Here is a 57671-nt window from a genome sequence, read left to right as displayed (position 1 = left end):
GCCGCGACCGCGCCTCGGGAAACCGCGCCGGTCTCCGTCCCGACCAAGGGCGCGCGCCCGGTGCGTTTCGTCTGGAAACTCGACGCCGACGGACGCTTTTCGGATGTGTCGGAGGAATTCGTCCGCACCGTGGGCGAGCGCGCCGGCGCGGTCAAAGGCAAAACCTTCAAGGAATTGGCCAATCTGCTTGGCCTCGATCCCGATGGCGAGATCGGGCGGCTCCTGGAGCGACGCGACACCTGGTCCGGCCGCACCATCCGCTGGCCGATCGAAGGCACGGATTATGTCGCGCCGGTGGATCTCGCCGCTTTGCCGACCTATTCCCGCAACCGCGAATTCGACGGTTTCCGCGGCTTCGGCATTATCCGCGTCGGCGACGCCGAGCGCGATCCGCACGCCATGGGCATGGCTTTCGCCGCGCCCATCGCCAAGGCGGAAACACCCGCGGCTCCGGTGATCGCCGAATCGGTCGCGCCTGCGCCCATCGAAGCAGAGCCGGTCGAGGATGCGGCAGCGCCGCAGGATACGACGCCCGCGACCGCCGAAACACCGGATGAAGACGCTTTCCAGGGTGAAAAGCCCGCGATCCGCATCATGCCGGACCCGGTGCTCGACCTGAGCGAAAAGATCGTCAAGCTCGAAGAGCGCCGCACCCGCGCCCGCGAGGGCCTGTCGGCGGCCGAACAGGCGGCGCTCAAGGAAATCGCCCGCCAGTTGGAACCCTTCGGCAAGCGCCCGAACGCCGAGGTGATTGCGCCGACCGAGGCGGAAGCCCCCCAGCCGGCCGCCGAGGAGGCCCCCCAGGCTATAACGGAGGAGCACGCGGACGAAATCCCCGAGCTCGTCTTCGCCGAGCCGGAGGATATCGACCTCACCGCCCCGATTCTGCCGGAAACGCCGGTCGACGAGCAGATCGCGGTCGCGAGCCGCGCCGACGACGCCGATGACGTCGGTGAGTTCGTCGAAGGGCCCCCCGCCCGCGAGGATGCGGAGCGTCTCGGCCTGACCGCGGCGGCGGCCGATCAGGTGCCGCTCGCCATGCTGATCCATGCCGGCGACCGGCTGATCCACGCCAACACCGAATTCCTGCGCTTCACCGGTTACGAGACGCTCTCGGCGCTCGAAGCGGCGGGCGGGCTGGACGGCTTGATCCACCGCTCCGACGACCACGTTCTCTTGAACCGCGCCGATGGCGAGCGCATTCCGGTGACTGCGCGCCTGCAATCCGTTCGCTTCGAAGGCGCGACCGCACTCGCCCTGTCGCTGCAGGCGGCGCCGGCGCTTCTGCCCGATCCGCTCGAGGAAGACGAGGAAAGCGCACGTCGCCTTTCCGCGCTGAAGGTCGAGCTCGACGAGTTGCATTCGATCCTGGAAACCGCCACCGACGGCGTGATCGTGCTCGACACCGAAGGCCGCATCCGCTCGATGAACCGTTCGGCCAGCGGACTGTTCAACTTCGACGACGGCGAGACGCGCGGCAAGCCGTTCGCCATGCTGTTCGCTCATGAGAGCCAGAAGGCGGTGCAGGACTATCTCTCGGGCCTGAGCGGCCATGGCGTCGCCAGCGTCTTGAACGACGGCCGCGAAGTGATCGGCCGCGAGGCCTCGGGCGGCTTCATCCCGATGTTCATGACGCTCGGGCGCATGCCGGGCTCCAACAGCTATTTCGCCGTGCTCCGCGACATCACCCAGTGGAAGCGGTCCGAAGAGGAATTGCGCCACGCCAAGCGCGCCGCCGAGACCGCCAACCAGCACAAGAGCGATTTCCTGGCTCGCGTCAGCCATGAGATCCGCACGCCGCTCAACGCCATCATCGGATTTTCCGACATGATCGCCAGCGAGCATTTTGGCCCGGCCGGCCATTCCCGCTATATCGAATATGCCCACGACATCGGCCGCTCGGGTCGGCATGTGCTCGACATCGTCAACGATCTGCTCGATATTTCCAAGATCGAGGCGGGCGAGATGGATCTCGACTTGACCGCGGTGGCCATCAACGACTGCATTTCCGAGGCGGTGTCGCTGGTGCAGCAGCAGGCCAACGCACAGCGGGTGATCATCCGCACCTCGCTGTCGCAATCGGTTCCGAATGTCGTCGCCGATTTACGCTCGATCAAACAGATCGCCATCAACATTCTCGCCAACGCCATCCGCTTCACCCCGGCCGGCGGGCAGATCGTCGTCTCGACCGTCTACGAGCCGACCGGCGCGGTCGCCCTGCGCATCCGCGACACGGGCGTGGGCATGACGTCGTCCGAACTCGAACAGGCGATGAAGCCGTTCGGCCAGGTGTCGCCTTCCGCCCGCAAGCGCGGCGACGGCACAGGGCTCGGCCTGCCGCTGACCAAGGCGATGACGGAGGCCAACCGCGCCGTCTTCGCCATCCGCTCGGCGCCGAACGAGGGCACGCTGGTCGAAATCCTGTTCCCGCCGCAGCGCGTGCTTGCGAACTGAGCGCGGCGGCGATAAGGCTCCGACCGAGGGCGGATTGCGCCCGACAGGCGGAAAAGGAACAGAGTGAGCGCTTCTCGTTTCATCGCAGCCGGTCTCTTCAAGCCGCGGGCTAGAGGCGGCCATCCCGGCCTCGAGATCGGCACGATTGTCTTGTCGATGCTTGTGCTGACGCCGCTCGCCGCCATCGTCTGGATCGCCCTGTCATCCGGTTCCGACGATCTCGCCCATGTGGCCGGCACCATATTGCCGCGCGCGCTGTCGCGCACGCTTTGGCTTCTGGCGCTGATCTCTCTCGCCACCGGCGTCACCGGCGTGTTGACCGCCTGGCTGACCGCGACCTTCGATTTTCCGTTTCGGAGGCTGCTGACCGTGGCTCTGGTCTTGCCGCTAGCGATGCCGACCTATCTCGCCGCCTATGCCGCCGGAGAATTTTTCGATTACGCCGGCCCGCTGCAACAGGTGGTCCGGGCCATCGGCGGTTTTAGCTCCGCCTCTGAATACTGGTTCTTCGACATCCGCTCGCTTGAAGGCGCGGTGCTCGTGATGGGCGCGGTGCTGTACCCTTACGTCTATCTCTCGACGCGCTCGGCCTTCCTCTTACAGGGCCGCTCGGCGGCCGATGTGGCGCGCACGCTGGGGGCCTCGCCGCTGAAAGTGTTCTTCACCGTGCAATTGCCCATGGCCCGGCCGGCCATCGCCGCGGGCCTGACGCTGGTGATGATGGAGACGATGAACGATATCGGCGCCGTCGAGTATCTCGGCGTCAACACGCTGACCTTCGCCATCTACGACACCTGGCTCAATCGCGGCAGCCTGGGCGGCGCGGCGCAGATCGCCGCGGTGATGCTGGTCTTCGTCATCGGGCTCATTCTCGTCGAGCGTCACGCGCGGCGGCTGCAGCGCTTTGTCTCCGGCAAGGCGGCGCCGGCGGCATCCGTTGCCCGGCCACGCTTGAACGGTGTGAAGGGCTGGGCGGCGACGTTTGCCTGCGCGGCGCCCGTCATCGGCGGTTTCGTCATTCCCGGCGGCGTGCTCGCGGCCTATGCGCTGAAGCGGATCGACACGTTCTCGGACCCCGCACTCTACAAGGCGCTCGGCCATACGATCATGGTCGCCGGCGCGACCGCGCTGATCACGGTGATCCTGGCGTTTATCCTAGCCTATTCGGCGCGGGTCGGTCGCGGCCGGATCACGGCGCTCGCCGGCCGGGCGGCGACGTTCGGTTACGGCGTGCCGGGCACCGTGATGGCGCTCGGCGTGCTCATCCCCTTGGCGAGCCTAGACAATGTCGTGGCCGGGTTTTTCCGCGAGCAGTTCGGCATTCGCACGGGGTTGCTGATCACCGGCACCATGGCGGCGATCGTCTTTGCGCTGACCTGCCGCTTCCTGACCATGGCCGAAGGGGCAGTCGACGCCGGGTTCCAGAAGCTGCCCGTCAATCTCGACCACGCGTCGAGGACCTTGGGCAGGACCTCCATGCAGACGCTGAGCCGCATCCTGATCCCGGCTATGCGGCCGGCGGTGCTGACGGCGGGGCTTCTGGTGTTCATCGACGCGATCAAGGAACTGCCGGCGACGATCCTGCTCCGGCCCTTCAACTTCAACACGCTGGCGACGCTGGTCTATGAAGACGCCTCGCGCGCCCGCGTGGAGGATGCCGCCATTCCCGCCCTGATCATCATTCTCGCGGGGCTTGCGCCGGTGATCCTGGTGTCCCGGTCGCTGGAAGGGCGGCAATAGATTTGACGTGTCGCATTGTCCAACGCCGAAGCGCTCCCGCTTCGGCTGGAAATGCTTGAACGCCGCCCTCGCCTCTCCTCAGAGAACCGAGACGACCGCCTTGGCGAGGTCTTCGAGACGGTCTTCCTTGAGACCCGCCACATTGAAGCGGCTGTCGCCGACCATGTAGATCCCGTAGTCCTCACGCAGCCGGTTGACCTGATCCTCGGTGATGCCCAACCGCGAGAACATGCCGCGATGTTCGGCGATAAAATCGAAGCGCGACGAGTTGGACTGGCGGCGCAGCGCCTCGGCGAAGCCGGTGCGGAGATTGAGCATGCGCAGGCGCATCTCTTCGAGCTCGGTCTTCCAGTTGGCCCGGAGCGCATCGTCTTCGAGAATGATGCGAACGGCGGCGGCGGCATGATCCGGCGGCATGGAATAGAGCACGCGGGTGACGATCAGCGCCTGGCTGCCGGCGATCTTGGCGCGCTCGGCGTCGGGCGCGAGCAGGATGACGGCGCCGACGCGGTCGCGATAGACCGAGAAGTTCTTGGAGCAGGAGGTGGCGATGGCCATTTCCGGAACCTTGGCGGCGAGAAGGCGCACGGAGGCGGCGTCTTCCTCGAGCCCGTCGCCGAAACCCTGATAGGCGAGATCGACGAAGGGGAACAGGCCCTTTTCGACCAGGATGTCGGCGACGACAGCCCACTGTTCCAGCGTCAGGTTGGCGCCGGTCGGGTTATGGCAGCAGCCATGCAGAAGCACGACGTCGCCGGCCGGAATGGTCTTAAGCGTCTCGACCATGGCGTCGAACTTCACGCCGCCGGTGGCCGCGTCGAAATAGGGATAGGTGGCCGTCTTCAGGCCGCCCGCGGTCAGGATCGGCGCATGATTGGCCCAGGTCGGGTCCGACAGCCAGACCGTGGCGTCGGGCTTGGCCTTCTTGAGCAGGTCGGCGATGGTGCGCAGAGCGCCCGAGCCGCCGGCCGTCTGGCAGGAAAACATGCGGCTGAGATCGGCGTTTTCGCCGAACACCAGCTTGAGCATGCCCTTGTTGAAACCGTCATCGCCGCCCATGCCGACATAGGTCTTGGTGGTCTGCGTGTCGTAGAGACGCTTTTCCGCTTCGCGCACCGCGTTCATGATCAGCGTGCGGCCTTCGGAATCCTTGTAGACGCCGACGCCGAGATCCATTTTCTCCGCGCGCGGATCGTTGCGGTAAAGCACCGAGAGGCTAAGGATCTTGTCGGGCGGGGCGAGCGTAAGCGTTTCGAACATGGGCTTTTCCTAGCGTGTTGAAATTCAGGAGCCGAGATGCCGTGAGCCGCGGGCGCGGGCGAGCTGCATCTGCTTTTCGCGGGAGCGGAAGCGGGCGCGATCCTCGTCGGTGCGGCTGTCATGGCAATGCGGACAGCTGACGCCGGCTTCAAAGGTCTTGGCGGTCATGTCCTCGGCGGTCAGCGGATGGCGGCAGGCGCGGCACAGGCGATGGCCGCCCTCCTTCAGCCCATGTTCGACGGAGACGCGCTCGTCAAAGACGAAACAGGCGCCTTCCCAGAGGCTGTCCTCCGGCGGCACGTCTTCGAGATATTTCAGGATGCCGCCCTTGAGGTGATAGACCTCGTCGAAGCCCTGCTCCTTCATGAAGGCGGTCGCCTTTTCGCAACGGATGCCGCCGGTGCAATACATGGCGATCTTCGGCTTGTTGTGCAGGCCCTCATGCTCGCGCACCCAGTCCGGAAATTCGCGAAAAGTCTTGATGCGCGGATCGACCGCGCCCTTGAACAGACCGATATCGGTCTCGTAATCGTTGCGGGTGTCGATCACGATCGTGTCGGGATCGGAGATCAGCGCATTCCAGTCACGCGGCGCGACATAGGTCCCCACCACGCGCATCGGATCGATATCCTCGACGCCCATGGTGACGATCTCTTTCTTGAGCCGCACCTTCATGCGCAGGAAAGGCTCCTTGGAGGCGCGGCTTTCCTTGTGTTCGAGACCGGCAAATTCAGGCTGCGCCCGGAGATAGGCGAGCACGACGCGCACGCCTTCATCAGGCCCGGCGATCGTGCCGTTGATGCCCTCATGGGCGAGGAGCAACGTTCCCTTGACTCCGCCCGCCTCGCACAGCGCCTGGAGCGGTTCGCGAATGTCGCGAAAACGGGGAAAGGCGACAAAGTGGTAGAGCGCCGCCACGAGATAGGGCTGCGCAGGGGAAGGACTGGGATTTGCGGCGTTTTCGATCATGGCGGCGGCATAATCCTTTTGACGAAAAAGCGCAACGGCGCCGGCGGCTCCTACGAGGGCCAGATCTTGCATTCGGCGCCGGCCTCGATCACAGTCCTCGACGCAGAATTCCGGAGTAAGTCATGCTGATCCTCGACCTCAGTTATAAAGTTCCGCTCGAACAGGCGGATGCGCAGATGGCGCCGCATATGGCCTGGGTGAAGGAAGGTTATGACAAGGGCTGGTTCCTCGGCTCCGGCCGCAAGACGCCGCGCACCGGCGGGGTGATTTTCGCCCGCGGCGACCGCGCCGAGATCGAAGCCTTTTGCGCTTCTGATCCTTTCGTCGCCCACGGCATCGCCGATTATGCGATCATCGACGTGACGGTGACCACGACCGCCCCCGGTTTCGACGCGCTGAAGGACGGCTGATCATGACGGAGGCGTTCCGCTATACGCCCTATGCCAGCGCGCTCAAACCCTTCGCCATCGGTCTTTCCGCGATCGATCCCGCCGACTGGATCGAGCCGGACGACGATCTCCCGGCCTATCTCGACGAGAAAGAGCGTCTTCTCGCCGAGCATCGGGAGGATGTGTTTCAAGCCGACGACGCATCGCGCGCGGCGCAGGCCGAATGCCTGGCGCTCCTGACCGATCACCTTCTGACCCGCCATGACGACCGTTGGGTCAAGACAAAGGCCGGCGTGAGCGTGGCCGGTCGCGACGTCCCTCTCCGCTCCGACGATCCGCCTTTGATCACGGCAGGGCGATTGGTGCAGGACGATCTCGTCATTCTCGAAAAGCGTAACGGGGCATGGACCCTGACGGCAGGCTTCGTCGCCTTTCCCTCCGCCTGGTCCCTCAAAGAAAAGGCGGGCCTGCCGATGGAAGGGGTGCATGCGCATGTGCCCGATTACGCCGGCGGCACGCGCAACGCCATGATGCTCAGCCGCATCTTCGACAATCTCCAGCCGGACCTGCCGGCCATGCGGCTCAACTGGTCGATCTACCCGTCCGGAGACCTGTTCTGGCCGCCGGAGAAAGGCGCGCGCGCCGAGCGCAACACATTCACGCCGGCGATCAACTTCATCCGGGTCGAGCGGCAGACGCTGCGCCGCCTGCCGGAGACGGGCGCGATCGTCTTCACCATCCGGATCTATAACGACCCTATCTCCCGGCTGAAGTCCGACCCGGCGCTGGCGACGCTCTCGCGCGCCCTCGCGGACAAACTCGGAGAATTTACGCAGGAACAGCTCGCTTATAAGGGCATGATCGGCCGCCGCGACGCGATTATCGAGTATTTGCGGCAAGATAACTGACGACTTCGGTTCGGCTCGCCGAACGCGCTCTTTTTTGTGTCATCAAAATGTGTTTAGTGGTTCCCTTGATAGGCAACACAGGAGAACCAGCCCAAAATGACAGAATCCACCCATCCGGTTTATGGCGAAATCACGGGTCCGATCGTGATGATCGGTTTCGGCTCGATCGGCCGCGGCACGCTGCCCCTCATCGAGCGTCACTTCAAATTCGACAAGAACCGCATGGTGGTGATCGATCCCAACGCCGACGAGACTGGCATTCTGGCCAAGCATGGCGTCAAGCACATCCAGGCGCATGTCACCCAGGAAAATTACAAGAGCCTGCTCAAGCCGCTGTTGACCGAGGGTGAAGGCCAGGGATTCTGCGTCAACCTGTCGGTCGACACCTCGTCGGTCGACCTGATGAAGCTGTGCCGCAAGGTCAATGCGCTTTACATCGATACTGTCGTCGAACCCTGGCTCGGCTTCTATTTCGACAAGGACAAGGACAATGCCTCGCGCACCAACTACGCCCTGCGTGAGACTGCCCGCGCCGAAAAGGCCAAGAACCCCGGCGGCGCCACCGCCGTGTCCTGCTGCGGCGCAAATCCCGGCATGGTGTCCTGGTTCGTCAAGCAGGCGCTGGTCAACCTCGCCCATGAGATCGGCCTGAAATTCGAAGAGCCCGCCGCCGACGATCGCGAAGGCTGGGCCAAGCTGATGAAGAAAGTCGGCGTCAAGGGCGTCCATATCGCCGAGCGCGACACCCAGCGCACCAAGAGTCCCAAGCCGTTCAACACCTTCTGGAACACCTGGTCGGTGGAAGGCTTCATTTCCGAGGGACTGCAGCCGGCCGAACTCGGCTGGGGCACCCATGAGAACTGGATGCCGAAGAACGCCCGCAAGCAGAAGAAAGGCAGCAAGGCCGCCATCTTTCTCGAACAGCCCGGCGCCAATACCCGCGTTCGCAGCTGGTGCCCGACGCCCGGCCCCCAATACGGCTTCCTCGTCACCCACAACGAGTCGATTTCGATCGCCGACTACTTCACCGTGCGCGACAAGGACGGCGACGTGACGTTCCGCCCCACCTGCCACTACGCCTATCATCCGTCCAACGACGCGGTGCTGTCGCTGCATGAAATGTTCGGCAACGGCGGCAACGCGCAACCCTTGCTGCATGTGCTCGACGAGACGGAACTGGTCGACGGCGTCGATGAACTCGGCGTGCTGCTCTACGGCCACGAGAAGAACGCCTATTGGTATGGTTCGCGCCTGTCGCTGGACGAGGCTCGCTCGCTGGCTCCCTACCAGAACGCCACGGGCCTTCAGGTGACGTCCGCCGTGCTGGCCGGCATGGTCTGGGCGCTCGAAAATCCGGAAGCCGGCATCGTCGAAGCCGACGAGATGGACTACAAGCGCTGCCTGGAAGTGCAGTCGCCCTATCTCGGTCCGGTCGAAGGCCACTATACCGATTGGACGCCGCTCGACGGCCGTCCGGGCCTGTTCGCCGAGGACCTCGATACGTCCGACCCCTGGCAGTTCCGCAACATTCTCGTGCGCTGAATAGACGGCGTATATTTCGAGCTGCAAGCGCCCCGAGCATCTCGGGGCGCTTCTTGTTTCCGGCCCGATTTGGGATCGTGGCTCCCGATGTGTCGCGTTCTGTGTTTCCATGACCCGCAAAGCCTTGCTTTCGCAGCGCAATAGCGCCAGTATGGCGCAAACACAGCAGAGGCGACTGTCCCGCCGAAGGACAGCCGCAGCCTTCGGGAGACGTCAATGAAGCTCTACGCCCTCGCGGCCATCGCCGCAGCAGCCGCCCTTTCCTCTTGCGCCACGGAGCAGTCCAGACCGCTGCCGACCGCGCCGCAGCCGGTGACGATCGAGGGCGCATGGACGGATCCGAACGGCCTGCTCTCCACCTTCCAGGCCGGCAACTTCAACACAAGGACCACCGACACCAATCAGTTGCTCGCCTCCGGCACCTATGTGAAGGGCCAGGGTCCCAATCTCTATGAGATCAGCTTGACGTCGCATGTCCAGAACAAGCAGTCCCGCGTCAACTGCGCGCTGATTTCGCCGCAGCAATTGAACTGCACCGCCGATTCCGGCGCTCAGTTCACGCTGACCCGCAGACCGGGCGCCATGTAACAAAGCCGCCCGGGCGATAGATCGATGAACGACTGTCACAGGATAGGGCTAATGCTCATTGCATGACGTCCTTTACGAGGGAGAAAGACATGACGAAATTACTTCGCCTTGCACTTGTCAGCGCCTCCGCGCTCGCCCTGTCCGCCGGCGCGGCGCTGGCGGATTACGAGCTCAACATCCTCCATATCAACGATTTTCATTCACGCATCGAATCGATCAACAAATACGACTCGACCTGCTCGGCCGAGGAAGAAGGCAAGAACGAGTGCTTCGGCGGCGTCGCCCGCATGAAGACGGCCATCGATCAGGCCCGATCCGCGATAAAGGCCGCCGACGGCAATGTGCTGGTGCTGGACGCCGGCGACCAGGCGCAGGGTTCGCTGTTTTACTCGACCTACAAGACCAAGGCGATCGCCGACTTCATGAACGGCATCGGCTTCGACGCCATGGCGGTCGGCAATCACGAATTCGACGATGGCCCGGAAGAGCTCGCCAAGTTCATCGACGCCGCCAAATTCCCGATCATCTCGGGCAATGTCATGGCCCCGGCCAGTTCGCCGGTCGGCGGCAAGATCAAGCCCTATGTCATCGCCGATGTCGGCGGGCAGAAGGTGGCGATCCTGTCGGTTCTCGCCACCGATACGCCCGAGACCTCTTCCCCCGGCCCCTCGATCCTGTTCGAAGACGAGATCACCTATCTCAAGGCGGCCGTGAAGGACGTCGAAGCCCAGGGCGTCAACAAGATCGTGCTGCTGTCGCATGTCGGCTATGTCAAGGACAAGGAAATCGCCGCAGCCGTCGATGGCATCGACGTGATCGTCGGCGGCCACAGCCATACGCTGTTGTCCAACACCGACGAAAAGGCCGCGGGCCCCTACCCGACCATGGTCAAGGACCCGGCCGGCGTAGACGTGCCTGTCGTCACCTCCTACGCCTATTCCAAATATCTCGGCGAGCTGAAGCTCGTTTTCGATGATTCCGGCAAGGTCATCTCGGCCGCCGGCGCGCCCAAGCTGCTCGACGCTTCCGTGAAGCCCGACGAAGCCTTCGCCGCCAAGGTCAAGGAACTCGGCGCGCCGATCGAAGCGCTGAAGCAGAAGATCATCGGTTCGAGCACCGGTCCGATCGACGGCTCGCGCGACACCTGCCGCGCCAAGGAATGCGAGATGGGCAATCTCGTCGCCGACGCCATGCTCGACCGCGTCAAGGACCAGGGCGTCCAGATCGCCTTCGCCAATGGCGGCGGCCTGCGCGCCTCGATCGACGCCGGCGATGTCAGCATGGGCGAAGTTTTGACCGTGCTGCCGTTTCAGAACACGATCGCCACTTTCCAGCTGAAGGGCGAAGACGTGGTCGCCGCGCTCGAAAACGGCGCGAGCAAGATGGAGGAAGGCGCGGGCCGCTTCTCACAGGTGGCGGGCCTCAAATATTCGGTCGACGCCTCCAAGCCGGTCGGCAGCCGCATCTCCAATGTCGAGGTCAAGGACGGCGACGCCTTCAAACCGATCGATCCGGCCAAGGTCTACGGCGCGGTGGCCAACAACTACACCCGCAGCGGCGGCGACGGCTTCAAGGTCTTCGCCGAGAAGGGCATGAAGGCCTATGACTTCGGCCCGAGCCTCGAAGACACGGTGGCCGCCTATATCGGCAAGAACTCGCCCTACAAGCCCTATCTCGACGGCCGCATCACCGTGATCGCCGCGCCTGCGGCGGAGGCCCAGCCTGCCGCAGAAGCAAAGCCCGCTGCCGAGGCCAAGCCGGCCGCGGAGGTGAAACCCGTGACGGAAACGAAGCCTGCGGCGGAAGCCGCCGCGCCGGCGGCAACTACGCCCGCGACGACCGCGCCTGCAGCGACGGAAGCCGCCAAGCCGGCGGACGCCGCCATGCCGACCGAAACCAAGCATGTCATCGTCAAGGGCGACACGTTTTGGGATCTGGCCGAGAAATTCTACGGCAACGGTTTCGACTGGAAGAAGATCGCCGAAGCCAACGCGTCGCTGAAGCCGCGGGCCCTGCCCGTGGGCGGCGAGTTGACCGTCCCGGCCAAGTAAGGCGCGAGATCGGCGCAGTATCCAGACGGCCCGGACTTTTCCGGGCCGTCTTTATTTTCTATATCCCTCGCGGGTTCATCCGGGGGGCGCTGCCCCACGTAGAACGTCAGTCATTTGAAGGAATGGATATGAGCGCCGCGCCTGAGCATTTCCCGCCGAACCACCCTGAGGTCAAGATCGGAAAAGTCGGGGTTCTCCTCGTCAATCTCGGCACGCCCGACGGCACCGACTACACCTCCATGCGGCGCTATCTCAAGGAATTCCTGATGGACCGCCGGGTGATCGAATGGTCGCCCTGGTTCTGGTATCCGATCCTGTTCGGCATCGTGCTCAACAAGCGCCCGCAGAAGGTCGGCAAGGCCTATGAGGAGATCTGGAACAAGGACCTGAACGAAAGCTACCTGCGCACCTATACGCGGTCGCAGGCCGAGAAGATGCAGGCGCGGCTCGGCGATCTCGCCAATGTCGTGGTGGATTGGGGCATGCGCTATGGGCAGCCCTCGATCAAGGACCGCATCAATGCATTGAAGGACCAGGGCTGCGACCGAATCCTGCTTTTTCCGCTCTATCCGCAATATGCGGCTGCGACCACCGCCACCGTCAACGACAAGGCCTTCGATGCGCTGAAAGCCATGCGCTGGCAGCCGGCGCTGCGCACCGTGCCGGCCTATCACGACCACCCCGCCTATATCGACGCGCTGGCGAAATCGATCGAGAAGCATCTCGCCAGCCTCGACTGGGAGCCGGAACTGGTGGTGACCTCCTATCACGGCATTCCGCAATCCTATTTCAAGAAGGGCGATCCCTATCACTGCGCCTGCTACAAGACGACGCGTCTGTTGCGTGAACGTCTCGGCTGGGAGAAGGAAAGGCTGATGGTCACCTTCCAGTCGCGCTTCGGACCGGAAGAATGGCTGCAGCCCTATACCGACAAGACCATGGAAAAGCTCGCACAGGACGGCGTCAAACGGATCGCCGTGATCAATCCCGGCTTCGTGTCGGACTGCCTTGAAACGCTGGAGGAAATCGCCGGCGAGGCCGGAGAGATCTTCCATCACGCCGGCGGCGAGAAATTCACCCACATCCCCTGCCTCAACGACAGCGAGGAAGGCATGGACGCGCTCGAGGCGCAGGTGCGCCGCGAACTGATGGGCTGGGTCTGACGAACGAGCCGAACGCCCCTCTTGCAAATAAACGCCCGCCGTCAGACGTATACGTATAGGATGAAGCGGAACAGCAAGAGGGAGCGTTTACGCCATGGAATTCCTGTCCGGAATGGATATCGCCGTCATCGTCGTGGTCGGCCTGATTATCCTCACCCTGTTCGCCGGCATCAAGACGGTGCCGCAGGGCTATAATTACACCGTCGAGCGGTTCCAGAAATACACCCGCACCCTGCATCCCGGCCTCAACCTCATCATTCCCTTCATCGACACGATCGGGGCGAAGATGAATGTGATGGAGCAGGTGCTCGATGTCCCCACACAGGAAGTGATCACCAAGGACAACGCTTCTGTCCGCGCCGATGCGGTGGCCTTCTACCAGGTGCTGAACGCCGCCCAGGCCGCCTATCAGATTTCCAATCTCAACCAGGCGCTTCTCAACCTGACCATGACCAATATCCGCTCGGTTATGGGCTCAATGGATCTCGATGAGCTTCTCTCCAACCGCGACACGATCAACGAGCGCCTCTTGCGCACCGTCGACGACGCCGCCAATCCCTGGGGCATCAAGATCACCCGCGTCGAAATAAAGGATATCACCCCGCCGGCCGACCTCGTCGAATCCATGGGGCGGCAGATGAAGGCGGAGCGCGAGAAACGCGCCCAGGTGCTGGAAGCCGAAGGCTTCCGCGCCTCGCAGATCCTGAAGGCCGAAGGCGCCAAGCAGGCGGCGATCCTGAAAGCCGAAGGCGAGCGTGAAGCCGCGTTCCGTGAAGCCGAGGCCCGCGAGCGCATGGCGCAAGCCGAAGCCAAGGCGACGCAGATGGTGTCGGAAGCCATCGCCGCCGGCGACGTGCAGGCGATCAACTACTTCGTCGCGCAGAAATACACCGAAGCGCTGACCTCGATCGGCACTGCGGGCAATTCCAAGATCGTGCTGATGCCGATGGAGGCTTCTTCGCTGATCGGCACGCTCGGCGGCATCGGCGCCATCGCCAAGGAAGTGTTCGGCGCCGACGGCGCGCCGCCACGTCCCGTCAATCGTATGGCGCAAGCGTCCACGCCTGTGGTCAATCCCTTCGCGCCGCGCACGGATGGCCAGTCATGATCATCGGGCTCATCCAATCGCTGGGACCCTGGAGCTGGGTGATCCTGGGCGCGGCGCTGCTGGCCGCCGAGATCGCTCTACCCGGCAATTTCCTGATCTGGGTGGGTCTGGCCGCCGCGGCGATCGGCGCCGTGTCTCTTGCCGCCTGGAATGCGGCTTGGTGGTCCTGGGAGATTCAGTGGCTGGCCTTCGCCGCCCTGTCCTGCCTGTTCCTGTTCGTCGGCAGGGGCTGGCTTCGTCGAAGGGGCGAGGACAGCGACGAGCCGTTGCTCAACAGGCGCGCCCAAAGCCTGGTCGGCCGCATGGGCGATCTCATCGACCCCATCCACAACGGTTTCGGCCGAGTAAAGCTCGGCGACACGGTCTGGGTCGTCAAAGGGCCCGATCTGCCGGCCGGCGCGAAGGTGAAAGTCGTGGCCGCCGACGGCTCTGATCTTCTGGTGGAGGCCGGTTGACGCCGGCCCCGGGGCGGTTGACGCCGGCTCATATGGTGCGCCGGCCCTCTCCTCAGGCGACGCCGATCCGAAGAAGATCGTGGAAATGCACGATGCCCTGGGGACGATGGTCGTCGTCGATGACGATCAGCGCCGAAATGCTGTATTGCTCGAGAAGCGCCATGGCGGTGGCCGCCAGCACGGCGCCCTTCACCGTCTTGGGATTGGGCGTCATGACATCGTCGACATCCAGCACCGAGAGGTCGCGGGCCAGATTGCGCGCCATGTCGCCTTCGGTGACGATGCCGCAGAGGCGTCCGTCCTCGTCCACCACGCCGACGCAGCCGAAGCGTTTGCGCGACAGCACCAGCACCGCTTCCGGCATCGACGTGCCCTTGGGCACCAGCGGCACGCGGTCGCCGACATGCATGACGTCGCGGACATGCGACAATGTCGCGCCCAGCTTGCCGCCGGGATGGAAGGTCTTGAAATCGCCTGCCGTAAAGCCGCGAGCTTCAAGCAGCGCCACCGCGATGGCGTCGCCGATGGCGAGCTGCATCAGCGCCGACGTTGTCGGCGCCAGTCCATGCGGACAGGCCTCCTGCGACTTCGGCAGGCAGAGAACGATGTCGGCGCTGCGCGCCAATGTCGAATCCGGCCCCGACGTGACCGCGATCAACGGGATCGAGAATCGGCGGGAATAAGCAAGAATGCCCTGAAGCTCGGTGCTTTCCCCGCTCCAGGACAAAGCGATGATGGCGTCGTGCGGCGTGATCATGCCGAGATCGCCGTGATTGGCCTCGACCGGATGCACGAAGAATGCCGGCGTGCCCGTCGAGGCGAGCGTCGCGGCAATCTTGGCGCCGACATGACCGCTCTTGCCGATGCCGGTGACGATGACGCGACCGGAAATGCCGCCCAACCGGGCGATCGCGGCGGTGAAGCTCTCCGACAATCCGTTCGACAGCGCCTTTTCGAGATCGGCGAGCCCCGATTTCTCGGCGCGGATGGTGCGGATCGCGGAGAGGGCGGCGTCGCTCTCGGTCAAGTTCAGAATAGTGTCGTTCATGCCGGTCGTTTACTCCTTCCGCCGCGCTTGTCCAGAGACGGTTCGGCAAAAATCGATTTAAGGCGGCCGCCGAGGCGGCCCGCGTTGCAGCCGGGCCCCAGTTGGAAACGCTTCGTTAACCTTGCTCCTTTACCAATGAGTAATCATTGACGCCAATCACCCGGTTCGCATGTCCAAACGCGCCCTCGACGCCCGCTTAAAGTCGCGCATTCTCTCCTCGCTGCTGATCGCGGCGGGCGCGACCCTCATGTGTGCGGCAGACGCCCGGGCCCAGAGCGCGACCATGGCCCCGCCCTCCGACGAAACCGATCGGACCCGGGCCGCGACGACGACGGACCAGACCGCCGATCCGGGCGACGCGGACGATCAAGCGCTACAGGATGTCCAGCCGACGCCGGATGCCGATATCGACCGGAACGCGGCGGCCGACGCCGCGCTTCGGCAGGATCTCGGCCGGCAAAACCTGTCGGAACAGACCGTCGACGGACTGCGCCCCCGGCGTCCCGAAAGCGAGGAGACGCCGGGCATTCCGGTCGGCGCCTTCACGCTCCGGCCGACGATCACCGGCGGCGCCGGCTTCGAACGCGAGAAATCCAGCGACAGGACCAAGACCCGGTCCTATCTGCAGACCGGGCTGAAGGGCTCGCTGACCTCCAACTGGTCCGAGCACGAATTGCGGATCGACACCAACGGAACCTGGCAGAAGACGCTGAGCGGCTTTAAGAGCGACGATCCCGAAGGCTCGATCAACGCCGCTCTGCGGCTAGACATTTCCAACGACATGATCGCCAATCTGACCGCCGGCTACAGTCTCGAACGCGAGGATATCGGCGACGCCAACGCGATCGACGGGGCGACCAACCAGGCAGAGGTCGCGACCTGGACCGCCGGCGCATCGATCACCCGCGATCTCGGCCTTATCCGCGGCACGCTCGGCGTCGATTTCGAGCGCGAGACCTATGGCGACGCCACGCTGTCGACAGGCCAGCGGCTCGACCAATCCGACCGCAACCAGAACACCGCCACGCTGCGCGGTCGGCTCGGCTACGAATTGTCGCCTGCGCTCATTCCCTTCATCGAAGCCTCCTATGGCCGGATGATCTACGACAATACCCGCGACGGCGCCGGCTATCTGCGCGACGCCGATCTCTACGCCGCCAAGACCGGCGTCGAGTTCGACATGGGCGAAAAACTGCGCGGCGAGATCGGGGCCGGCTATACGATCGCTGACTTCAAGGACGGCAGGCTCGATCAACTCTCCGGCCTGACCATCAACGGCGACGCCAACTGGTCGCCGCAACGTGGGACGGATGTGGCGCTGGGCCTCAAGACCGACGTCGAACCCTCGACTTCCGCGGGATCGAGCGGCTCCATCGCCTATACCACCGACATGGCTCTGACGCAGGTGATCATCGAGGACCTTCGCGGCAAACTTTCGGCCGGCGCGACATGGCGCGACTACAAATCCGCCGCCGCCCACCAGACGGTCTACGATCTCGGCGCGGGCGTCACCTGGGGCATCTCGCGCTCGCTCGACCTGACCGCCGACGTCGCCTGGGAGCGCTCGTCGCAGAAGGGATCGGCGACGCAGGAAACGCTGACCGGCCTGGTGAGTCTCTCGCTGAAACGCTGAGTTTCGGAACTCCTGCAGCCTTTCGTCGTTCTCGACAGAAGCAATGTCAGGAGCGACAAGATGAAAACCGTGATGATCGCAGCGGCCGCCCTTCTGGCCTTTACTCCGCCGCTTTCCGCCCAGGCGGATGACGCAGCGTTTCTCCGTTCCCTGAGCGGCGAATGGAAAGGCGGAGGCTCGGTGAAGACGCGCACGAACCGTGCGCCGATCAACGTGTCCTGCTCCTTCTCGTCGGTCGGCAAAGCGACGTCTTTGTCGCTGAACGGCAAATGTCGTGGCTTCGTGGTGATCAGCCGGCGGATCGGCGCCGATCTCAAGATCGCCAAAGGCCGTTATCGCGGCACCTATGTCGGCGCAGGCACCGGGCCAGCCGGTCTTTCCGGCAAACGCGCCGGCAATGCGCTGCAGCTCGACATTCGCTGGGCGAAATCCGTCAACGGCGACCGCAGCGCCCGGTTGACGGTGGAAAAGGTCGGCGCGAACGGCATGCGGCTGGTGACCACCGACCGCGATCCCGCCAGCGGAAAAACGGTCGTGACGAGTGAGATCGACCTGAAGCGCAATTGACTTCGTCATGCGTCGGATCGTCCGACCATGAGGGTCGGTCCCGGCGCCATGCGCGCGATCAGACGAGCGAACTCCCTTCCATGGATTTCCGGAGACCCAGATGCAGACCACATGGTGGCAGTCCGAGACCGTCTATCAAATCTATCCGAGAAGCTTTTTCGACAGCAATGGCGATGGGATCGGCGATATCGCCGGCATCACCTCACGGCTGGATTATCTGCAGCGGCTCGGCATCGGTCTTCTCTGGTTGTCGCCGATCTTCAAGTCGCCGATGGACGACAACGGTTACGACATTTCGGATTACCAGGCGATCGCCCCTGAATTCGGGAGTTTCGACGATTTCGACGAACTTCTCTCGGAAGCGAGGAAGCGGGATATCGGCATTCTCCTCGACCTCGTCGTCAACCACACATCAGACGAGCATGTCTGGTTTCAGGAAGCCCGTAAATCGCGCGACAACCCGTTCCGCGACTATTACGTCTGGCGCGACCCCACCGACAAAGGCGGCCTGCCCAACCAGCTGAATTCGGATTTCGGCGGCCCGGCCTGGACATTTGAATCCGCCACCGGCCAATATTACTTCCACCAGTTCTCGCATCGGCAACCGGACCTGAACTGGGAGAACGCCGATATGCGCCGGGACATCTACGGCATGATGAACTGGTGGCTGGACAAGGGCATCGCCGGCTTCCGCATGGACGTGATCGACCGCATCGGCAAGCAGGTCGACGAGGGCGTGACGACGGACGGTCCGCATCTGCACGACTATCTTCAGGAAATGCATCGCGAAACCCTCGCCGGGCGCGATGTGCTGACCGTCGGCGAAGCCTGGAGCGCCACGCCGGGGTCGGCGCTGCTTTATACCGGCCGCGCCCGAAACGAATTGTCGATGATCTTCCAGTTCGAGCATGTGACGCAGCAATGGGACAAGGTCTATGGCAAATGGAAGCCGAAGCCCTTCGATCTCGTCGGCCTCAAATCCGTGCTCGGCAAATGGCAGATGGCGCTATCCGACGACGGCTGGAACTCGCTGTTCTGGGGCAATCACGATCTGCCGCGCGCGGTCTCGCGCTATGGCGACGCCGCGGGCTTCCACCGCGAATCCGCCACCATGCTCGCCACCGCGCTGCATTTCCTCAAGGGCACGCCCTTCGTCTATCAGGGCGAGGAGATCGGCATGACCAACGCCGCCTTTTCGTCGATCGATCAATACAAGGACATCGAGACGTTGAACATGCACCGGCTGCATGTCGAAGCAGGCCGTTCTTCGGAAGAGTTCATCGCCGGCGCCAACCAGAACGGTCGCGACAATGCACGCACGCCCATGCAATGGAGCGCCGCGCCGAATGGCGGTTTCACCACCGGCGTGCCCTGGATCGAGACCAATCCCAACTTCCTGCGCATCAACGCCGAAACGGAAATGGGTGACGAGCGCTCGATCTGGAATCATTACCGGCGGCTGATCGAGCTTCGCAAGCGCCACCCGATCATGGTGCATGGCGCATTTCAATCCTATCTCGACCAGCATCCCAAGCTCTTCGTCTATACACGCCGGCTGGGCGACGAGCGCATCGTCGTGATGGCCAACTTCAGCGCCGATATCGTGACCGCTACGCTGCCGACGGAGCTCTCGACGCAAGGACGGACACTGATCACCAATTACGAGCCGCGCGAACGGCTGGAAGGAAATATCGAGATGAAGCCCTACGAGGCCTTCGCCCTGCTGGAAGAGACGCTGGTCGCCGTCGCCGACGACAACAAAGCCGAGAGCGCCCTACCCGCAGAACTGACAAAGGCGTTGGAGCCGCAGGCATGATCGCCGAGCGTCATTACCCGATCGGGGCTGAACTGTGGGAAGACGGCTGCGCCTTCCGGCTCTGGGCGCCGGAGCGCGACAGAGTGGATCTTGTCCTCGACGACCACGACCATCCTATGGAGAGAGAGGCGGACGGCTATTTCTCGCTGGCTGTTGCCGGCGTCAAGGAAGGCGCTCTCTACCATTTCAGGCTGGACGGCGGCGAGGCGCTGTTTGCTGATCCCGCCTCGCGCCGACAGCCCGAGGGACCGACCGGTCCGTCGATGGTCGTCAACGCGCATTCCTTCGTCTGGCAAGACGCCGGTTGGACGGGCGTCGTCCGCGACGGCCAAGTGGTCTATGAAATGCATATCGGGACTTTCACACCCGAAGGCACATGGGCGGCAGCGGCCAAGATGCTGCCGCGTCTCCAGGAGATCGGCGTCACCGTCGTCGAGATGATGCCCGTCAATGAATTCGACGGCGCCTTCGGCTGGGGATATGACGGCGTATTGCCGTTTGCGCCGACGCGGCTTTACGGGAGCCCCGACGACCTGAAGGCCTTCATCGACACCGCGCATTCGCTCGGCATCGGCGTCATCCTCGACGTCGTCTACAATCACTTCGGCCCAGGCCACCGCTTCAAGGATTTCAGCCGCTTCTATTTCAGCCAGGGACCGGCCAACGAATGGGGCGAGGCGATCAATTTCGATAGCGAGAATTCGGGTCCGGTGCGGGAATTCTTCATCGCCAACGCCGCCTACTGGATCGAGGAATTTCACTTCGACGGGTTGCGCATCGACGCCATCCAGGCGCTGATCGACAAGACGCGGCCGCATATCGTCGGCGAGATCAGCCGGGCCTGCCGCCGCGCCGGCAAGGGACGCGCCATCTACATCGTCGGCGAGAACGAGCCGCAGGAAGCCCGACTGGTCAAGCCGCTGGAAGAAGGCGGCGACGGGCTGGATTCGTTGTGGAACGATGATTTCCACCATTCCGCCAAGGTCGCGCTGACCGGGCGCAACGAAGCCTATCTCCATGATCACAGGGGCGCGCCGCAGGAATTCATCGCCGCCGCAAAATACGGCTATCTCTTTCAGGGACAGCGTCATGATTGGCAGGACTATCGGCGCGGATCGCCGTCGCTCGACCTGAAGCCGTCGCATTTCATCCATTTCCTGCAGAACCATGACCAGATCGCCAACTCCGCCAAGGGGTTGCGGATGTCGAGCCTGGCCTCGCCGCCACGCATTCGCGCCATGACGGCGCTTTTGATGTTGGGGCCACAGACGCCGATGCTGTTTCAGGGGCAGGAATTCGGCGCCGCCACCAATTTCCACTATTTCGCCGACCAGCCGCATTCCGATACGAAAGCCTTGGTGCGCAATGGCCGCTCGGATTTTCTGAGCCAGTTTCCGTCCATCCGCGACCCCGAGATCAAGGCCGGCCTCGCCGATCCCTGTGACCGGGCCACATTCGAGTCTTCGCGGCTCGACTGGTCGGAATGGGAAAAGAACATATCGGCTCGCGCCCTGCATGCCGATCTCGTCTCGCTCAGGCGCGGCCAACCGGCTTTCAGGAGCGCAGCCGATGACCGGCGGGTCGACGGCTCGGTCCTGTCGACAAACGCGTTTTTCCTGCGTTTCTTCGCTGACGAGAGCGCCGGCGATCTTCTGCTGATCCTCAATTTCGGAGCGGACCTGCCTGTGACGAGCGTGCCGGATCCATTGTTCGCCGCGCCGGCGGGATGCGAGTGGAGTCTCCTCTGGTCGAGCGAATGGAGCCGCTATGGCGGGACGGGCCAGCGGCCGATCGACCTGATGAACCGTTTCTTGCTGTCCGCAGACAGCGCCCTAGTCTTTGCCGGCAAACCAGAAATACCGAGATCGAGACGCGACGCGGCCGGCGTGAAAGCCTGGCAGGACCAGATTACGTTTTGAGATCGGCCAGAGCTCGCGCCAGCGTCCGCATATCCTCGGTAAAGGCGGCGCGCGCTTCGGCGACGGCTTCGGGAGAGCCGGCGCGCAGCACCGCAGAAGGATGGATGGTGATGAAGACGGGCGTATCGTCCTCGGACATCTCGAGCATGCCGCGCCGTTTGAGGATGCCGTCGCCATCCCCGGTGACGGCATAGGCGGCGGTCGCTCCAAGCGCGACGATAAGCTTCGGCCGAGTAAATTGTTTCTCCAGATCCAGCCACCAGCGGCAGGCGATGACCTCGCCCTTGTCGGGCCGCTTGTGGATGCGTCGTTTGCCGCGCGGTTCGAATTTGAAATGCTTCACGGCATTGGTGACATAGGCCTGCCGTCGGTCGATCCCCGCTTCTTCGAGCGCGGCATTGAACACCTTTCCGGCGGGGCCCACAAAGGGACGCCCGGCGAGATCTTCCTGATCGCCCGGCTGCTCGCCGATGAACATCAACGGGTTCTTCGTTTCGCCTTCGCCGAATACGGTCTGAGTGGCGTTGCAATAAAGCCCGCAACGTGTGCAATGACGCGCCTGCGACTTCGCTTCCTCCAGAGTGTCGGGAACCTTTTCCCTGTCGGGCATGTCGACTTGTCCCACGCGGCTCAAAATGCGCTCGGCGCGCGGCGACGGCAGCGTCGGCATGGCCGCGCGCATTTCCTGCACCTGCCGTTCGGCGCCGGCGATGAGTTCGGGAATGAGCCGGGCTTCCGGAAGGTTCTTCCAGTATTTGACCGGCATTTCGCTCTTCATCGCCTTCACCTTCAGGCGGGCGGGATTGAAGATGTTGCGATAATAGGTGCGCCAGAGATCGTCGGCTGCGTCGTCAGGCATATCGGGCCGGCCCTCGCAGGGCGAGATGGACAAGGCGCCATCGAGAAACAGAGCCGCGGCGCCGGGCGTCACGATCATCCAGTCCATATCGGCGAAGCGGCGTGCGAAGAAGGGCGCGGTGCGCTCCAGAATGAAATGGTCGGGCTCGAACCAGGCGACGAAGCGCCGTCGGTCTCCCTCCCCTCCGACTTCGCGGAAGCGGACGAAAGCCTTCATCTTGTGGCTGTCGCGCCGGACGGATTTCTCCATCGCCATGAGCGCCGCGACATCGCGGTCGGACCGATCCTGCAGGATGCTGCGATCCGCCTGCAGCCGAAACAGCAGGCGGTAAGGCAGGCTGAAACGCTCCGGACCGGAATGGCAGAGCGCGGCCTCGGCGAGCGGCAGGAAAGCCGCGGGAATGCGCGGCTCCTGAATAGGCGTGTATCTCGCCTCATCCGCCATATCGAAGCCGCCGAAGAGATCGCCGCCCTCGCCTTCCACGCGCCAGGACACGACCTCGGGTGGCGCGCCCTTCAGCAACAGCGTGCGCGCTTCGCTCCGCCAGGCCTCGGCAAAGCCCAGTTTCGGCAGGATGACGGAAACCATCAGAACAGCGACAATTGTTGCGGCGCCGGCTGGAATCGCGCCTTGAGGCCCTCGGAATCGGTGAGCCCACGCGGGTTCCAGTCGACACAGGAGATGAAGGGCCGGGCCTTGCTCATCACCGCGCCGAGCCGCACGAGGTCGTCATAGCGCAGCGACTTGACCCGCCGCGACGTGAGGATGCGTCCGACGGATTTGGAGCCGAAGCCGGGCACGCGCAGCAGCGTCTCCTTGCCCGCCTTGTTGACGTCGACGGGAAAGGCGCCGCGATTGGCGAGCGCCCAGGCGAGCTTGGGATCGAGGCCGAGATCCAGCATGCCGCCCGGCTGCGCCGACATGATCTCGCGGGCGGAGAAGCCGTAGAAACGAGTCAGCCAATCGGCCTGGTAAAGCCGGTGCTCGCGGATCAGCGGCGGCTTTATCAGGGGCAGCGCGGACGACGAATCCGGAATCGGGCTGAAGGCGGAATAATAGACGCGGCGCAGCTGGTAGCCGGAATAAAGGCTTTCGCTGCGCACGAGAATATCCTCGTCCGTGCTGGCGTCGGCGCCGATGATCATCTGCGTGCTCTGGCCAGCCGGCGTGAAGCGCTTCTTCTTCTTGGTGATCGGGCTGGGTTCGGAATGTTCGTCGATCTTGAGCCGAAGATCGGCCATGGATTTGCGAATCGACACCGGGCTCTTCTGCGGCGCATAGCGCGTCACGGACTGGTCCTGCGGCAATTCGATATTGATCGACAGGCGGTCGGCGAAGAGCCCCGCCTCCTCCACCAAAGCGGGGGCGGCGTCCGGAATGGTCTTGAGGTGGATATAGCCGCGGAAATTGTGAACCTGACGCAGGTCGCGTGCGATGCGCACCATATCCGCCATCGTGTCGTCGGGCGATTTGATGATGCCGGAGGACAGGAACAGGCCCTCGATATAATTGCGGCGATAGAATTCGATCGTCAGCCAGACCACTTCGTCGGGCGTGAACCGCGCCCGCTGCACATTCGACGACGCCCGGTTGATGCAATAGGCGCAATCATAGATGCAGAAATTGGTCATCAGGATCTTGAGCAGCGAGATACAGCGTCCATCCGGCGCATAAGCGTGGCATATACCCATGCTTTCGGTGGAGCCGAGCCCCTTGCCATCAGCCGAATTGCGCTTGGTCGTTCCGGAGGAGGCGCAGGAGGCGTCATATTTCGCGGCGTCCGAGAGGATCGCCAGCTTGTCCCGAATCTTGAGCTGAACCATGCGTTCACTTTATGTTCTAAAGACCTAAAATGCAAGCCGTGTCGAAAGCCTGCGTTTTTCTACGCAGGCTTCGATAAGCCGGATCGGCGAAAACGATGGATCAGTGATTGTGCCGGGGCGGCGTCTTGGCGATCTGGCGGAAGTCCGCCGCGCCGTCGATCACCGCGCCGTCGGACAATTGAGTCACGGTTTGGCGGTAGAGCCGCTGCCAGGGAGTTGCGTCCGGGGGAACTTTTGGAATGCCGTCCTGCTTGCGTTTGGCGATCTCGGCCTCATCCACCAGCATGTCGCAGAGACCCTGATTGAAGTCGATGCGGATGACGTCGCCGGTGCGCACCCAGGCGAGCCCACCGCCGGCGGCGCTTTCGGGCGAGGCGTTGAGGATCGAGGGACTGTCGGCGGTGCCGGACTGGCGCCCGTCGCCGATGGTCGGCAGGCTCTTGATTCCGCGCTTGAGGATATGATCCGGCGGCTGCATGTTGACCACCTCCGCCGATCCCGGCCAGCCCAGGGGACCCGCGCCGCGGATCACGAGAATCGTGCGCTCGTCGATATCGAGAGCGGGATCGTTGATCCGGGCGTGATAATCTTCGGAGCCGTCGAACACCACGGCCTTGCCCTCGAACACGCCTTCGCGGCCCGGCTCGGAGAGATAGCGGCTGCGGAAATCCTCCGACACCACGCTCATTTTCATGATGGCGAAATCGAACAGATTGCCCTTGAGCACCAGGAAGCCGGCGCGGTCCTTGAGCGGCGCGGCAAATGGCTTGATCACCTCGCGGTCTACGGCTTCGCGTCCCTCCAGATTCTCAGCCATGGCCTTGCCGGTGATGGTGCGACAGTCGCCGGCCAGCTTGCCGGCCTGCATCAGCTCCCACATGATCGCCGGCGTACCGCCGGCGCGGTGATAGCGCTCGCCGAGATAGGCGCCCGCCGGCTGGACATTGGCGAGCAGCGGGATGTCGAAACCGTGAACCTGCCAGTCCTCGGGATGGAGTTCGACGCCGGCATGCTTGGCCATGGCGGCGAGATGCGGCTGGGCGTTGGTCGAGCCTCCGATGGCGGAATTGACCTTGATCGCGTTCAGGAAGGCGTCGCGCGTCAGGATGTCGGACGGCTTGAGGTCCTCCCAGACGATCTCGACGGCGCGCCGGCCGGTGCGATAGGCCATCTGGCCGCGCTCGCGATAGGCGGCGGGGATCGCGCCGCAACCTGTCAGCGACAGGCCGAGCGCTTCGGCGAGCGCATTCATGGTCGAGGCCGTGCCCATCGTGTTGCAATGGCCGATCGACGGGGCGGAATCGAGCGCGGCCTGCAGGAATTCCTCACGATCGATTTCGCCGGCTGCGTATTTGCGCCGCATGCGCCAGATCACCGTGCCGGAGCCCGCTAATTCCCCCTCATGCCAGCCATCGAGCATCGGCCCGCCCGAGAGCACGATGGCGGGAATATCGACCGTGGAGGCCGCCATGATCGCCGAGGGCGTCGTCTTATCGCAGCCGGTCGTCAGCACGACCCCGTCGAGCGGATAGCCGTAGAGCACTTCGACCAGGCCGAGATAAGCGAGGTTGCGGTCGAGCGCCGCCGTCGGGCGCTTGCAGTTTTCGAAGATCGGATGGGTCGGAAATTCAATCGGAATGCCGCCGGCGTCCCGGATGCCGTCGCGCACCCGTTTGGCGAGATCGACATGGTGGCGATTGCAGGGGGTGAGATCGCTGCCTGACTGCGCGATGCCGATGATCGGCTTGCCGGAGCGCAATTCCTCGGGCGTCACGCCGTAATTCATGAAACGCTCGAGATAGAGCGCGGTCATGTCGATATGGTCGGGATTGTCGAACCAGTCCTGCGACCGCAGACGACGTCTCTCGTGTTGACCGGACATGGCGCTCCTCCTTCATGCTGGCTGCGCTAGCTCTATCGCTGGCGCAGGCGCCAAACAAGGGCGAAGGCGCCGCGTTCCGGCTTGGACTTTGATCGGAGGCCGTGTACAGCGCGAGCGACGTGACGATGGAGCGCCCATGACCCAGATAATGATCCCGCTTGCCGGCGAATTAGGCCCCGACGGCCACCGGCTCACCCAGCGCGTCTATTACGAGGACACGGACTTCTCCGGCGTCGTCTATCACGCCCGCTACCTGCATTTTCTCGAGCGCGGCCGCACCGACTTCCTGCGTTGCCTCGGCGTCGAACAGGCGGAGATGGTGGTGGACGGCGAAAAGGCCGCTTTCGTCGTCCGTCACATGGAGATCGATTTTCTCGCCTCGGCCCGCATGGACGATATTCTGACAGTGCTGACACGAACCGAGACAGCGGCGGGCGCCCGCATGGTGTTGCGGCAGACGATCCTGAAAGATCAAACACAGCTGATGGAGGCGACGGTGACCATCGCGCTGATCAACACCGCGGGCCGGCCCCGTCGCTTATCTATGGATTTACAACAGAAAATGCTGAATATGTGAGGCGTGTTCACATTTTTGCTGCAACGCGATATGGAGAATTAAGAAACCCTAAAAGAATCCTGTTCCCTTGGGAACAGACCTATGCTTAAAAGCACCCTAATCGACTGCATGTCCAGTTGAGGGGGAGGCCGAGGCAATGCAATACTTCGTCATGACAGCGATGACTATTCTTGCTTTTCTTGTCGCGGCGACCGCCACGGGGGGACCTTCGGGCAATGTCTCCGGCGACACCGTCGTCAACCACTCCGACGACGTCGCGACAAACGACAAGAATTGCGTCGTCCGTCGCGACTGGGCGACGGATTTCCATGGCAGTCCCTATCTGAGGAAAACCCGCATCTGCGGCTGAGCCGGGATGGGAAAAGTGCGATCCACGACGACCGATGGAAGTTCGATCCTGGGCGCCTACAAAAGTAGGTGGGCGCCATGTGCTCCAGCCCACAGGCCAAAACAGGGACAGCTCCCATAAGATCGAGTATGGCCCCAAGGAAAATTTTTCCTGTCGAGAGGCGCAGACCGCAACTTCAATATAGTGATTTTCTGGGGAAACAAAAGGGACAACCTTCGAAAAAGCTCAGGCCTGTTCGCGCGGCCCTTCGAGCTTGGCGGAGATCTCCTTCACCTGCTGGGCAATCTCGCTGATCATGCCCGCGACCGCCGCGTCATTGCGTTCCGCGGCTGCGTTTGCGCCTTCGCGGGTCTTGCGAAGCCCTTCGACCTCCTGGAGCAAGGCGGTCTTGGCGCGATTGGCTTCGAACAGTTCGTCCATCACCATGATCCCTGCCATCACCGTCAGCCTGAGATCGCCGATCTCGCCGAACTGCCTCTTGAGATGGATGACATATTGGTCGAAAGTCTGGGCCAGTCCGGTGAGATGTTCTTCCTGCCCTTCCTCGCACGCCATGCGATAGGATTTGCCGTCGATCGTCACTGTGACTTGAGCCATGCCTACGCACCCATACCGGTCTGTCAGCGGTCGAGAACCGCCCTTATTGTTTCCATGGCCGTCACGAGGCGCCTCGAGACTTCGCGATTGACTTCTTCGAGCCGATTGGCCCGGAACTGCGAGTGATCCAGTTCCTGCGCCAACCGCGAGCGATCCGCATGCGTGCGCCTCACTTCCGCCTCGAGTTCGGCGGAGTCGCGCTCCCGATCGAACCGGCGGTCGATCGCGCGGTCGAGGTCTCCGAGCGCGCGGCGCAACTCCTCGAAAGCCGACATGACTGCTGGCCCTGCTTGCATCGTCCCTGTCATCCAAAAAGCGGCGAATCGCGTTTGCCGCGCTCACCGTGCGAGAAGCCCGATAGTAAGGGAAGGCTCCTTCATCCGTCAATCGATCAAAACATCGGTAAATCAGGCTATTCTGTGGAAGAGTTGCAGTGCCGCTTCGCACCCTTTCCGCTTGCCATTGGAAAGAGTGCGATTGACGACGCACAAATATTGGCCGCAAGCCTCGCGCATATGCGCGTATTTTCGGCGTCTTTGTTGACTCAGTCCGCCCAACTGCTATGTGTCCCCTGCTTTGACGGCAGTCGACAAGGCTGCCTCCTTCCATTTTCCGGAGCCGTCGACGACATGATCTCACGCGAAACACACGACCGGATGGCGAATGCGATCCGTTTCCTCTCCATGGACGCCGTGGAAAAGGCCAATTCGGGTCACCCTGGCCTGCCGATGGGCGCCGCCGATGTGGCGACCGTGCTGTTCACCCGCTATCTGAAATTCGACCCCAAGGCTCCGCACTGGCCCGATCGCGACCGCTTCGTGCTGTCCGCCGGCCATGGCTCGATGCTGCTCTATTCGCTCCTCTATCTCACCGGCTACGAGGACATGACGATCGACGACATCAAGTCGTTCCGCCAGCTGCACGCCAAGACCGCCGGCCACCCCGAATACGGCCACGCCTCGGGCATCGAGACGACCACCGGACCGCTCGGCCAGGGCATCGCGACCTCGGTGGGCATGGCGATCGCCGAAAAGAAGCTCGCGCAGGAATTCGGAAGCGACCTTCAGGATCACTTCACCTATGTGCTCGCCGGCGACGGCTGCCTGATGGAAGGCATCAGCCAGGAAGCGATTTCGCTGGCCGGCCATCTCAGGCTCAACAAGCTGATCGTCTTCTGGGACGACAACAACATCACCATCGACGGCGCGGTCTCCATGGCCGACTCCACCGACCAGCACGCCCGCTTCCGCGCCTCGGGCTGGAACACCATCGCCGTCGACGGCCATGATCCGGACGCGATCGCCGCGGCGATCGAAACCGCCCAGAAGTCCGACAAGCCCACCATGATCGCCTGCAAGACGGTGATCGGTTTCGGCGCGCCCAACAAGGCCGGCACCCACAAGGTGCATGGTTCGCCGCTCGGCGCCGACGAAATCGCCGCCGCCCGCGCGGCGCTGAACTGGGAATCCGAAGCCTTCGTGGTGCCCGCCGACGTTCTCTCGGCCTGGCGCGAGTCGGGCGTCCGCTCCGCTGACGCGCACAAGGCCTGGGCCGGTCGCCTGCTGGCCTCGGACAAGAAGGACGAGTTCAACCGTCGCTTCTCCGGCGAACTGCCGAAGAACCTGGATGACGCGATCGCCGCTTACAAGCAGAAGCTGGCCGACGGCAAGCCCACGCTCGCCACCCGCAAGGCGTCCGAAGACGCGCTGGAAGTCATCAATGGCGTGGTTGCCGAAACGATCGGCGGCTCCGCCGACCTGACCGGCTCCAACAACACCAAGACCAGCCAGACCGCCTCGATCACGCCCACCGATTTCTCGGGTCGTTACCTGCATTACGGCATCCGCGAGCACGGCATGGCGGCGGCGATGAACGGCATCGCGCTGCATGGCGGCCTGATCCCCTATTCCGGCGGCTTCCTGATCTTCTCGGACTACTGCCGTCCGTCGATCCGCCTCGCCGCGCTGATGGGCATCCGCGTCATCCATGTGCTGACGCATGACTCGATCGGGCTGGGCGAAGACGGCCCGACCCACCAGCCGGTGGAACAGATGGCGGCGCTGCGCGCCATCCCGAACCTGGTGATGTTCCGCCCGGCCGACGCCACCGAGACGGTGGAATGCTGGCAGGCCGCGCTCGAAGCCAAGGATCATCCCTCGGGCATCGCGCTCACCCGCCAGAACCTCGCCGCCATGCGCACCACCTATTCGGCCGAAAATCTCTCGGCCAAGGGCGCTTATGTGCTGCAGGACGCCGCCGACGCCCAGGCGACCATCTTCGCCTCCGGTTCGGAAGTCGAAATCGCCGTGAAGGCCAAGGCGCTGCTCGCCGACAAGGGTATTGCCGCCCGCGTCGTCTCCGTGCCGAGCTTCGAACTGTTCGAAGCCCAGTCTGACGAATACAAGGCCTCCGTTCTCGGCTCCGCCAAGGTCAAGGTCGGCGTCGAAGCCGCCATCCGCCAGGGCTGGGACCGCTTCATCGGCTCCGACGGCGTGTTCATCGGCATGAAGGGCTTCGGCGCTTCGGGCCCCTACAAGGAGCTTTACAGCTATTTCGGCATCACGCCGGAAGCGATCGCCGACGCCGTCGTCGCCAAGCTCGCCTGATTCATTCGACGAGACCGGCCCCCGGGGCCGGTCTTTCGCCTCCTGTTCGTTCCATCACGTCCCAAGCGGAGAAATAGCACCATGGCTATCAAGGTAAGCATCAACGGATTTGGCCGCATCGGCCGCAACGTCCTGCGCGCGATCGTCGAATCCGGCCGCACCGACATCGAAGTCGTGTCCATCAACGACCTCGGCCCGGTCGAAACCAATGCGCATCTCCTGCGCTACGACTCGATCCATGGCCGCTTCCCCGCCGACGTGAAGGTCGACGGCGACGCCATCATCATCAACGGCGGCAAGCCGATCAAGGTGACCGCCGTCAAGGATCCGGCCACGCTGCCGCACGCCGAACTCGGCGTCGACATCGCGTTTGAATGCACCGGCATCTTCACCAGCCGCGACAAGGCCGCCGCCCACCTGACCGCCGGCGCCAAGCGCGTGATCGTCTCGGCCCCAGCCGACGGCGCCGACCTGACCGTCGTCTACGGCGTCAACCATGACCAGCTCACCAAGGAGCATATGGTCATCTCCAACGCGTCCTGCACCACCAACTGCCTTGTGCCGGTGGTGAAGGTTCTCAACGACCTCGTCGGCGTCGATCACGGCTTCATGACCACGATTCACTCCTACACCAACGACCAGCCGTCGCTCGACCAGATGCACAAGGATCTGTACCGCGCCCGCGCCGCAGCCCTGTCGATGATCCCGACCTCGACCGGCGCCGCCAAGGCCGTCGGCCTCGTGCTGCCGGAACTCAAGGGCAAGCTCGACGGCTCCTCAATCCGCGTGCCGACCCCGAACGTGTCGGTCGTCGACCTGAAATTCGTCGCCAAGCGCAACACCACGGTGCAGGAAATCAACGACGCCATCAAGGCCGCCGCCGACGGCCCGCTGAAGGGCGTGCTCGGCTACACCGAAGAGCCGCTCGTATCGCGCGACTTCAACCACGATTCCCATTCCTCGATCTTCGCGATCGACCAGACCAAGGTGATGGAAGGCAATTTCGTCCGCATACTGACCTGGTACGACAATGAATGGGGCTTCTCGAACCGCATGTGCGACACGGCGGTGGCTTTCGCCAAGCTCATCTGATCGCCATCATCCGGATTCATTGACGCTCATTCGCCCGCGGCTCTCGCCGCGGGCGTTTTGTTGTCAACATATCTTCGCAGCGCCTCGGCGATTGTTGTCGTCATCTTGATTATCAGCCGTATTGCAATGCAAAATTTTATTGTTTGCGTGTGACAACAGCCTCATTGTCGTCCAATATGCATCTGATGATTTGTCGTCGGCGCTGCGCGCCGTTCGCGTTGCCGCAGATAATTTCGGTTGCGGCTCAATGATTTGAACAAGATTATGGTGACGAGCGCGCCCCGCTCGAACGGGCGCATTATGTGGAGAAGACGGGTTTGGACGCGTTTTACTTGGTCGTTCTGGTCGGCGCATCGCTGGTGCTGTTCGCCGCCATGTCTTCCTTGATCGCCTTCCGCTTCGGCGCGCCGCTCCTGCTGCTTTTCCTTGGCATCGGCCTTCTCGCCGGCGTCGACGGTCTCGGCATCAACTTTTCCAACAATCAGGCAGCCTATTGGCTGGGGTCGCTGGCGCTGGCCGTCATCTTGTTCGACTCCGGTTTCGGCACGCCGATCCGCGCTTTCCGTATCGCCGCCTTGCCCGCCATCTCGCTGGCCACGGTCGGGGTGCTCATCACCGCCGGGCTCTTCGCGCTCGGAGCCATGGCGCTTCTCGGCTTTTCTTTTCTTCAGGGACTGCTTCTCGGCTCGATCGTCGCCTCGACCGATGCCGCGGCCGTGTTCTTTCTGCTGCGCATCGGCGGCGTCAACATCCGCGACCAGATCACCTCGACGCTGGAAGTGGAATCGGGCACCAACGATCCCATGGCGATTTTCCTGACGGTCACGCTGGTCGAACTCGTGGCGTCGGGGCACAGCATTTCGGATCTGGACTGGCATGTCCTCCTCAGCTTCGTCGAAGAAATGGGCATTGGCGTGATCTGCGGCGTCGCCGGCGGATGGATCATCGTCACCGTCGCCAACCGCTTCGTCCAGGACAAGGGTCTTGCGCCGATCCTGGTGCTGGCGCTGTCGCTGCTGGTGTTCTCCTTTACCGGCGTCGTCGGCGGCAGCGGCTTCCTGGCGGTCTATGTCGCCGGCCTCTTCGCCGGCAATCGCGAGGTTCAGGCGAAACTGGCCATCAAGCGCTTCCAGGAGGGCATGACCTGGCTGGCCCAGATCATCATGTTCGTGATGCTCGGACTGCTGGCCACACCGTCCGAATTCCACATCATTGCGCTGCCGGCGGTGCTGCTCGGCCTGTTCCTGATCCTGTTCGCCCGCCCCATCGCCGTCTGGCTCTGCATGTTGCCCTTCGATTTCCATCAGAAGGAAATCACCTTCGTCGCCTGGGTCGGCCTGCGCGGTGCCGTGTCCATCTTGTTGTCGATCCTGCCGATCATCAACAATCTCGAAAACGGACAGGCCTTCTTCAACATCACCTTCATCATCGTGCTGGTGTCGCTGATCGTGCAGGGCTGGACCATCAAGCCGATCGCCAAGCGGCTGGGTCTGATCATCCCCAAACAGGTCGGCGCCGTCGATAAGCTCGAACTCGACCTGCCCCGCGCCGTCAACCACGAACTCGTCTCCTATCGCGTCATCCCCGGCTGCCCCGTGGCGAATGGCGCGCGCCTGCCCCGCTGGGCCATGCCGTCGCTGATCATCCGCGACAGCCGTTCGATGCGCTATCAATATGCCGGTCGCCTGAAAGAGAACGACATCGTCTACCTCTTCGTCACTCCGGCCTTCATCCCGCTGCTCGACAAGCTCTTCGCGGACAAGGCCGATCTCGACCCCGAGGACGAACAGTTTTTCGGCACCTTCTCCATTTCGCCCGGCCGCCCCTCCAGGGAACTGGACGCCGCCTATGGGCCCGGTCTGCTGACCGAGATCGAAAAGTCCATGACCATCGGCGAATTGATGATGGCGCGGCTCGGCGGACGCGCCGAATATGCCGATCGCGTCCGCTTCGGCTCGATCATTCTGATCGTGCGCGACATAGACGAGCACAATCATATTTCATCCGTCGGAATTTCGATGGAATCGGTGGAGCCGGGCGGAAAGCTGCCGATTTTCCTCAATTTTCGTGATCTCTGGCGTCGGATCAAGACGCGTTCGAGCGAGGCCTAGGCTGGTTAATGAGCGCTTGAATCCATCGCTCGGCGGTGTATGGTCCCCACCGGAAACCCCACCCAAGCGAATGGAAACAACATGGCGTCCTTCAAGACCCTCGACGATCTCACCGACATTTCCGGCAAGCGCGTTCTGGTCCGCGTCGATCTCAACGTGCCTTGCAAGGATGGAAAAGTCACCGACGCCACCCGCATCGAACGTGTCGCCCCGACGATCCTCGAACTGTCGGACAAGGGCGCCAAGGTGATCCTGCTCGCTCATTTCGGCCGTCCCAAGAATGGTCCGGAAGCGGAATTCTCGCTCGCCGTCATCCAGTCCGCCGTCGAAGCCGTGCTCGACCGTCGGGTTCATTTCGCCGGCGACTGCATCGGCGAACCGGCGCACGAGGCCGTCGCCGCGCTCGAAGACGGCGGCATCCTGTTGCTCGAGAACACCCGCTTCCACAAGGGCGAAGAGAAGAACGATCCCGACTTCGTCAAGGCGCTGGCCGCCAATGGCGATATCTTCGTCAACGACGCCTTTTCGGCCGCCCATCGCGCCCACGCCTCCACCGAGGGCCTCGCGCACCACATGCCGGCCTATGCCGGCCGCACCATGCAGGCCGAACTCGAAGCGCTGGAAGCCGGCCTCGGCAACCCCAAGCGTCCGGTGGTGGCGATCGTCGGCGGCGCCAAGGTCTCCACCAAGATCGACCTGCTGAAGAATCTCGTCCGCAAGGTCGACGCGCTGGTGATCGGCGGCGGCATGGCCAACACCTTCCTCGCTGCCCAAGGGATCGACGTCGGCAAGTCGCTCTGCGAGCATGATCTCGCCGACACCGCCAAGGCGATCCTGGCCGAAGCCCAGGACGCCGGCTGCGCCATCGTGTTGCCCACCGACGTCGTCGTGGCCCGCGAATTCAAAGCCAACGCGGCCAATGAAACGGTCGCGGCGACCGCAATCCCCGCCGACGCCATGGCGCTCGATGTCGGCCCGGACTCGATCCAGGCCGTCAACGACTGGATCGCCAAGGCGGAAACGCTGGTGTGGAACGGCCCGCTCGGCGCTTTCGAGATCGAACCCTTCGACACCGCCACCGTCTCGGTCGCGAAATTCGCCGCCGAAGAGACCAAGGCCGGCAAGCTCGTCTCCGTCGCCGGCGGCGGCGATACCGTCTCGGCGCTCAATCACGCCGACGTGGCCGACGACTTTACCTATGTCTCGACCGCCGGCGGCGCCTTCCTGGAATGGATGGAGGGCAAGCCCCTCCCAGGCGTGGACGTGCTGAAGTCCTGATCTGTCTGAACGATTGGTCATCGATGGCGGGGCTCGACCCCGCCATCGTCGTTTCAGAGCCGCGCCCGCGTGCTGCGTGGCGTGGTGAGATAGAGCGTCGTCTCGCTGCTCGCCACCCCCGGCACGAGACGGATGCGTTTGAGCAATTCATCGAAGCCGGGCAAGTCGGCGGCGCCCAGTTCCGCCACCAGATCCCACTGGCCATGGGTGGTGTGAACGGCGGAAATTTCCGAAAAGCCGTTGAGCGCCTTGAGCACGCGCTCGGTCTTGTGGCCTTCCACCTCGATCATCATGATGCCGCGCACCGGCAGCGCGCTGGTGTCCGAGCGCAGGATCACTGTATAACCGACGATTTCCCCGGACGCCTCCAGCCGCTCCATGCGGCTGCGCACGGTCGCCCGCGCCGTTCCCAATTCGATCGCGAGGTCGGAAATGCTGCGCCGCGCATTGTGCCGGAGAAGCGTGATGAGTTTCTGGTCGAGCTCGTCCATGGCGGCGCCTGTCGGTTTGATTTGCCAAAATGATAAGCCAAAGCATTTGTTTTGCCAATTCTTCCTGTTCACTTCGCCAGATTAGGATGATCAAATCATAGCACGTGAAGAGGGGTTAGCGATGCTGGTGAAACTCGTTGGCGCGCCGGTTCAGGATGGAGCGGGCCGCAAGGGATGCGATATGGGGCCGGCGGCCTATCGAGCGGCGGGCCTTGCCGAGAGCCTGACCGAACTCGGCCATCAGGTGGTCGACACAGGCGACGTGAAACCCATGGCGCCGCGCCAGCACAGCCACCCCAACAAGGCGATCAAGAAGCTCGACCAGACCATCGCCTGGATAGAAGCGCTGGACGCCGCCGCTTTCGAAGCGAGCGATGACGGCTTTCCCGTTTTCATGGGCGGCGACCATAGTCTCTCTGCCGGCACGGTCACCGGCATCGCCCGCCGCGCGCAGGCCCAAGGGCGGCCACTTTTCGTGCTCTGGCTCGACGCCCATACCGATTTCCATACGCTCGACACCACCGGCAGCGGCAATTTGCATGGCGTGCCGGTCGCCTATTTCACCGGCCAGCCGGGCTTTGAGGGCTATTTCCCGGATGTCGTCGCCCCTGTCGACCCCAACAACGTGTCGATGATCGGCATTCGCAGCGTCGATCCCGAAGAACGCCGGCTGATCACCGCCGCCGGCGTCGACATCGTCGACATGCGCATGATCGACGAGGAAGGCATCGCCGCGCCGCTGAAGCGCTTCCTGAAAAAGGTCAAGGACGCGGACGGTCTGCTGCATGTCTCGCTCGACGTCGATTTCCTCGATCCGGCGATCGCGCCGGCCGTCGGCACCACCGTTCCGGGCGGCGCGACCTTCCGCGAGGCGCATCTGGTGATGGAGCTTCTGCATGACAGCGGCCTCGTCACCAGCCTCGATCTGGTCGAGCTCAATCCCTTTCTCGATGAACGGGGTCGCACCGCGATCCTGATGGCCGATCTCGCCGCGAGCCTTCTCGGCAAGCAGGTGATGGACAGACCCACAAGGAGCTTTTGATGAACGCGATGCCCAAACTGAATGTCGTGCCTTTCGTCAGCGTCGACAGCATGATGAAGCTGGTGATGAAGATCGGCGTCGAACGCTTCATCACCGAACTCGTCGCCTATCTCGAAGAGGACTTCCGCCGCTGGGAGGTGTTCGACAAGACCCCGCGAGTAGGCTCCCATTGCGATGACGGCGTGATCGAGCTGATGCCCACCAGCGACGGCGCGCTTTACGGCTTCAAATATGTCAACGGCCATCCCTACAACAACCGCACCGGCCGCCAGACCGTCACCGCCTTCGGCGTTCTCTCGGATCTGTCCACCGGCTATCCGATGATGATCACCGAAATGACCATCCTGACGGCGCTGCGCACGGCGGCGACCTCGGCGATGGCGGCGAAATATCTCGCGCCGAAAGGCGCGCGCACCATGGCGATCATCGGCAACGGCGCGCAGTCGGAATTCCAGGCGCTGGCCTTCAAGGCCGTGCTCGGCATCGACAAGCTCCGCCTCTACGACATCGATCCCGCGGCCACCCGTAAATGCGCCGCCAACCTCGCCGGCCGCGGCTTCACCATCGTCGAAGCCAGGACCGCCGAAGAAGCCGTCTCCGGCGCCGACATCATCACGACCGTCACCGCCGACAAGAAGAGCGCGACCGTTCTGCATGACAACATGGTCGGCGAAGGCGTCCACATCAACGCTGTCGGCGGCGACTGCCCCGGCAAGACCGAACTCGCCCGCGACATCGTCACGCGCTCCGACATCTTCGTCGAATATCCGCCGCAGACCTGGATCGAAGGCGAGATCCAGCAGCTCGACCGCGATCATCCGATCACCGAGCTCTGGCGGGTGATTTCAGGCCAGACGGAGGGACGCAAGAGCGATCGCCAGATCACGCTGTTCGACAGCGTCGGCTTCGCGATCGAGGATTTTTCGGCTCTGCGCTACCTGCGCGACCAGCTCGCGGCCAACGGCGTTTACGAGGAGCTGGACCTGTTGGCCGACCCCGACGAGCCGCGCGATCTCTATGGCATGCTGTTGCGCTCCGTCGCCTGACGGGGCGTTTGCGCCGTCCCGTTTCAACCTGAGCGTGACAAATTGGCGACATCGACCGCCATTCTCTGCGAGTAGGGTATTTATTTGCCGTCCATGCCATAATAATGGTGCTTGTGCGGGATCAAAACCATGGCCAAATAGGCGTCGAAGAGACGCGCCGGCGCGGTGGAGACGCGGCGCAGAGGTCGTGAGACGCATATGACGTCACGGCGTCGGGATCGATTAAATCCCGGTTCATCCAGTATGCGTATTGAATGCGTTGACGCCGCCCGAGACTCCGGGTGCGGGGCGACAACCGGCCAGGAAAGTTCAGCAATGCCCAGAAAGATCCTATTCGCTGTCTTGATCGCGTCGTCGGCGCTCGCGCCGACGGGCTTCGCATGGAGCGCGGAACCGGAAGTTCCCGCCGACGCGCCCGCCGCGCAGAACCTTCCCGCCATACGCGTCACCGAAGCCTCCATGCGCGAACTGACCGATCGCGTGATCGCGTCCGGCACCGTACAGCCGGTGGAAACCGTCTATGTTCAGGCGCAGGTCGAAGGCGTGCGCATCGAAGAGCTGAGAGCGGATGTCGGCGACAAGGTGGAGGCGGGCCAGGTGCTCGCGACGCTGAGCGCGGAGGCGCTCGAACTCCAGAAGCAGCAATTCGTCGCCAATATCGCCAAGACCGAAGCCGTCGGCGCTCAGAACGAGGCGCAGCTCGCCGAAGCCAGGGCGAATGAAGCCGAAGCGGTTCGCCAGGCGGAGCGAGCCCAAACGCTGATCCGCACCAAGGCCGTCTCGCAGACCCAGCTGGAGCAGCTGCAATCCCAGGCGGAGGCCGCCAAAGCCCGCACCCGCGCCGCCGAACAGACCATCGCCGCCAACAAGGCCGATCTCGATGTCGTTCGCAGCCAGCTCGCCGATGTCGAATTGTCGCTGTCGCGCACTGAGGTGAAGTCGCCGGTCGCCGGCGTCGTGACCGAGCGCAACGCCAAGATCGGCGCCATCGCCAGCGCGGCCGGCAATCCTCTTTTCACCCTCATTCGCAACGGGGCGATCGAACTTCAGGCGGATGTCGCCGAGGGCGATCTCTTGAAGCTCAAGCAGGGCCAGAAGGTCAATATCGCCATTGCCGGCACGTCGACGAACATCCAGGGCGTGGTGCGCGTCATCGATCCCGTCGTCGATCAGTCGAGCCGTCTCGGCAAGGTCAAGATTGCCATTGCCGATGCGTCGCTGGCGCGAGCCGGCATGTTCGCATCCGCCGAAATCATCATCTCTGAGCGCAAGGTGCTGTCTCTGCCGTTGACGGCCGTGACGGCCGAAAAGGACGGCGACTATGTCCGCAAGGTCGTGGACGGCGTGGTCGACATGACCAAGGTCGAAACCGGCGTCGCCGACGGCGATTTCGTCGAGATCGCCGCGGGCCTCAAGGACAAGGACGTGGTGGTCGAGAAAGCCGGCGTCTTCGTGCGCGACGGCGACCGGATCGCGCCTGTTCGCGCCCAACAAACCGCTTCGAACTGACGAGGACCCTGGAACATGAACTTTTCCGCCTGGTCCATCCGCAATCCGATCGCGCCGATCCTCGCCTTCTTCCTGCTGATGTTTTTGGGAGTGAAGGCGTTTTACGATCTGCCGATTACGCGCTTTCCGAATATCGACGTTCCCGTCATCTCCGTCAGCGTCACGCAGTCGGGCGCATCGCCGTCCGAACTCGAAACGCAGGTCACGCGCGAAATAGAAGACGCCGTGGCCGGCATAACCGGCGTCGACTATATGCAGTCGACGGTCAATGACGGCGTATCGACCACATCCGTCGTCTTCAAGCTGGAAGTGCCGACCGACAAGGCGCTCCAGGACGTCAAGGATGCCGTCGACCGCATTCAGGCCGATCTGCCCGCCACCGCCGACACGCCCGAAGTGACGAAGATCGACGTCGAGGGCTCTGCTATCCAGACTTTCGCCGTCTCCTCGCCGGATATGACTCTCGAGGAACTGTCCTGGTTCGTCGAGGACACGATCAAGCGCGCGCTGCAAGGCAAGCCGGGCGTCGGCCGCATCGATCGTTACGGCGGCGTCGACCGCGAGGTGCAGATCGATCTCGATCCCAACAAACTCAACGCCTATGGCGTGACGGCCGCGGATGTGAACACGCAGCTGCGCAGCATCAATGCCGATCTGGGTTCCGGTCGCGGCCAGCTGGCGGGCGCCGAACAAGCGATCCGCACGCTGGGCGATCAGCGCAGCGTCAAGCAATTGGCAGACACCACGATCGCGGTCGGCAATGGCCGCTTCGTGAAGCTCGCCGATCTCGGCTCGATCCGCGACGCATATGAGGAGCCCGATTCCTTCTCGCGCTTCAACGGCAATCCCGTCGTCTCCTTCGCGGTGTTCCGCTCCAAGGGCGCGAGCGAGGTCACCGTCGCCGAAACCGTGGCGCAGGAACTCGACGGCATCCGCAAAGCCTATCCTCAGGTGCGGATCGAACTCGTCGACGACGCCGTCTATTTCACCTATGGCAATTACGAAGCCGCCATGCACACGCTGATCGAAGGCGCGATCCTGGCGGTGATCGTGGTGTTCCTGTTCCTGAGGAACTGGCGCGCCACGCTGATCTCCGCCGTTGCGCTGCCCCTGTCGGCGGTTCCGACCTTCTGGGTCATGGACATGCTGGGCTTCTCGTTGAACCTGGTGAGTTTCCTGGCGCTGACGCTGGCGACCGGCATTCTCGTCGACGACGCCATCGTCGAGATCGAGAACATCGCCCGGCACATCAAGATGGGCAAGACGCCCTACCGTGCGGCCATCGAGGCGGCGGACGAAATCGGCCTCGCCGTCATCGCCACCACCTTCACGATCATCGCCGTCTTCGCACCCGTTTCCTTCATGGGCGGCATCGCCGGCCAATATTTCATCCAGTTCGGCCTGACCGTGGCGATCTCGGTGTTCTTCTCACTGGCGGTGGCGCGGTTGATCACGCCGTTGATGGCGGCCTATCTGATGCGCGCGTCCGACGCCAATGTCGGGCACGAGCATGACGGAGACGGCTGGATCATGCGCGGCTATACGGCTGTCGTGCGTGCTCTGACCCGTCGCTGGTATGGCCGCTACGGCACGCTCGTCGTCACGCTCGGCCTGTTGTTCGGCTCCGTCGTGCTGCTGATGCAGGTGCCGGGCAGCTTCATGCCGCCGGAGGATTCCGGTCGCGTGATCCTGTCGCTGGAATTGCCGCCCAGCGCATCGCTCGAGGAGACGGACGCCACGACGTCCGAAATCTATAAACGCATCAAGGACCTGCCGACCATCGAGAACATCTTCGTGCTCGGCGGCTCATCCCCCAAGGGCGATCTGGAGCGGCGCCGCGCCTCGGTCTATGTCAATCTCAAGAAGATCGAGCATTCGCTTCTGAAAAAGCTGGTCAACGACGTCGCCGCCCGGTTGCCGCTCGTCGGCCAGTTCGTGCCGAAGATGGAGATCAACGGCCGCACGGTGCCGCAATGGGAGATCGAAGAACAGATCTTCCAGAAGATCGCCGACATTCCGGACGCCCGCGTGCTCAAGCTGAACGACCGCGGCGAGCGCGACATCGCCTTCAACTTCACCTCGTCCAACGCCGAGGATCTCGACAATGCCGTGGCCGTGCTCGAAGCCAAGCTTCGCCAGGAGCCCAAGCTGCAGAATGTCGGCTCGGAGGGCGCGCTGCCGCGATCCGAAATCCAGATCAAACCCGATCCGGTGCGCATGGCGCGGCTCGGCATCACGACCGCCACACTGTCCGAGACTGTACGGGTGGCGACGATCGGCGATGTCGATACGGCGCTGTCTAAGGTTTATCTCGACGACCGCATGATTCCGATCCGCGTGCAGCTCGATCTCTCGGTCCGGCGAAACATGGCCGAGTTGCGCGCCATCAAGGTGCCCACGGCGTCGGGCGCCTCCGTGCCGCTGTCGTCGGTGGCGGCGATCAGCTATTCCGAAGGTCCGAGCGTCATCAAGCGCTACGACCGCAGCCGCGTGGTGACCGTCGGCGCCAGCCTGCCCAAAGGCGTGGCTCTGGACCCGGCCACCGACGCGTTCAAGAAAGCGGTCACGGACGCCAACCTGCCGCCGAGCGTGAAAATCGTCGAAAGCGGCGACGCCAAGGTGCAGAAGGAAATGGTGGCGAGTTTCGGCAACGCCATGCTGCTCGGCCTGCTGTTGATGTTCGCGGTGCTTGTGGTGCTGTTCCAGAACGTGCTGCAACCGATCACCATCGTCTTTTCGCTGCTGCTCGCCACCGGCGGCGTGGCGGTGGCGCTGCTGGTCACCAACAATGCGCTCTCCATGCCGGTGCTGATCGGCATTCTGATGCTCATGGGCATCGTCGCGAAGAACGCCATCCTGCTGGTCGATTTCGCCATCGAGATGATCCATCGCGGCATGAAGCGTTCGGACGCCATGGTGGAGGCGGGCCGCAAGCGCGCGCGGCCCATCATCATGACCTCAATCGCCATGTCCGCCGGCATGCTGCCCTCGGCGCTCGGCGTCGGCGAAGGCGGAGCGTTCCGCGCGCCGATGGCGATCGCCGTGATCGGCGGCATCATCGTCTCCACCGTGCTGTCGCTGGTGGTGGTGCCGAGCTTCTTCCTGATCATCGACGACATCTCCCGCGCCCTCGGCTGGGCTTTGGGTCGCCTGGTGGGCAAACGGGAGTCCGAGCCGGAAGCGCTCGAAAATGTCGAACTCACCCGTATTCTCACCGAAAACAGCCGCACGATCTCCAGTCTCGAAGAGCGCCTCAACGCTCTCGACGCCGGAGCGTCGAGCCGCCCGGGACCCAAGAAAACGTCTCCACCGGCCAATGATGTCGGCGACCGACCGCTCGCCGCCGAATGAACCTCACTCAGACCCGGCTCCGGCCGGGTTTTTGCTGTTCGGACGGCCGCTGTTGATCGAAATCAATTCCCCGCTTCGACATTTAGCTACACTTGATGAAAGGAAGAGATTTTCGGTTCAACTCCGGAGGACAATCGTGAACAAGATGCTGAAGATGAATCACCGCGACCGGGAGATCCTGCTGTCCACGCCGCTGATGTCGGGACTCAATCCGACGCTCGCCCGTCGCGTCCTCGAAAGCGCCGCCGTATTCGGCGCCGAGGCGAAGGACGTCCTGTTCCGCGAGGGCGCGGAAGCCGAAAATTTTTATGTGGTTCTCTCCGGTTATGTCCGCCTTTTCCGCCTGTCGCGCGAGGGCAAGGAAGCCGATATCGGCGTCTATGGTCCCGGTGAGACCTTCGGCGAATGCGCGATGTTTCTCGGCTGCAAATACGCCTTCAACGCCCAGGCCGCCGAGCCCGTCACCTTGGCCCGCTTCGATGTCGCGAAAATCCGTCAGATCATGGCCGAGGAGCCCGAATTCTCACTGGCGCTTCTTCAGGTGCTCGCCCATCATTTGCAGGACGCTCGCGAGAACGTCGCCAACGACCGGCTGCACACCGCCCCGCAGCGTGTGGCCAATTATCTCCTGGAAATGATGCAGGCCAGCGGCTCCGGCAATTCCAACTCCTTCCGCCTGCCCTTCCAGAAAAGTCTTCTGGCCGGCAAGTTGGGCCTTGCGCCGGAAGCGTTGTCGCGCGCCTTCTCGATGCTCAAGACATCGGGCGTGTCTATCCGTGGGCGTATGGTGCAGATCACCGACGCCGAGGCGCTGCGCCGCATCTGAAACGAATGACGGCAAAATAAAAAGCCCGGCGCGGGAGGAGGTGCGCCGGGCTTGATCATGACAGACAGCTTGGGAGGAGGAGCGCTATCCGTCGTCGTCAGAGGTTTGGGAGGAGGAGTAACCGTCTGACAGTTATCAAGCTAATGCTGCGTCGCACAAAAATCAAGAGTTTATTTCGCAGCGCGAAGAAATTCGTGTTCACGACTTCGTGAGGCGTAGCGAAGACCAAACGTCGGCCCCTCTCGATGCGCATGCACGGCGACCGCGCGCCGACCGATCAGCGAACCCAACCTCTTCGAAACATTGAAAATATGAGGCTTGTGGAGCGGGTGAAGGGAATCGAACCCTCGTATTCAGCTTGGGAAGCTGCTGCTCTGCCATTGAGCTACACCCGCTCGGTGACCGTTCAATGTCATCACTTCTCCTCATGTGTCAAGGTGAAACGATCGGCCTTAACCCGGTGGAAGGAACGGCGCCTTATCCTGCATCCGTCGTGAACCGGAGCGAGGCGATGATTGCAATCAGACTGGCGGAGATCATGAGCGCGCTCAGCCATGCGCTCGACCTCACCGAGGGCCAGCCGCAGGGTCATTGCATCCGAGTGTGCCGGATCGGCATGACCATCGGCGCGCGGATGGGCTTGTCCGAAAAAGCGCTCGAAGAACTCTACTATACGCTGCTGCTCAAGGATCTCGGCTGCTCCTCGAATGCGGCCCGCATCTGCGAACTCTATCTCGCCGACGACCTGCGCTTCAAACGCGATTTCAAGCTGGTGGGTTCGAGCCTCAGCCAGGTTCTCGGCTTCGTCATCAGCCATACCGGCCTGCAGGCGGGCCTCGCCGAGCGCTTCCGCTCCGTTTTGAACATCCTGAGAAACGGCGGCGCCATCGCGCAGGAAATGATCGAAACCCGCTGCCAACGGGGCGCAGAGATCGCCCGAATGATGCGTTTTTCGGAGAATGTGGCGCAGGGCATACTCGATCTCGACGAACACTTCGATGGCGGCGGGCGTCCGCAAGGATTGAAGGGACAGGACATCTCGATTTTCGCCCGCATTGCGCTGGCTGCCCAGGTCATCGATGTCTTCTTCATGAGCGCCGGCCCCGAGGCGGCGACTGCCGAACTCCGGTACAGGCGCGGAGCCTGGTTCGATCCTGACGTCGTCGACGCCTTCCTCTCCGTCGCCGATTGGCATTTCTGGGACGATCTGGCGAGCCCCGATCTCGAAACGCGCATTCTGGCGCTCGAACCGGGCAACACGCTCCGGCTTGCCGACGAGGATTATCTCGACGACATCGCCGCCGCCTTCGCCCAGGTCATCGACGCCAAGAGCCCCTACACCTCCGGCCATAGCGATCGCGTCGCGCTGTTCACGGATCTGATCGCCGAAGAAATGGGCTATGATCTGTCCGCTCGGCGGCGCATCAAACGCGCCGCGCTGCTGCATGACATCGGCAAGCTCGGCGTCAGCAATTCCATCCTCGACAAGCCCGGCCGCCTGGAAGGCGAGGAATGGGAGGCGATGAAGCGGCACGCCTCCTATTCGGAAGAGATCCTGTCGCGCATCGGCGCTTTCGCCGATCTCGCCCGCATCGCCGGCGCCCATCACGAGCGGCTGGATGGCAAGGGCTATCCGAGAGGGATTACCGGTGAAGCGATCTGCGCCGAAACCCGCATCATCTCCACCGCGGACGTCTTCGACGCGCTGACGGCCGATCGCCCCTATCGCGCCGCCATGCCGGTGGAAAAGGCGTTCGCCATCCTGCGCGACGGCGCTGGGCAAGCGCATGATCCAGCCTGTATCGAAGCGCTCGAACGCGCGATTCGCCGCGCCGATCTCGCAGGCGCCAAACAGGCGGCGTGATCAGTCCTGTGCGCGAAAATGCTTGGAGAGCTTGAGGCCCTGCGCCTGGTAATTCGAGCCCAGCCCGGTCCCGTAGAGCGCCTCGGGCTTCTCGCACATATGTTCATAGACGAGCCGGCCGATGATCTGGCCGTGATCGAGAATGAAGGGCACGTCATGGCTGCGCACTTCCAGCACCGCGCGCGCGCCCGCCCCACCCGCCTCGACATGGCCGAAGCCGGGATCGAAGAAGCCGGCGTAATGCACGCGAAATTCGCCCACCAAGGGATCGAACGGCACCATCTCGGCGGCATAGAGCGGCGGCACATGCACCGCTTCGCGGCTGACGAGAATGTAGAATTCGTCGGGATCGAGGATCAGTTCGTTGCGGCCGCGGCTGTAGATCGGCTCCCAGAAATCATAGATGTCATGGGCGGCCTTGACATCCACGTCGATCACGGCGGAATGGCGCTTGCCGCGATAGCCGACCAGACCGTCCGCGCCCGAGCCCATCAGGTCGATCGACAGCGCGATCGACGAGCCTGATATGACGGGGCTCTCGGCGGCGACCAGCGTCTCGGCCAGATGCAGCGACAGCATTTCGTCTTCCCGGAGAAGCGACTGCCCCTCGCGGAAGCGGATCTGCGACAGGCGCGAACCGCGCCGGACGATGATCGGGAAGGTCTTCGGCGAGATTTCGAGATAGAGCTGCCCGCAATAGCCCGGCGCGATCTGGTCGAATTCCTGGGCATAATCGGTAATCACCCGCGTGAAGATATCCAGCCTGCCGGTGGAGCTCTTGGGGTTGGTCGAGGCCGACAGATGCTGCGGCAGATCGATCGTCTCCAGCAACGGCACGATATAGACGCAACCCGTTTCCAGCACGGCGCCCTCGGTCAGATCGACCACATGCAGGCTGAGCCGGCTCAATTTGTCGGAGACCCGCTTGCTCGGACCCGGCAGGAAGGAAGCGCGCACGCGAAAGGCTTTGGCGCCCAGGCGCAGATCGAGGCTGGCCGGCTGGATCTGGTCGTGATCCAGCGGCTTTTCGGCCTTCAGCCGTCCCTCGTCCCAAAGCGCCCTGATCGCGCGATCCGCCAGAATTCCTGCCATCTCAACCTCTATTTTTGTCGGGACAATAGAAATCCCCCCTTGCCGACGCAAGCGCGAATCGAGTCCGATTGACCTCGAAGACCGTTTGAGATATGGCCATCCACGGAATTCGTGGTGATTTGGCCGGCCGGCTTGCAGCCACGTTAAACAACTTGCTAAAAAGGCCGGGTTCTGATGGAAACCGGCCTGCTTTTGCGGCCGGTTTTTTGTGTTGAGGTGGTTCACATGAACAAGAATTGGCGGCCGGCGACGAAACTCGTGCATGGCGGAACGCAGCGGTCGCAATATGGCGAAACGTCGGAAGCGATTTTCCTGACCCAGGGCTTCATCTATGAGACCTCGGAAGCGGCCGAGGCCCGTTTCAAGGGCGAGGATCCCGGCTTCATCTATGCCCGCTATGGCAGCCCCACCAATGACATGCTCGAAAAGCGCATGTGCATGCTCGAAGGCGCCGAAGACGCCCGCGCCACCGCCTCGGGCATGGCCGCCGTCTCCGCCGCCATCCTCTCCCAGGTGAAGGCCGGCGACCATATCGTCGCGGCCCGCGCCCTGTTCGGCTCCTGCCGCTGGGTGGTGGAGACGCTGGCGCCGAAATATGGCGTCGAATGCACCCTGGTCGACGGCCGCGACCTCGCAAACTGGGAAGCCGCGATCCGCCCCAACACCAAGGTTTTCTTCCTCGAAAGCCCGACCAATCCGACGCTCGAAGTGGTCGACATCGCCGGCGTCGCCAGGCTCGCCAACCAGATCGGCGCCAAGGTCGTGGTCGACAATGTCTTCGCCACCCCGCTTTTCCAGAAGCCGCTGGAGCTCGGCGCACATGTCGTCGTCTATTCCGCCACAAAACATATCGACGGCCAGGGTCGCTGCCTCGGCGGCGTCGTGCTGTCCGACAAGCAGTGGATCGACGAGAATCTGCACGACTATTTCCGCCATACCGGCCCGGCCATGTCGCCCTTCAACGCCTGGGTTCTGCTGAAGGGCCTGGAAACCATGGCGCTGCGCATCAAGCAGCAGACCGAAAACGCCGCCCGTGTCGCCGATTTCCTCGCCAGCCACCCCAAGGTCGAGCGGGTGATCTATCCCGGCCGTCCAGACCATCCGCAGGCCGACATCATCGCCCGCCAGATGACCGGCGGCTCTACGCTTGTTGCGTTCGAGCTCAAGGGCGGCAAGAAGGAAGCCTTCACGCTGCAGAACGCGCTCGACGTGGTGCTGATCTCCAACAATCTCGGCGACGCTAAGAGCCTGATCACTCATCCGGCCACCACCACGCACAAGAACCTGACCGACGACGCGCGCGCGGAGCTCGGCATTTCCGCCGGTCTCTTGCGCCTGTCGGCCGGCATCGAAGACGGCGACGATCTGATCGAGGATTTCGAGCGCGCTTTGGACGCGGTCTGATCCTTCAAGAGCGGGTCAGCCCGGCGACCGGAGGCGCTTGCGCGTCTCCGACGGGCTTTCCCGGAATTGCAGCCGGTAGGATCGCGAAAAAGCCGAGGCGGAATTGAAGCCGGTTGCCGTCGCGATCTCCGCGAAGGACGCCGGCGTCTCGATGACCTTGCGCCGCGCCGCGTTCAGCCTCAGCGCCAGATAATGCACATGCGGCGTCACCCCGAAGGACTGGTTGAACAGGCTCTGCAGATGCCGCGCCGATAGCCCGCTTTTGCGCGCGAGCTTTTCCAGCGACAGCGGCTGGTCCACCGTCTCCTCCATCAACCGCACGGCTTCCGAGATACGGCGATCGATGATGCCCGGCGCGGTCGGCGGCGACGGCAGGAGATCGCGGCCTCCCCCATCCCGCTCATAGATGAAGGAGCGCGCCACTTCGAGCGCCATGGAATAGCCGTGGCCGCGACGGATGATCTCCAGCATCAGATCGAGCGTCGGCACCGCGCCGGCGCTAGTCATGCGTTTGCGGTCAATGACATAGCGCTCCTTGACCGTGCCGATCTCCGGGTAGCGCGCGGTGAAATCGTCGAAATCTTCCCAATGCACCGTCGCCTTGTGATCATCCAGCAGGCTCGCTTCCGCCATCAGCCAGGCGCCCGATTCGACGCCGACGATCACATCGCGATGCCGGGCGGTGCGCGACAGCGCCATCCTAATCGCCGCCGTGGCGCTGCGTTGCCAATTATAGCTCGCGACGACGAAGAGAGGCTGCGCATCCCGCTCCGGCTGGAAGGCGCCGGACACCGGGATGGATATACCGGCCGTCGTTTCCACCGGCTTGCCGTCCGGGCTCAGCAAGCGCCAGCGATAAAGCGTGCGGCCGGCGATGCGGTTGGCGGCGCGGATCGGTTCGATCACCGCCGACAACAGGATCATCGTCGTCTCGGGAAATGCGAGAATATCGAGGTCGGTGATTTGGTCAGCAGGGTCTAACATAAGAGCTTCCGATTATGTTTAGAATATTGCGCCATTTGCAAAGCAAAGCAAGCGCCCCCGGCATTGAATGCGCATCAAGGCTCCGAAGGAGGAACATTCATGCCGCTGACTATGAACCGCGACGTCTTCATCACCTGCGCCGTGACCGGCTCCGGCGACACCGCCGGCAAATCGCCGCATGTGCCGCGCTCGCCGAAGGAAATCGCCGACTCCGCCATCGAAGCCGCAAAAGCCGGCGCCGCCGTGGTTCATTGCCATGTGCGCGATCCCGAGACCGGCGCGCCGTCGCGCCGCAACGATCTCTACAAGGAAGTCACCGACCGCATTCGCCAGTCCGAAGTCGATGTGGTCGTCAACCTGACCGCCGGCATGGGCGGCGACATGATTTTCGGCGATGTCGAAAGCCCGCTGCCGCTGAATCCGCAGGGCACCGATATGGCTGGCGCCACCGAGCGCGTGTCGCATGTTGCCGAATGCCTGCCGGAAATCTGCACGCTCGATTGCGGCACGATGAACTTCTCGCTCGGCGATTACGTGATGACCAACACGCCCTCCATGCTGCGCGCTATGGCCAGAAAGATGACCGAACTCGGCGTCCGCCCCGAGATCGAGGCTTTCGACACCGGCCATCTCTGGTTCGCCAAGCAGCTGGTGGAAGAAGGCTGCATCGAAGACCCGGTGCTCATCCAGCTCTGCATGGGCATTCCCTGGGGCGCGCCCGATGATCTCAACACCTTCATGGCCATGGTCAACAATGTGCCTGCGAACTGGACCTTCTCGGCCTTCTCGATCGGCCGCAACGCGCTCGCTTATCCCGCGGCGGCGGTGCTGGCCGGCGGCAATGTCCGCGTCGGTTTGGAAGACAATCTCTACCTCTCCAAGGGCGTGCTCGCCACCAACGCCCAGCTGGTCGACAAAGCCCGCAGCGTCATCGAAGGCATGGGCGCCCGCGTGATCGGCCCGGCCGAAGTGCGTGAAAAACTGAAGCTGACCAAGCGCTGAGGGGGAGCCGACATGACTGCGAAAATCAACAAAGCCGCCTGCATCGGCGGCGGCGTCATCGGCGGGGCCTGGGCTGCGCGTTTCGTGCTGGCCGGCATCGACACCGCGATGTACGACCCGCATCCGGAAGCCGAGCGCATCATCGGCGAAGTCATGGCCAATGCCGAGCGCGCCTATAGCCTGTTGACGGCCGCGCCGCTGCCGCCCAAGGGCAAGCTGACCTTCTACAAGACGGTCGAAGAGGCTGTCGCCGGCGCCGACTGGATCCAGGAATCGGTACCGGAGCGCATCGACCTCAAGCGCAACGTCATCACCCAGATCGACGCCGCCGCCGATCCCAAGGCGCTGATCGGCTCCTCCACCTCAGGCATCATGCCGACCGAACTGCAGCGGGATATGAAGCATCCCGAGCGCATGTTCGTCGCCCATCCCTATAACCCCGTCTATCTGCTGCCGCTCGCCGAACTGGTCGGCGGCCAGAAGACGTCTCCGGCGGTGCTCGAAGACGCCAAGGCCAAGCTCGCGCCCATCGGCATGAAAGGCGTCATCCTGAAGAAGGAAATCGAGGCCTTTGTCGGCGACCGCCTGCTCGAAGCTGTCTGGCGCGAAGGCCTGTGGCTGATCCAGGACGACATTTGCGACACCGAAACGCTCGACGACGTGATCCGCTATTCCTTCGGCATGCGCTGGGCGCAGATGGGCATGTTCGAAACCTATCGCATCGCTGGCGGCGAAGCCGGCATGCGCCACTTCATCGCCCAGTTCGGCCCCTGCCTCTCCTGGCCCTGGACCAAACTGATGGATGTGGTGGACCTAACCGACGAACTGGTCGACAAGATCGCCAGCCAGTCGGACGCGCAATCGGGCGCTTACGGATTCCGCGAATTGGAGCGGATCCGCGACGAAAATCTCGTCGGGATCATGCAGACGTTGAAGGGCTCCAATGGCGGCCAGGGTTGGGGGGCGGGCAAGCTGCTCGCCGATTTCGAGGCCCATCTCTGGAAGCATGCGCCGAAGCCCGCAGCGCCCGATCTGTCCCAGCCGATCCGGCTTATGGACCTCAAGGTGCAGCCGTCCTGGGTCGATTACAACGGCCACATGACCGAGTTTCGCTACACCCAGTGCTTCGCCGACTCTGCCGACGCGCTGCTGCGCCTGATCGGCGTCGACATGACCTATGTCGAAGCCGGCCACAGCTATTACACCGTCGAAAACCATGTGCGGCTCTTGGCCGAGACCAAGCTCGGCGAAGCGCTTTACACCAAGGCGCAGATCCTGCCGTCTGATGGCAAGAAGCTGCATACATTCCTATGGCTCTACCGCGCCTCGGACGATTCTCTTGTGGCGACCTGCGAGCATCTGATGCTGCATGTGTCCTCGAGCCAGAGCAAATCGGTGGCCCCGCTGCCCGAGGTGATGGCGAAGCTGCAGCCGCTGATCGACGCGCATTCCAAGCTGCCCATACCAGAGGGTGCGGGTCGGTCTGTGGGGCAGAAGAAGTAACGGAAGAGCGAGAATTACCCCCTCTGCCCTGCCGGGCATCTCCCCCTCAAGGGGGAGATTGGATGTGGCGCTCACCGCGCCAACCAACCGGCCTTTCGGCTGGGCGAGCGGGAAAATGGAATCCACTCTCCCCCTTGAGGGGGAGATGTCCGGCAGGACAGAGGGGGGTTGCGCGGCGCCCTCCATACAAGGAGGGAACACGATGAATTTTGGACTGACCGAAGAACAGGACATGATCGTCAACACGGTGCGGAGCTTCGTGGAGACGGAACTCTACCCCCTCGAGGACCAGGTCGAGAAGCAAGGCTTCGTGCCCCCGGAAATGGGCCAGGAGATCGCCCGGAAGGTCAAGGAACTCGGCTTCTTCGGCTGCAACATGCCCGAAGATGTCGGCGGCGCCGGCCTGGATCACCTGACCTTCGCCCTGGTCGAACGCGAACTCGGCCGCGCCTCGATGGCGCTCACCGTCTTCTTCGGCCGTCCCTCCGGTATTCTCATGGGCTGCAACGCCGACCAGCGTGAACGTTATCTGATCCCCGCCACCAAGGGCGAGAAGTTCGATGCGCTCGCCATGACCGAACCGGGCGCCGGCTCGGACGTGCGCGGCATGAAATGCTTCGCCAAACCCGATGGCGACGACTGGATCGTCAACGGAACCAAGCATTTCATCAGCCATGCCAATATCGCCGATTTCGTCATCGTCTTCATCGCCACCGGCGAGGAAGAAACACCGCGCGGCCCCAAGAAGCTGATCACCTGTTTCCTGGTCGATCGCGGCACGCCCGGCTTCGAAATCCGCGAGGGCTATAATTCAGTCTCCCATCGCGGCTACAAGAACTGCATCCTCAATTTCGACGATTGCCGCCTGTCCTCGGCGCAGATCCTCGGCGAAGTCCACAAGGGCTTCGACCTCGCAAACGACTGGCTGTACGGCACGCGGCTCACGGTGGCGGCCAATTGCGTCGGCCGCGCCCGACGCGTCTTCGATTACTGCGTGCCCTACGCCGCCGAGCGCAAGCAGTTCGGCAAGCCGATCGGCGCCAACCAGGGCGTTTCCTTCAAGCTCGCCGACATGATCACCGAAATCGACGCCGCCGATTTCCTGACCCTGCACGGCGCCTGGCTGCTCGACCAGGGCAAGCCGTCCAACCGCGAGATTGCCTCGGCCAAACTCTACGCATCCGAAATGCTCGCCCGCGTCACCGACCAGGCCATCCAGATCTATGGCGGCATGGGCCTGATGGACGACCTGCCGCTCGCCCGCTTCTGGCGCGACGCCCGCGTCGAGCGCATCTGGGACGGCACCAGCGAGATCCAGCGGCACATCATCAGCCGCGATCTGCTCCGGCCGTTCGGGGCTTAAGGTCTTATGGCGGGCTCCATAAAGACCCCGCCCCAAACCCCTCCCCACAAGGGGGAGGGGCTTAATCTGCCGCACTCGGTCCGCCCCGCTTGCCGTTTCAGCGACCAGAAGCGCGGCTTGACAGCGAGGCGACTGCTCCGGGTTGGCCCCTCCCCCTTGTGGGGAGGGGTTTCGGGGCGGGGTCCTAATCTATGGAGCATGCCATGAAATCCCTCTCCCCCGATTCCCTCTCCCGCCTGATCCGCCCGAAATCCATCGCCGTGTTCGGCGGCAAGGAGGCGGGCCGCGTGGTCGAGCAATGCAAGAAAATGGGCTATCAGGGCGAGATCTGGCCCGTCCATCCCACCAAACCCGAGGTACATGGCTATCCCTGCTACCGCTCGGTCGCGGATCTTCCGGCCGCCCCTGACGCGGCCTTCGTCGGCGTCAACCGGCTGCTGACCATCGACATCATGCGCGAGTTGCGGGACCGCGGCGCGGGCGGCGCGATCTGCTATGCCTCGGGCTTTTCCGAAGCGGTGAAGGAACTGCCGGATGGGCATGAACTTCAGGCGAAATTGGTGGAGGCCGCCGGCGACATGGCCGTGGTTGGGCCCAATTGCTACGGCTTCATCAACATGCTCGATGGCGCGCTGCTCTGGCCCGACCAGCATGGCATGGTGAGAACCGATCGCGGCGTCGCCGTGCTGACGCAAAGCTCCAACATCGCTTGCAACATTTCCATGCAGGCGCGCGGCCTGCCGCTGGCCTATTTGATGACGGCGGGCAATCAGGCGCAGACGGGGCTCTCGGCGCTGGCCGTAGCCGCGCTTGAAGACCCGCGCGTCACCGCTGTCGGCCTGCATATCGAAGGCTTTGACGATATCGAGACGCTGGAACTACTCGGCCGACGCGCCCGCGAGCTGAAAAAGCCGGTGATCGCGCTGAAGGTCGGCAAGTCGGAAGCGGCGCAAAAAGCGACCGTGTCGCACACCGCCTCGCTCGCAGGGAATGACAAAGTGTCGTCAGCCGTGCTCGACCGGCTCGGCATTGGCCGCGTCGAGACGCTGCCGGAGCTTCTGGAAACATTGAAACTCCTGCATCTCTTCGGCCCGCTTGCGGACAACACCGTCTCCTCGATGAGTTGCTCGGGCGGCGAGGCCTCGCTCGTGGCCGACGCCGGCGAAAACCGCGACATCGTCTTCCGCGACCTGAAGCCCGAACAGTTGCCGGTGCTGCGCGAGACGTTGGGTCAGATGGTCACGCTCTCCAATCCGCTCGATTACCACACCTTCGTCTGGGGCAATCGCGACAAGCAGACCACCGCCTTCTCGACCATGATGCAGGGCGACTATGCGCTCAATCTCATCGTGCTCGATTTCCCCCGCGCCGACCGCTGCGACCCCGCCGACTGGATGATCACGGTGGATGCGGTGATCGCCGCCAAACAGGCGACCGGCGCCCATGCCGGCATTGTCGCCTCGATGGGTGAGAACCTGCCGGAGGACGTGGCCGTCAGGCTGATGGCTGAGGGCGTCGGCGCGTTCTATGGCATCAACGAGGCGCTGGCAGCGGTGGAGATCGCCCATCGCATCCACCGCGCCTGGTCGCGCCCTGCCCCGCTTCCGCTGCTGCGCGCAACCGTAAGCGAAATTGAACCTAAAACCCTGACCGAACATGCGTCAAAGCAGGCGCTCGCCCCCTTCGGCCTGCCGGTTCCCAAGGGCCAGTTCGCGGCCACACCCGAAGCCGCAGGGAAGGCCGCCGCCGAGATCGGCTTCCCCGTGGCGCTCAAGGGCTCGGGGGTGGCGCACAAGACCGAAGCCGGCGCGGTCAAGCTCCATCTCCGCTCCGAAGCCGAGGTCCTCGCCGCCGCCGAGGCGATGCAATCGGTGGCGCAGGGCTATCTGGTGGAAGCCATGGCCAGCAAGCCGGTCGCGGAACTCATCGTCGGCGCGATGCGCGACGCCGTCGTCGGTCCTGTGCTGACCGTGGGCGCCGGCGGCATTCTGGTGGAGCTGATGGAGGACAGCGCCGTGCTGACGCTGCCGACGACGAAGGAAGAGATCGAGCGCGCATTGCAGGGCCTCAAGATCGCCAAGCTTCTCAACGGCTATCGCGGTCAGGCCAAGGCCGACATGCCCGCCCTGATCGACGCCATCGCCGCCGCCGCCGATTTCGTCATCGCCCATGCGGCCACGATCGAGGAACTGGACATCAACCCGCTGATGGCGCTGCCCGACGGCGTGGTCGCGGCGGATGCGCTGGTGAGCGTGAGGGCGTAAAAAGGCTCATGGTCGTCATCCTCGGGCTTGTCCCGAGGATCTGCCGCAGCTTACGGTTTGGCTCAGCAGATGCTCGGGACAAGCCCGAGCATGACGACCGACATATGAACCGGCTGTCATTTTTGTCTTCAATCAGGCTCATGCCTGGAAAATGGAGAGCGCACAGATGATGGGATGCCACTGGGGGCTTGTACTGAGCCTTTTGCTCTTTGCCACAGGCGTCGTCTGCCAGACGATCTGCGGTTTTATGGCAATGAAATACCTTTCGAAGGAATACAATGACGCCATAAGAAGCGCGATTGATCCCTCTCGCAGCGACATACCACGCAACGCCCGTTTTGCATTCGACCGCGCCGCCTGGACTCATCCGAAAACAAGATGGTGGGGTGCTGTCAGTATGGCGCTGATCATCTCGGCGCCAATCGTGTTTTGGCTGACGGGCAGCCAATAACTTGAGCAACGACAATCTAGGGCAATCACGGGAGACCCACATGACCGACACCCCCATCAAGACCCGCCGCGAGGGCGGCGTTCTCGAAGTCACCATCGACCGGCCCAAGGCCAACGCCATCGATCTCATCACGTCGCGGATCATGGGCAAGATCTTCCAGGATTTCCGTGATGACGACAGCCTGCGGGTCGCCATCATCACCGGCTCCGGACCGAAATTCTTCTGCCCAGGTTGGGACCTCAAGGCGGCCGCGGCCGGTGATGCGGTGGATGGCGACTACGGCGTCGGCGGTTTCGGCGGCATGCAGGAATTGCGCGATCTCAACAAGCCGATCATCGCCGCCATCAACGGCATCTGCTGCGGCGGCGGGCTGGAGATCGCGCTGTCGACGGACATGATTCTCGCCGCCGAGCACGCCACCTTCGCCCTGCCCGAAATCCGCTCCGGCACGGTGGCCGACGCCGCCTCCATCAAGCTGCCCAAGCGCATTCCCTATCACATCGCCATGGATATGCTGCTGACCGGCCGCTGGCTGGATGCGCAGGAGGCGCATCGCTGGGGCTTCGTCAACGAGATCCTCGCCGCCGACCGGCTGATGGAGCGCGCCTGGGAGCTCGCCCGCCTGCTCGAAAGCGGCCCGCCGCTGGTCTACGCCGCCATCAAGGAAGTGGTGCGCGAGGCGGAGGGCTCGAAATTCCAGGACACGATGAACAAGATCACCCGCCGCCAGCTGAAGACGGTGGATGTGCTCTACGGCAGTGAAGACAATCTCGAAGGCGCCCGCGCCTTTGCGGAAAAGCGCGATCCGGTCTGGAAGGGCCGCTGATCCAGACGTCGGCGGCATTCGACGCGTCTCGCGTCAGCCGCCGGCGGCTTCCTTGGCGAGCCAGTCACGAAATAGCATGGCTTCAGGCCGCACCCGGCGCTGGCTTTCAGGCTGCACGATGTAATGCGCTTCGTCCAGCGCAATGCTGGCGTCCAGCGCCCGCGCCAGCCGGCCGCTCTTCAGGAAGGGCTCGGCGAGATCGGACTGGATCAGCGCCGGCCCGAGACCGGCGGCGGCCATTTCCAGCGCCGAGATCGTCGTATCGACATTGATGCCGGCCGACGCCGGCAGCGACACGCCGATCAGCTTCAGGAAGCGCTGCCAGAGATTTTCATAGCCCGTCACATGGATGAGCGACGGCGCATCGAGCAGCGCCCGCATGCGTTCGGCGTCGTCATTCCCCTGGATCAGGTTCGGCGCGGCGACCACGATCGCCGGCTGCCGCATCAACAGCGAGGCTTTCAGCCCCGGCCAGCGTCCGTCACCGAAGCGGATATCGACATCGGCGACATCGTCGCTCGCCGCCGGCGCCCAGACGACGGTGGAGATGCGCAGCGAAATATCCGGCCATTGCGCCACGAATTTCGGCAGCCGCGGCGCCAGCCACAGCGCCATGAAAGAAATCGGCACTCTCAATGTAAGATTTCTCTTACCAACAGGGCCAAAAAGCCCGGCGGTCGCCGCCGCCAGTTCGTCGAAACTGTTGCGCAGCGGCGGCAGATAGGCGGCGCCCTTTTCCGTCAGACGCAGACTGCGCGGCAGGCGCTCGAACAAGGTGACGCCGAGATGCTTTTCCAGCGACCGCACCTGATGCGACACCGCCGCCTGGGTGAGGCTCAGTTCGGTCGCCGCCAGCGTGAAGCTTTCATGCCGCGCCGCCGCCTCGAAGGCGCGCAGCCAGGCAAGCGGCGGGAGCTGATAACCGGCAAACGGGGATTCTTCGGACATGGGAGGCACGCACGGCTTGGGTTCGTCCTGTTCTAGCCGCACGCGCCGCTTTTGCAAGCTCATACCAACAATCAGAGCTCCTCTGGAAAGCCCGGCGCCCGCAAATCGGTGCCCGTCGCGTCTTCCAGCAGCTTCACCACCTGCGAGGACCAGGCTTGGCCGCCATAAAGCGACTTGGCGCGGATGAAGGTCTGCATCGCGTGGCTGGCGAGATCGAGCGGCACGCCGAATTCCTTGCCGAAGCCCAGCGCGAAACCGAGATCCTTGATGGCAAGATCCATGGTGAAATTGATGTTGTAGCTGCCGTTCAGGATCACCTGGCCCTCGGTCTCATGCACGAAGCTGTTGCCGGAGGAAGCCTTGATGATGTTGAAGGCGTCGGTGAGATCAATGCCGCCGCGCTTGGCCAGCATCAGCGCCTCGCCCGTGGCGATGAGATGGATGAAGGCGAGCATATTGGTGATGACCTTGATCACCGCCGCCTTGCCGAGCGGGCCGGCATGGAAAATATCGCCGCCCATGGCCTCTAACGCCGGTCGATGCAGATCAAAGAGATCCTTGTCGCCGCCGGCGATGACGGTGATTTCGCCGCTCGCCGCCTTGTGCACGCCGCCGGTCACGGGGCTTTCCATCATTCGCACGCCCGATTTCGCCGCGACCGCCGACAGCCGCTCGACATCCTCGGAACTCAGCGTGCTCATTTCGATCCAGGTCTGGCCCGGTCGCGCGCCCTTGAGGATGCCGGTCTCGCCGGTCAGCACCAGTTCCGACACTTTCGGCGACGGCAGGCAGGTGATCACCGCATCGCTGTTGCGGGCCGCCTCTTCGGGTGTGGCGGCCCATTCGGCGCCATCGGCAATGAGCGTCTCGGCGCATTTCGGGTCGATGTCGTTGACGACGACAGTGAAGCCCGCGCGAAGA

46 protein-coding genes, 1 tRNA gene, 1 other RNA gene and 1 riboswitch (2 of these 49 running past the window's edge) are annotated in these 57671 nt (G+C 63.2%); of the genes, 33 read left to right on the top strand and 15 right to left on the bottom strand.

Features of this window, described 5'->3' with window-relative positions:
• A protein-coding gene (locus tag OCK01_RS09555; protein WP_263823737.1) for a PAS domain S-box protein crosses the window boundary here: on the top strand, positions 1–2454 show its 3' portion. The gene continues 1029 nt to the left of window position 1, outside the view; only the last 2454 of its 3483 coding nucleotides appear in the window; its start codon lies off the left edge, out of view; it ends in the stop codon at positions 2452–2454.
• A gap of 156 nt (positions 2455–2610) precedes the next feature.
• Positions 2611–4194 (top strand): ABC transporter permease, encoded by a 1584-nt coding sequence (locus OCK01_RS09550; protein ID WP_263824016.1) that lies wholly within the window; start codon positions 2611–2613, stop codon positions 4192–4194.
• 78 nt (positions 4195–4272) lie between these two features.
• Here the strand turns inward: OCK01_RS09550 and OCK01_RS09545 are convergent, their stop codons facing one another.
• A complete protein-coding gene (locus OCK01_RS09545; protein WP_263823736.1) occupies positions 4273–5454 on the bottom strand; it encodes an aromatic amino acid transaminase in 1182 nt (393 codons plus the stop codon).
• A gap of 24 nt (positions 5455–5478) precedes the next feature.
• Positions 5479–6423 carry a rhodanese-related sulfurtransferase gene (locus OCK01_RS09540; RefSeq protein WP_263824015.1) on the bottom strand — a complete coding sequence of 315 codons (945 nt, stop codon included), beginning with the start codon at positions 6421–6423 and terminating at the stop codon, positions 5479–5481.
• A 122-nt stretch (positions 6424–6545) separates the two neighbouring features.
• Here OCK01_RS09540 and OCK01_RS09535 point away from each other — a divergent pair, with 122 nt between their 5' ends.
• The 8 genes from OCK01_RS09535 (at position 6546) to OCK01_RS09500 (ending at position 14627) form a co-directional block, all read left to right on the top strand.
• Positions 6546–6833 (top strand): YciI family protein, encoded by a 288-nt coding sequence (locus OCK01_RS09535; protein WP_263823735.1) that lies wholly within the window; start codon positions 6546–6548, stop codon positions 6831–6833.
• A 2-nt stretch (positions 6834–6835) separates the two neighbouring features.
• A complete protein-coding gene (locus OCK01_RS09530; protein WP_263823734.1) occupies positions 6836–7720 on the top strand; it encodes a heme-dependent oxidative N-demethylase family protein in 885 nt (294 codons plus the stop codon).
• Positions 7721–7816: 96 nt separating this feature from the next.
• Entirely contained in the window at positions 7817–9262 is a 1446-nt protein-coding gene (locus tag OCK01_RS09525; protein ID WP_263823733.1) for a homospermidine synthase, read from the top strand.
• A 216-nt stretch (positions 9263–9478) separates the two neighbouring features.
• The gene (locus OCK01_RS09520) at positions 9479–9850 is read left to right on the top strand and encodes a hypothetical protein (protein WP_182828298.1); all 372 of its coding nucleotides are present in this window, start codon (positions 9479–9481) and stop codon (positions 9848–9850) included.
• Between the two features lie 89 nt (positions 9851–9939).
• A complete protein-coding gene (locus tag OCK01_RS09515) occupies positions 9940–11901 on the top strand; it encodes a 5'-nucleotidase C-terminal domain-containing protein (protein WP_263823732.1) in 1962 nt (653 codons plus the stop codon).
• Between the two features lie 128 nt (positions 11902–12029).
• Entirely contained in the window at positions 12030–13064 is a 1035-nt protein-coding gene (gene hemH / locus OCK01_RS09510) for a ferrochelatase (protein ID WP_263823731.1), read from the top strand.
• 103 nt (positions 13065–13167) lie between these two features.
• Entirely contained in the window at positions 13168–14172 is a 1005-nt protein-coding gene (locus OCK01_RS09505; RefSeq protein ID WP_263824014.1) for an SPFH domain-containing protein, read from the top strand.
• Positions 14169–14627, top strand: coding sequence for an NfeD family protein (locus OCK01_RS09500; RefSeq protein WP_263823730.1), 459 nt, complete (start codon positions 14169–14171; stop codon positions 14625–14627). Before OCK01_RS09505 ends, OCK01_RS09500 begins: the two co-directional genes overlap by 4 nt.
• 52 nt (positions 14628–14679) lie before the next feature.
• Here OCK01_RS09500 and OCK01_RS09495 read toward each other — a convergent pair whose 3' ends face one another.
• Entirely contained in the window at positions 14680–15675 is a 996-nt protein-coding gene (locus OCK01_RS09495; protein ID WP_263823729.1) for a KpsF/GutQ family sugar-phosphate isomerase, read from the bottom strand.
• Positions 15676–15844: 169 nt separating this feature from the next.
• On the opposite strand from OCK01_RS09495, the gene OCK01_RS09490 reads away from it, so the two are divergent.
• From OCK01_RS09490 to treZ, 4 genes are all read left to right on the top strand, one after another.
• Positions 15845–17308: an outer membrane beta-barrel protein gene (locus OCK01_RS09490; RefSeq protein WP_263823728.1), complete on the top strand. Its 1464-nt coding sequence runs from the start codon at positions 15845–15847 to the stop codon at positions 17306–17308.
• Positions 17309–17368: 60 nt separating this feature from the next.
• A complete protein-coding gene (locus tag OCK01_RS09485; protein WP_263823727.1) occupies positions 17369–17875 on the top strand; it encodes a hypothetical protein in 507 nt (168 codons plus the stop codon).
• 100 nt (positions 17876–17975) lie between these two features.
• A complete protein-coding gene (locus tag OCK01_RS09480) occupies positions 17976–19691 on the top strand; it encodes a glycoside hydrolase family 13 protein (RefSeq protein WP_263823726.1) in 1716 nt (571 codons plus the stop codon).
• Positions 19688–21610, top strand: coding sequence for a malto-oligosyltrehalose trehalohydrolase (treZ, locus tag OCK01_RS09475; RefSeq protein WP_263823725.1), 1923 nt, complete (start codon positions 19688–19690; stop codon positions 21608–21610). Before OCK01_RS09480 ends, treZ begins: the two co-directional genes overlap by 4 nt.
• On the opposite strand, the gene OCK01_RS09470 is transcribed toward treZ, so the two are convergent.
• The 3 genes from OCK01_RS09470 to OCK01_RS09460 form a co-directional block, all read right to left on the bottom strand.
• Entirely contained in the window at positions 21600–23057 is a 1458-nt protein-coding gene (locus OCK01_RS09470; protein ID WP_263823724.1) for a UdgX family uracil-DNA binding protein, read from the bottom strand. The genes treZ and OCK01_RS09470 overlap by 11 nt on opposite strands.
• The gene (locus OCK01_RS09465) at positions 23057–24292 is read right to left on the bottom strand and encodes a putative DNA modification/repair radical SAM protein (RefSeq protein WP_263823723.1); all 1236 of its coding nucleotides are present in this window, start codon (positions 24290–24292) and stop codon (positions 23057–23059) included. Before OCK01_RS09465 ends, OCK01_RS09470 begins: the two co-directional genes overlap by 1 nt.
• A gap of 100 nt (positions 24293–24392) precedes the next feature.
• A complete protein-coding gene (locus OCK01_RS09460) occupies positions 24393–26174 on the bottom strand; it encodes an IlvD/Edd family dehydratase (protein WP_263823722.1) in 1782 nt (593 codons plus the stop codon).
• A gap of 136 nt (positions 26175–26310) precedes the next feature.
• On the opposite strand from OCK01_RS09460, the gene ybgC reads away from it, so the two are divergent.
• Entirely contained in the window at positions 26311–26751 is a 441-nt protein-coding gene (gene ybgC, locus OCK01_RS09455) for a tol-pal system-associated acyl-CoA thioesterase (protein ID WP_263823721.1), read from the top strand.
• A 136-nt stretch (positions 26752–26887) separates the two neighbouring features.
• Positions 26888–27100: a hypothetical protein gene (locus tag OCK01_RS09450; RefSeq protein ID WP_263823720.1), complete on the top strand. Its 213-nt coding sequence runs from the start codon at positions 26888–26890 to the stop codon at positions 27098–27100.
• 15 nt (positions 27101–27115) lie between these two features.
• Here OCK01_RS09450 and ssrS read toward each other — a convergent pair.
• From ssrS to OCK01_RS09435, 3 genes are all read right to left on the bottom strand, one after another.
• Positions 27116–27272: non-coding RNA, 6S RNA (gene ssrS, locus OCK01_RS09445), on the bottom strand.
• 53 nt (positions 27273–27325) lie between these two features.
• Complete coding sequence (locus OCK01_RS09440) at positions 27326–27697, bottom strand: cell division protein ZapA (protein ID WP_182828289.1); 372 nt, start codon at positions 27695–27697, stop codon at positions 27326–27328.
• A gap of 23 nt (positions 27698–27720) precedes the next feature.
• Positions 27721–27993, bottom strand: coding sequence for a DUF4164 domain-containing protein (locus OCK01_RS09435; protein WP_137155966.1), 273 nt, complete (start codon positions 27991–27993; stop codon positions 27721–27723).
• A gap of 333 nt (positions 27994–28326) precedes the next feature.
• Between OCK01_RS09435 and tkt the strand changes: the two genes are divergently transcribed.
• The 4 genes from tkt (at position 28327) to OCK01_RS09415 (ending at position 34784) form a co-directional block, all read left to right on the top strand.
• Positions 28327–30303, top strand: a complete 1977-nt coding sequence (gene tkt / locus OCK01_RS09430) for a transketolase (protein ID WP_263823719.1) — start codon at positions 28327–28329, stop codon at positions 30301–30303.
• An 81-nt stretch (positions 30304–30384) separates the two neighbouring features.
• The gene (gene gap / locus OCK01_RS09425; protein WP_263823718.1) at positions 30385–31395 is read left to right on the top strand and encodes a type I glyceraldehyde-3-phosphate dehydrogenase; all 1011 of its coding nucleotides are present in this window, start codon (positions 30385–30387) and stop codon (positions 31393–31395) included.
• A 317-nt stretch (positions 31396–31712) separates the two neighbouring features.
• Positions 31713–33506, top strand: a complete 1794-nt coding sequence (locus tag OCK01_RS09420) for a potassium/proton antiporter (protein ID WP_263823717.1) — start codon at positions 31713–31715, stop codon at positions 33504–33506.
• A gap of 81 nt (positions 33507–33587) precedes the next feature.
• Positions 33588–34784, top strand: a complete 1197-nt coding sequence (locus tag OCK01_RS09415) for a phosphoglycerate kinase (RefSeq protein ID WP_263823716.1) — start codon at positions 33588–33590, stop codon at positions 34782–34784.
• Positions 34785–34837: 53 nt separating this feature from the next.
• Here OCK01_RS09415 and OCK01_RS09410 read toward each other — a convergent pair whose 3' ends face one another.
• Complete coding sequence (locus OCK01_RS09410; RefSeq protein ID WP_263823715.1) at positions 34838–35275, bottom strand: Lrp/AsnC family transcriptional regulator; 438 nt, start codon at positions 35273–35275, stop codon at positions 34838–34840.
• A 121-nt stretch (positions 35276–35396) separates the two neighbouring features.
• On the opposite strand from OCK01_RS09410, the gene rocF reads away from it, so the two are divergent.
• The 5 genes from rocF (at position 35397) to OCK01_RS09385 (ending at position 43049) form a co-directional block, all read left to right on the top strand.
• Positions 35397–36317, top strand: a complete 921-nt coding sequence (gene rocF, locus OCK01_RS09405) for an arginase (protein ID WP_263823714.1) — start codon at positions 35397–35399, stop codon at positions 36315–36317.
• Positions 36317–37363, top strand: a complete 1047-nt coding sequence (locus OCK01_RS09400) for an ornithine cyclodeaminase (protein WP_263823713.1) — start codon at positions 36317–36319, stop codon at positions 37361–37363. Before rocF ends, OCK01_RS09400 begins: the two co-directional genes overlap by 1 nt.
• A gap of 315 nt (positions 37364–37678) precedes the next feature.
• Complete coding sequence (locus OCK01_RS09395) at positions 37679–38872, top strand: efflux RND transporter periplasmic adaptor subunit (protein ID WP_263823712.1); 1194 nt, start codon at positions 37679–37681, stop codon at positions 38870–38872.
• 15 nt (positions 38873–38887) lie between these two features.
• Positions 38888–42223, top strand: coding sequence for an efflux RND transporter permease subunit (locus OCK01_RS09390; RefSeq protein WP_263823711.1), 3336 nt, complete (start codon positions 38888–38890; stop codon positions 42221–42223).
• 145 nt (positions 42224–42368) lie between these two features.
• Positions 42369–43049 (top strand): Crp/Fnr family transcriptional regulator, encoded by a 681-nt coding sequence (locus tag OCK01_RS09385; protein WP_182829391.1) that lies wholly within the window; start codon positions 42369–42371, stop codon positions 43047–43049.
• A gap of 321 nt (positions 43050–43370) precedes the next feature.
• On the opposite strand, the gene OCK01_RS09380 is transcribed toward OCK01_RS09385, so the two are convergent.
• A tRNA-Gly gene (locus OCK01_RS09380) sits at positions 43371–43444 on the bottom strand.
• A gap of 116 nt (positions 43445–43560) precedes the next feature.
• Between OCK01_RS09380 and OCK01_RS09375 the strand changes: the two genes are divergently transcribed.
• Positions 43561–44913 (top strand): HD-GYP domain-containing protein, encoded by a 1353-nt coding sequence (locus tag OCK01_RS09375; RefSeq protein ID WP_263823710.1) that lies wholly within the window; start codon positions 43561–43563, stop codon positions 44911–44913.
• Here the strand turns inward: OCK01_RS09375 and OCK01_RS09370 are convergent, their stop codons facing one another.
• On the bottom strand, positions 44914–46005 hold the full coding sequence (locus tag OCK01_RS09370) for a 2'-deoxycytidine 5'-triphosphate deaminase (protein ID WP_263823709.1): 1092 nt from the start codon (positions 46003–46005) through the stop codon (positions 44914–44916).
• A 101-nt stretch (positions 46006–46106) separates the two neighbouring features.
• A riboswitch (SAM riboswitch) is annotated at positions 46107–46185 on the top strand.
• A gap of 45 nt (positions 46186–46230) precedes the next feature.
• On the opposite strand from OCK01_RS09370, the gene OCK01_RS09365 reads away from it, so the two are divergent.
• A complete protein-coding gene (locus OCK01_RS09365) occupies positions 46231–47409 on the top strand; it encodes an O-succinylhomoserine sulfhydrylase (protein ID WP_263823708.1) in 1179 nt (392 codons plus the stop codon).
• A 15-nt stretch (positions 47410–47424) separates the two neighbouring features.
• On the opposite strand, the gene OCK01_RS09360 is transcribed toward OCK01_RS09365, so the two are convergent.
• Complete coding sequence (locus tag OCK01_RS09360) at positions 47425–48393, bottom strand: GlxA family transcriptional regulator (RefSeq protein ID WP_263823707.1); 969 nt, start codon at positions 48391–48393, stop codon at positions 47425–47427.
• Between the two features lie 99 nt (positions 48394–48492).
• Between OCK01_RS09360 and OCK01_RS09355 the strand changes: the two genes are divergently transcribed.
• The 6 genes from OCK01_RS09355 to OCK01_RS09330 all read left to right on the top strand — a co-directional run bounded on the left by OCK01_RS09355 (position 48493) and on the right by OCK01_RS09330 (position 55802).
• Positions 48493–49395 (top strand): 3-keto-5-aminohexanoate cleavage protein, encoded by a 903-nt coding sequence (locus OCK01_RS09355; protein WP_263823706.1) that lies wholly within the window; start codon positions 48493–48495, stop codon positions 49393–49395.
• A 12-nt stretch (positions 49396–49407) separates the two neighbouring features.
• Entirely contained in the window at positions 49408–50898 is a 1491-nt protein-coding gene (locus OCK01_RS09350; RefSeq protein WP_263823705.1) for a carnitine 3-dehydrogenase, read from the top strand.
• A gap of 202 nt (positions 50899–51100) precedes the next feature.
• On the top strand, positions 51101–52261 hold the full coding sequence (locus OCK01_RS09345; protein ID WP_263823704.1) for an acyl-CoA dehydrogenase family protein: 1161 nt from the start codon (positions 51101–51103) through the stop codon (positions 52259–52261).
• 203 nt (positions 52262–52464) lie between these two features.
• Positions 52465–54525: an acetate--CoA ligase family protein gene (locus tag OCK01_RS09340; RefSeq protein WP_263823703.1), complete on the top strand. Its 2061-nt coding sequence runs from the start codon at positions 52465–52467 to the stop codon at positions 54523–54525.
• 166 nt (positions 54526–54691) lie between these two features.
• Positions 54692–54976, top strand: coding sequence for a hypothetical protein (locus OCK01_RS09335; protein ID WP_263823702.1), 285 nt, complete (start codon positions 54692–54694; stop codon positions 54974–54976).
• A 40-nt stretch (positions 54977–55016) separates the two neighbouring features.
• On the top strand, positions 55017–55802 hold the full coding sequence (locus tag OCK01_RS09330) for a carnitinyl-CoA dehydratase (protein WP_263823701.1): 786 nt from the start codon (positions 55017–55019) through the stop codon (positions 55800–55802).
• A gap of 33 nt (positions 55803–55835) precedes the next feature.
• On the opposite strand, the gene OCK01_RS09325 is transcribed toward OCK01_RS09330, so the two are convergent.
• Both OCK01_RS09325 and OCK01_RS09320 read right to left on the bottom strand, forming a co-directional pair.
• A complete protein-coding gene (locus OCK01_RS09325) occupies positions 55836–56750 on the bottom strand; it encodes a LysR substrate-binding domain-containing protein (protein WP_263823700.1) in 915 nt (304 codons plus the stop codon).
• 71 nt (positions 56751–56821) lie between these two features.
• Positions 56822–57671, bottom strand: partial view of an NAD(P)-dependent oxidoreductase gene (locus OCK01_RS09320; RefSeq protein ID WP_263823699.1) — the 3' portion only. It continues 56 nt past the right edge of the window; only the last 850 of its 906 coding nucleotides appear in the window; its start codon lies off the right edge, out of view; it ends in the stop codon at positions 56822–56824.

This window comes from Rhizobium sp. TRM95796 (assembly GCF_025779995.1).
In the GTDB taxonomy this organism is placed as follows: Bacteria; Pseudomonadota; Alphaproteobacteria; order Rhizobiales; family Rhizobiaceae; genus Rhizobium_E.
This window is presented reverse-complemented; position numbering and strand designations above follow the sequence as displayed.

Bases quoted from the DNA above. Each gene is read 5' to 3' on its own strand.
- OCK01_RS09550 (WP_263824016.1), top strand. From the start codon at position 2,611: ATGCTTGTGCTGACGCCGCTCGCCGCCATCGTCTGGATCGCCCTGTCA.
- OCK01_RS09545 (WP_263823736.1), bottom strand. From the start codon at position 5,454: ATGTTCGAAACGCTTACGCTCGCCCCGCCCGACAAGATCCTTAGCCTC.
- OCK01_RS09540 (WP_263824015.1), bottom strand. From the start codon at position 6,423: ATGATCGAAAACGCCGCAAATCCCAGTCCTTCCCCTGCGCAGCCCTAT.
- OCK01_RS09535 (WP_263823735.1), top strand. From the start codon at position 6,546: ATGCTGATCCTCGACCTCAGTTATAAAGTTCCGCTCGAACAGGCGGAT.
- OCK01_RS09530 (WP_263823734.1), top strand. From the start codon at position 6,836: ATGACGGAGGCGTTCCGCTATACGCCCTATGCCAGCGCGCTCAAACCC.
- OCK01_RS09525 (WP_263823733.1), top strand. From the start codon at position 7,817: ATGACAGAATCCACCCATCCGGTTTATGGCGAAATCACGGGTCCGATC.
- OCK01_RS09520 (WP_182828298.1), top strand. From the start codon at position 9,479: ATGAAGCTCTACGCCCTCGCGGCCATCGCCGCAGCAGCCGCCCTTTCC.
- OCK01_RS09515 (WP_263823732.1), top strand. From the start codon at position 9,940: ATGACGAAATTACTTCGCCTTGCACTTGTCAGCGCCTCCGCGCTCGCC.
- hemH (WP_263823731.1), top strand. From the start codon at position 12,030: ATGAGCGCCGCGCCTGAGCATTTCCCGCCGAACCACCCTGAGGTCAAG.
- OCK01_RS09500 (WP_263823730.1), top strand. From the start codon at position 14,169: ATGATCATCGGGCTCATCCAATCGCTGGGACCCTGGAGCTGGGTGATC.
- OCK01_RS09495 (WP_263823729.1), bottom strand. From the start codon at position 15,675: ATGAACGACACTATTCTGAACTTGACCGAGAGCGACGCCGCCCTCTCC.
- OCK01_RS09490 (WP_263823728.1), top strand. From the start codon at position 15,845: ATGTCCAAACGCGCCCTCGACGCCCGCTTAAAGTCGCGCATTCTCTCC.
- OCK01_RS09485 (WP_263823727.1), top strand. From the start codon at position 17,369: ATGAAAACCGTGATGATCGCAGCGGCCGCCCTTCTGGCCTTTACTCCG.
- OCK01_RS09480 (WP_263823726.1), top strand. From the start codon at position 17,976: ATGCAGACCACATGGTGGCAGTCCGAGACCGTCTATCAAATCTATCCG.
- treZ (WP_263823725.1), top strand. From the start codon at position 19,688: ATGATCGCCGAGCGTCATTACCCGATCGGGGCTGAACTGTGGGAAGAC.
- OCK01_RS09470 (WP_263823724.1), bottom strand. From the start codon at position 23,057: ATGGTTTCCGTCATCCTGCCGAAACTGGGCTTTGCCGAGGCCTGGCGG.
- OCK01_RS09465 (WP_263823723.1), bottom strand. From the start codon at position 24,292: ATGGTTCAGCTCAAGATTCGGGACAAGCTGGCGATCCTCTCGGACGCC.
- OCK01_RS09460 (WP_263823722.1), bottom strand. From the start codon at position 26,174: ATGTCCGGTCAACACGAGAGACGTCGTCTGCGGTCGCAGGACTGGTTC.
- ybgC (WP_263823721.1), top strand. From the start codon at position 26,311: ATGACCCAGATAATGATCCCGCTTGCCGGCGAATTAGGCCCCGACGGC.
- OCK01_RS09450 (WP_263823720.1), top strand. From the start codon at position 26,888: ATGCAATACTTCGTCATGACAGCGATGACTATTCTTGCTTTTCTTGTC.
- OCK01_RS09440 (WP_182828289.1), bottom strand. From the start codon at position 27,697: ATGGCTCAAGTCACAGTGACGATCGACGGCAAATCCTATCGCATGGCG.
- OCK01_RS09435 (WP_137155966.1), bottom strand. From the start codon at position 27,993: ATGCAAGCAGGGCCAGCAGTCATGTCGGCTTTCGAGGAGTTGCGCCGC.
- tkt (WP_263823719.1), top strand. From the start codon at position 28,327: ATGATCTCACGCGAAACACACGACCGGATGGCGAATGCGATCCGTTTC.
- gap (WP_263823718.1), top strand. From the start codon at position 30,385: ATGGCTATCAAGGTAAGCATCAACGGATTTGGCCGCATCGGCCGCAAC.
- OCK01_RS09415 (WP_263823716.1), top strand. From the start codon at position 33,588: ATGGCGTCCTTCAAGACCCTCGACGATCTCACCGACATTTCCGGCAAG.
- OCK01_RS09410 (WP_263823715.1), bottom strand. From the start codon at position 35,275: ATGGACGAGCTCGACCAGAAACTCATCACGCTTCTCCGGCACAATGCG.
- rocF (WP_263823714.1), top strand. From the start codon at position 35,397: ATGCTGGTGAAACTCGTTGGCGCGCCGGTTCAGGATGGAGCGGGCCGC.
- OCK01_RS09400 (WP_263823713.1), top strand. From the start codon at position 36,317: ATGAACGCGATGCCCAAACTGAATGTCGTGCCTTTCGTCAGCGTCGAC.
- OCK01_RS09395 (WP_263823712.1), top strand. From the start codon at position 37,679: ATGCCCAGAAAGATCCTATTCGCTGTCTTGATCGCGTCGTCGGCGCTC.
- OCK01_RS09390 (WP_263823711.1), top strand. From the start codon at position 38,888: ATGAACTTTTCCGCCTGGTCCATCCGCAATCCGATCGCGCCGATCCTC.
- OCK01_RS09385 (WP_182829391.1), top strand. From the start codon at position 42,369: ATGCTGAAGATGAATCACCGCGACCGGGAGATCCTGCTGTCCACGCCG.
- OCK01_RS09375 (WP_263823710.1), top strand. From the start codon at position 43,561: ATGATTGCAATCAGACTGGCGGAGATCATGAGCGCGCTCAGCCATGCG.
- OCK01_RS09370 (WP_263823709.1), bottom strand. From the start codon at position 46,005: ATGGCAGGAATTCTGGCGGATCGCGCGATCAGGGCGCTTTGGGACGAG.
- OCK01_RS09365 (WP_263823708.1), top strand. From the start codon at position 46,231: ATGAACAAGAATTGGCGGCCGGCGACGAAACTCGTGCATGGCGGAACG.
- OCK01_RS09360 (WP_263823707.1), bottom strand. From the start codon at position 48,393: ATGTTAGACCCTGCTGACCAAATCACCGACCTCGATATTCTCGCATTT.
- OCK01_RS09355 (WP_263823706.1), top strand. From the start codon at position 48,493: ATGCCGCTGACTATGAACCGCGACGTCTTCATCACCTGCGCCGTGACC.
- OCK01_RS09350 (WP_263823705.1), top strand. From the start codon at position 49,408: ATGACTGCGAAAATCAACAAAGCCGCCTGCATCGGCGGCGGCGTCATC.
- OCK01_RS09345 (WP_263823704.1), top strand. From the start codon at position 51,101: ATGAATTTTGGACTGACCGAAGAACAGGACATGATCGTCAACACGGTG.
- OCK01_RS09340 (WP_263823703.1), top strand. From the start codon at position 52,465: ATGAAATCCCTCTCCCCCGATTCCCTCTCCCGCCTGATCCGCCCGAAA.
- OCK01_RS09335 (WP_263823702.1), top strand. From the start codon at position 54,692: ATGATGGGATGCCACTGGGGGCTTGTACTGAGCCTTTTGCTCTTTGCC.
- OCK01_RS09330 (WP_263823701.1), top strand. From the start codon at position 55,017: ATGACCGACACCCCCATCAAGACCCGCCGCGAGGGCGGCGTTCTCGAA.
- OCK01_RS09325 (WP_263823700.1), bottom strand. From the start codon at position 56,750: ATGTCCGAAGAATCCCCGTTTGCCGGTTATCAGCTCCCGCCGCTTGCC.